We start from the raw sequence: 57,413 nt of genomic DNA, 5'->3' as shown, positions 1-57,413 counted from the left end.
TGACCAATACCAGCCCATGGCCATGAGAGTATCATCATGACATCGCGATTGTTCATCGACCGGCCCGTTCTGGCAGCCGTTATTTCCATCGTGCTCGTGCTTGCGGGCCTTGCTTCCCTGCGTCTTCTTCCGATTGCACAGTATCCGGAACTGACGCCGCCACAAGTTGTGGTGACGGCAAGTTATCCGGGCGCAACTGCCGAAACTCTGGCGCAAACAGTTGCAGCCCCGATCGAGGAGCAGATCAACGGCGTCGATAACATGATCTACATGCAGTCGTTTAATTCCGATGACGGGACGATGCAGCTCACGGTCACCTTTGCCCTTGGGACAGATCCAGACCAGGCAACGATCAACGTCAATAATCGCGTCCAGCGTGCGACTGCCTCCCTTCCGGAGGACGTGAAGCGGCTGGGAGTGACAGTCGAGAAGCAGTCAACATCGATCCTTGGCTTCATCGCGATGTATTCGTCAAACCCGCGTTATGATCGTGCGTTTGTCGGCAACTACGCGCTTCTGAACATCGTCGACGATCTCAAGCGCATTCCCGGGATCGGTGACGCAAAGATCCTCGGCGACATTGATTACTCCATGCGCATCTGGTTGCGACCCGACAAACTTGCCCAATACGACCTTACTCCGACGGATGTCGCCACGGCCATCAGGGAGCAGAACTCACAGTTTGCTGCGGGGAAAATCGGCGATCAGCCCAGTCAGAACGATCAGTCCTTCACCTACACCGTCACGACCCAGGGACGGCTTCCCGACACGGTGGCATTTGAGAACATCATCCTGCGCTCCGGTGACGACGGCGCTGCCCTGCGACTGAAGGACGTCGCGCGTGTGGAGCTGGGCACCAAGAGCTACACGCTTGACAGCCAGCTGAATGGCACGCCCGCTGTTCCCGTCGCGCTCTACCTGCAGCCGGGCGCCAATGCGCTGAACACTATGACAGCGATCAAGGCCCGGATGGATGAACTGAAAATCGCCTTCCCGGACGGGATACAGTATGCCGTCCCCTATGATACGACACGCTTCATCCAGGTGTCGATTGATGAGGTGATCCACACCTTTATCGAGGCGATCGTGCTCGTGGTATTCGTTGTTTTTCTGTTCCTGCAAAACTGGCGAGCGACGCTCATTCCGGTCATTGCAGTGCCGATCTCGATCGTTGGCACATTTACGGGCATCTATCTCCTCGGCTTTTCAATCAACCTGTTGACCCTTTTTGGCCTCGTACTCGCCATCGGCATTGTCGTCGATGACGCGATCGTCGTGCTGGGGAATGTCGAGCGTCTGATGAGCGTCGAAAAACTGTCGCCACGAGAAGCTGCCATCAAGGCCATGAGCGAGGTGACAGGTCCCGTCATCGCTATCGTGCTGGTGCTATGCGCCGTTTTTATCCCCGTCTCGTTCATGGGTGGGCTCGCGGGAGAGATGTACAAGCAGTTTGCCGTCACGATCGCCATATCCGTGATCCTGTCGGGCATCGTAGCGCTCAGTCTTACACCCGCATTGTGTGCCCTTTTGCTGAAGCCGGGCCACACCGAACCGCTCTTGCCTTTCCGGATCTTCAACCGCGGTTTTGATGCTCTGACGCGCGGTTATACGGCCGGAGTTCGGTTCTTCATCAAACGCTTTGCGACCGGACTGCTCATCGTCAGTGGTATGCTTGGAGCGACCGGCTATCTTTTCTACACCCTGCCGGGCTCACTCGTTCCGGATGAAGATCAGGGCGTGCTCTTCACTGTCACAATGCTGCCACCTGCCGCCTCCCTGACGCGGACCAGAGCAGCAATGGACCAATCGACGACAATCCTGTCGGAACACCCCGCGATCAGTCAGGTGTTCGCCTTCGCTGGCTTCGACATTCTTTCGAGCAGCCTCAAATCAAATGTCGGCACTTCCTTCATCAACCTGAAGGATTGGGACGAGCGAAAGACCGCCGACTTGGATGCAAGAAATTTGCCGGGACCGATGATGGGGATGAACGCCGGCATCAAGGATGCAGTTGTTCTGGCATTCAACCCTCCAGCCATCATGGGCATGTCAACGACAGGTGGTTTTGAAGCCTATATTCAGGACCGGGCGGGGCTGGGAACCGAAGCTTTGGGCCAACAAGTGGCCAAGATTGTCGAAATGGCTGCCAAACGGCCGGAACTGACATCGGTCCGTACAAGCTTCGACACGAATATTCCTCGCTTTACGGCAACGTTGGACCGCGAAAAGGCAAAGGCGATCGGGGTACCGATCAACTCGGTCTTCGACGCGATGCAGGCTACCTTCGGCAGCCTTTACGTCAACGATTTTACTCTGTTGGGCCGAAACTACCAGGTCAACCTTCAGTCGGAGGCTCCCTTCCGTGAGTCTCCCGATGATGTTCGACAGGTCTTCGTCCGGTCGGATTCCGGAAACATGGTTCCCCTCAGCGCACTCGTAACGCTCACGCGGACAATCGGCCCCGATCAGGTGGAGCGCTTCAACGCCTTCGCGTCTGGCAAGGTGACGGGCGATCCGGCCCCCGGCTATACGTCCGGTGACGCGATCCGCGCCATGCAGGAGGTGTCCAGGGAGGCGCTCGGTGAAGGGTTTCAGATCGCATGGACCGGCTCGGCTTATCAGGAACTGGAGGCCAGCGGATCAGGCTCACTCGCCATGATTTTCGGTGTCGTGATGGTGTTTCTCATTCTCGCCGCGCAATACGAGCGGTGGAGCCTGCCACTGGCTGTGATCACCGCAATTCCTTTTGCTTTGTTCGGCGCACTTCTCGCGACGATGCTGCGGGGCCTTACAAATGACATCTATTTCCAGATTGGCATGGTGACTTTAATCGGACTGGCGGCGAAGAACGCGATCCTGATTGTTGAATTCGCCGTGCTCAAGCATCGGGAGGGTGTCACTGCCGCGGAAGCCGCCCTTGAAGGTGCCCGTCTCCGTTTCCGCCCCATCGTCATGACGTCGCTCGCCTTCATTCTCGGTGTGTTGCCGCTTGCGATCAGCAGCGGGGCTGGGTCGGCCAGCCGCCACGCGATTGGAACCGGCGTCATTGGCGGGATGCTTGCAGCCACCTTTATCGCGACGTTCTTCATTCCGATGTTCTATCGCCTGATCACCTGGAGGGAGCGTCAGCCGGCAGTCGAAAAATTGCATCAAGATCACGACAGCTCGGTCGATACCGAATTAAGACCCGGCCATCTGTGAGTGCTGGCCTGTCACCAAGCCGCGTCCCCGAAATTCAAAGAGCTAAAAAGCAATCTGGCAAGGTCGAAGGAGAAAATCATGAAAATGGACGCCTCTCAGTTCCCCTACGTCTGGGTCGATTTTACACATAGTCACGCAGAGCCAGAACATGATCACAAAGAAGATTTCGAAAGATTCGAAGCTCTTCTGGCACGGAAGGAGAAGTTCGTTTTTCTCAGTCTGACTGCTGAGGAAGACGACCACGAGCACACCCAGGAGGAAAAAAAGCAGGTCTCTCTATGGATGAAAAGACACAAACACGATCTGCGTACATATGTGAAAGGCATGGTCCATATTGAGCCCGGCGCAGCAAAGCGCCTGGCAATGAAGGCGTTCGCGGCGGCATTCGCCAAATTCTGGGGATATCCGTTGCTCATTGCTGGTTCCGAAGAAGAGGCTTTGGGGTTTGCCCAGCGTCTCTTGTCGGAGGCGCCGGATAAGTAAGAACCCGCCACATCTGCTCGAATCGCAAACCTGAGCCGGCCGGGTCACGCAATCCGCTTGATCAAAGCCATTTGGCCGGATCGCGATATATTTTGTCCGGATGCCGATATGCAGAAATCAGGCAAACATGACATAGGATGTCATCTTTTTGTCGGTCGTCGACGATCGACATCACTCGTCGCCAGTTCTGCTGATATTTTAGGAACAGTCATGTCACGAACTCCCTACCTCCCTGTGATCGTCATGTTGTTTTCATTGTTTATATCGTTCGGTAGCGCACATGCGGACGGAGTTACGGTTCAACATGCGATGGGTGAAGCCGAGGTCAGGAAAGATCCCAACGTCGTTGCGACACTAGATGTTTCAGCACTCGACACCTTGTATGCTATCGGCGTTGATGTGCAGGGGGATGGAAATGAGTGTCCGGGTCTGGGAAAAGCAGTCGATCATCAATTATTTCAGGCCGTCGCGGCGGATTTGAGGCGCGGCATCGTGGATGCGACCAGATAACGCCGTAGCTGACCGGCAATATTGCATTGGTTTCGGGATTCGGGAGGGTCGTCGGATTTCGGGTGCACGAAGATGAAGCGGTAATTTCAAGACGGGTGCACCTCGGTCAGGCTGTAGTTTTGGTCCATCAGATACCGGGCTGGCGGCTTTCCCAACGTCTTTCGAAACATTGTCACGAAACTGCTTGCACTTTCATATCCAAGATCTATTGCGACATTTTGAACGATTTCGCCGTCGCCCAGTCGCTGAAGGGCGAGGACGACATGCAGCTGACGTCGCCACCGGCCAAAGCTCATGCCGGTCTCAAGCTGAAGCGATCGGCTCAAGGTGCGTTCGCTCAATCCGATCCTCGCTGCCCATTGGGCTAAAGTCGCCTTGTCTCCCGGATATTTGAGAAGCAAATCTGCAAGCTGCTGAAGGGGAGCCGATTTCGGCATCGGGAACGAGAGCTTCACTTCTTGTGCAGCATCGAGTTCATCCAACAGGACAGCCAGGATGCGAAAATCCGCGTCGAAGAATGGCGCATCGACAGGCGACTGCGCGCATCTGAGAACCAGCTCCCTCAAGAGAGGCGAAACGGAAAGAGTTGCGCAGGACTTTGGCTGCCTGGTGATCAATTCAGGGTCGATGAAGACCGCGTAGCATTCGATGTTACCAGACAAGCGCCCCGAATGAGCTTTCCCTGCGGGCATCCACAGCGCGGAATGGGGAGGGACGATCCAGACACCATCGTCTGCTTCGCAAGTCACCATTCCTCTGAGGTTCAGCAAAAGCGAGGCCTTGTTGTGTGCGTGTTGTCCCTTCTCCCAATAGGAAACCGCTTTTTTTGCACCAACGACGATGAGAGGTTTATCCACCGTATCAGGATCAAATTCGGTCTCGAATTCTTCCAGGATAGGCATTGGAAAACCTCTTCATCATCTTCAATCAGTATTGGCGCAGACGCACATGCCATCATAGCGCTGCTATAGCGTAGCCGGTCAGAAGGATTTTGAAATCCCGACCCCCAGGACGCGGCCCTGGCTCACGGAAACAAGCTGGCTGCCGAGGAAACCGGCGGAACCGAACGTTTCATAGCGTTCGTCGAACAGGTTGCGTCCGAAACCGTAGATTTCAAAATCACCGCCTGTGTTTTTCCAGCCGACCCGGGCATTGACGATGCTATAGGCGTCAAGGTCGAATGTGGACTGCACATCAGCAGGGCGAGAGCTTCTGTACTGATAATCTATGGCGGCATTGAACGAGCCGGGCAAGCCTACCATTTCAGCATCCGTTTCATAAGCCAGGCCCGCCGAGACACTCCATTCCGGGATATTGGGAACCCGGTTGCCTTCGAAAATCGAGCTCGCTCCGTCCGAACCGAGGCGGGTGTGTGTGTAGCCTACGCCCGCGTTGAAGCTCAATTCGTCCGTAATTGCAGCACGCGCCTGCAGTTCGAACCCGGACGTCTCATAACTCTGGAAAGTCGTGGCGAAGCCTCCAAGGCCCGGATCATAATAGCTCAGGACGCCGTTCTTCACGTCATTATAAAAGACACTCCCGTCCAGTTCGAGACGGTCATCGAAAAGTGCGACTTTGGTTCCAAGTTCGTAAGTCCAGTTCTCTGCCGCCGGATAAGCGTCGGCCACGATACCGTTGTTCGGATAGGAAAACAGCGGGTAAATTCTGGTTCCATGACCCCGGGCGATGGAGACGTAGCTCTGTGCGGTTTCGTTCCATTTGTAGGCGAGCGCGGCGCGTCCTGTAAGATAGGTTCCGTCGGCATCGCTATCGCCCGTCAGGCTGGCAACCCGAAGATCGTTGGTCTGTTTGAATTTGATGTCATCATGGCTCAGGCGCCCCCCGAATGACACTTCCCATTTGTCGCCGAGCGGGACGGAGGCGTCACCGAACAGGCCGAGATTCAAAGCTCGAAGGTTCGTGTCCATGGTGACGAGACCGGAATATGGGAATGGCGCGCATTGAGGAGCGGTGCAGCTGTGGTCGAGATCCGAATAATTGAGACTTCCTCCCACGACCCACCTGATATCGTCCCCTTCAAGGGAGTTAAGCCGGATTTCCTGACTGAAGATTTTTTCCTTGTCGACGCCGTGCCAAACATTGCTCCCTACCAACGGGAACAACGATGGAATGAGCACATCATTTGCTTCGGTCCGGGCCGTCATCTTGTTACTCTGAAAGCCTGTAATGGACGTGAGGGAAAAGTTTTCGAACTCGTGCTTGATAGTGAGTCCGACATCGGCATGCGTCGTAACATAGTCAGGTTCTGTCACGACTCCACTGACAGGAAACCCTGGCGCTCCACGCAAAAGAGAAAAGGGGGCGTTTGAATCGTCACGAAGATAATTCCCGGTTAGTGCGATGGTCGTGTCATCGAGGCCATTGAATTGCAGCCCTCCGCGAAAGGCACCAATTTTTCTTGCGCCGAGATCGTCGGTGAACAGGCTGTCGATGTCCCCGTCATAGTGATTGAAGCGAATTGCCATTCGCCCGTTCAAGGCGTCGGGAATCAGCACGCCGCCGAGTGTGGCTTCGCCCATGGCATAGCCATGTCCTCCGTATTCGGTTGTGATCTTTGCCTCGTGTTCGCCGTCTGGCTGTTTGGTGGTCACGTTGATTGCGCCGCCGAGCGCATTCGTGCCCCAAAGCGTTCCCTGCGGCCCGCGAAGGACTTCCACATGATCGATGTCAAAGAGCATATTCTGAGAACTCAACATACTCTGGGGTATGCCATCAACCGTAAAGCCGATTGTGCCATCGGAGAAGTTGTTCGGCACGCCCAGCGAACTGATGCCGCGTATCGAAAAGAACTGTCTGCCCACGGACGCATTCTGCCATACGACATTTGGAGACGCTGCTGCGATCGCTCCGCCTGAGTCGAGTGCATTGCTTTCAATGTCTTCCGGCTTTACGACGGTGATGCTTTGAGGCACGTCCCTTATGTATTCTTCCGTTTTTCGTGCAGTTATGACGATTGGCTTGAGGATGGTCGATTCCTGTTCGGTCGCTTCCTGGGCAATCGCGGGGATAGCCGACGTGGCCACGATCGCGAGCATCGACACGCAAACAAGGAGTTTCATGCTATATTGGTTTTGGAGTTTGTTTTGACCATCTGGCTTGCTATCCGCGTCGCTGTTCATGCTCTATCGTCCCGATTAACTTGACTATTTTAGTCTTCTAATCAGTTTCGTGACCACGAGCATTTCGATATCTGGACAAAATGTTTTGCATTTCGGCCAAACCGTTCCGGAGGACAGACGTTGTGTCTTTTAGACGACATATGAGCTGCCGTATTCAGTCTTCAGGCGAGTTGTCGCAAGGGCCTGGCCCGTGGTTCACCCCGAGGGGATTGCGTTTCACGCGATATCAGCTTTTCGAAGTGCGAAGGGTCGCATGAACAGGCCATTCTGATCGTTGACGGTCCAATCTCCGGTAAAAAGCGGTCGCTTCCCCGCATGCGAAGCCGGGAACCGGGTGTCGTCGTCTGGGCAGAGGTGTGACACGAGTTATTACATCTTTGGCAAAGCCAGGAGACACCACACTGTCACCATAGCGTCGGTTCAGCAATTCGGAGACCGAACATGACACTTGGACTTTTAGAGATTCGTGAGGTCAAACAAGCGCTTATCATTTTCTGTAAAGAGAATGAACTGGAGCTGGGCGACCAGAACGCGCTCACTGCCGCGCAACGGCTGCTGCGGTTTGCCCAACAGCGATCGGCCACATCCGAACAGTTGCTCGGTCAATTGCGCGCTGAGAACGCTGAATTGTTTCAAGAGGCTTCATAAGCGAGCTACCGGGGGCGGGCTCGGTAGCTGTCTCCCCGCGTGAATAGCAGGCGACAGATTGATACAATTTCTGAAGTCTCCGGCATATCGCCGTGACAAGACCTCGTTACGTTGAAAACCGTTACGCTGCGAAAGCCAACGACAGCACTATCAAGCACGGGGTTTTAAAATGGTCCGACGTTCCAAGATGGTCCTCCTTCATATGGTTTTCCTCGGGTTTTGCAGTTTTGCGTTGCACGGTTGCAATTCAGAGGTCGAGGCACAACAGTCGGCCACGGCCCAGGATCCCGAAGTAAGTGTTCAAGAACTAAAACAAAAAAGCGTATCTCTCACGCGTGAACTGCCGGGGCGGACGAGTGCCCATCTGGTTTCTGAGGTTCGCCCCCGCGTGACCGGTGCGATCCAACGGCGCGTGTTTGTAGAGGGTAGCAACGTTGCAGCTGGCGATGTCCTGTACGAACTGGACCCGACGCCGTTTGAAGTTGCCTACCGAAATGCCCAAGCTGCCTTGCAGCGAGCCGAGAGCGCGGTTCCAAGCGCCCGGGCCAGGTTCGAACGCTACGAGCGGCTGACCGCCAACAATGCTGTTAGTGAGCAGGAACTGGATATTGCCCGGACGCAGTTGCTACAGGCGGAAGCAGACGTTGCAGCGGCGACGGCTGCACTTGAGGCGGCCCGCATCGAACTTGGCTACACAAAAATAGTCGCCCCGATCAGCGGACGGGTGGATGGCTCAGCCGTCACACAGGGGGCTCTGGTTACGCGGGACCAGGCGCAGCCGCTGACCGTCATCCGTCAGCACGACATCATCAATGTGGATCTTGTAAGGTCTAGTGCCAGCCTCCTGGCACTCAACAGGGCGCTGGCCTCCAACAGCATCCGGTCAAATGGAGAATATGTCGCAGTCGAGCTGAAGCTTGAGGACGGTTCACGCTTCCCGCATCCCGGCAAGCTTCAGTTCCTTGGGTCAGCGGTTTCACAGTCAACCGGGATGGTGTCGTTGCGTGCGGTCTTCCCCAACCCTGACGGGATGCTAATGCCGGGCATGTATGTCCGTGCCCTTATTGAAGAAGGCTTTGTCGAAAGCAGTTTCCTCGTCCCTCAACGGGCCGTATCCCGCAATTCCCGCGGACAAGCCGTTGCCCGGTTTGTCACCGGGGATTCAAAAATTGAAGAACGTGTTCTGACCGTTGACCGGTCCGTAGGGAACAACTGGCTCGTCACCGATGGCGTCGCCGAGGGCGACCGCCTGGTAGTGGAGGGATCGCAGCGAACTCGGGTCGGACAGAACGTCCGTGTCAAGATGGTCGTCGTTGAAGATGACACGGGGGTGGTGCGGGGCGTGGAGCAGGCCTTGGCGGCGTCACGTGAGCCGAGCCGCGATGCGAAGGCTGTTGAGCGCGCGCGCACCTTCTCGCTTCAATAGGATTTATGTCATGTCGCGTTTTTTTATCGAACGACCCATCTTCGCCGTAGTTCTGGCAGTTGCGATCATGATGGCAGGGGCGCTCTCGATCCCCTCGTTGTCGATTTCCCAATATCCTCAAATTGCACCGCCGGCGGTTCGGATCACCGCGAATTATCCCGGGGCCGATGCACAGACCGTCGAAGACTCGGTCACGAAGGTAATCGAGCAAGGGATGACCGGGATCGACAATGTCGATTATATCTCCTCGAATTCCACTGCGACCGGCGAGTCTTCGATCACGCTCACTTTTACAAGCGAAGCTGATCCCGATGTGGCGCAGATGCAGGTTCAAAACAACCTCCAGCTTGTTGAAGCACGCTTGCCGCAGGCTGTGCTCGATAGTGGGTTGACCGTTTCAAAATCGACCGCAAGCTTTTTCTTGATTGCCGCTCTCGCATCATCCGACGGAAGTCTCAACGGGAACGATATCGCCGACTTTATCGACACTACGCTCATGGATACGTTACGACGGATTCCCGGCGTCGGGGAAGCACGCCTTCTTGGATCTGATCGCTATGCGATGCGTATCTGGATCGATCCGGATAAGCTGGCTCAGCACGGGTTGATGGTCAGCGACGTCACGCAGGCTGTGCGCGCGCAAAATACGCAAGTCTCCGCCGGCCAACTCGGTGCCGTACCGCAGCGACGTGGCCAGCAACTTAACGCCACGGTTACAGCGGGCAGTCGTCTGCAAACCGCAGAGCAATTCGAGGCGATCATTCTCGACAGTGATGCAGATGGATCCGTTATCCGCCTGAGCGACGTTGCGACGGTGGAGCTGGGTGCGGAGAGTTACACCCTCTCAAGCACCTACAGTGGTACGCCAGCGGCCGGCGTCGGTTTCCGATTGGCGGCAGATGCAAACGCACTGGATACCGCTGAAGCCATTCGGGCCGAGATTGAGCGGCAGCGACCGAATTTTCCGCCCGGCGTGGATGTACATTACCCGTTCGACACCTCGCCTTTCGTTCGATTGTCGATTGAGGGAGTAGTGGTTACGCTCATCGAGGCCGTCGTCCTTGTCTTCATCGTCATGTATGTGTTCCTGCAAAATATCCGAGCTACAATTATCCCGACGATGGCCATTCCAGTGGTGCTTCTCGGCACGTTCGCCGTTCTGGAACTGCTCGGCTACTCCATCAATACCCTCACGATGTTCGGGATGGTGCTGGCGATCGGTCTCCTGGTGGATGATGCCATCGTGGTCGTGGAGAATGTCGAGCGGGTCATGGGGGAAGAAGGCCTCGGCCCGCGCGAGGCGACGATCAAGTCAATGGGCGAGATCAGCAGCGCGCTCATAGGCATCACAACCGTCCTGGCCGCTGTGTTCATTCCTATGGCTTTCTTTTCTGGCTCCGTCGGTATCATCTATCGACAGTTTTCTGTTACCATTATCACATCCATGATCCTGTCTGTCCTTGTCGCGCTGGTGCTGACGCCCGCCCTTTGCGCGTCTCTCCTCAAGAGACCAGTCCACGGAGCGGCGAAGGCTGCGCCCTTTCGATGGTTCAATGCAGGGTTCGCTCGCTTCACAAACGGGTATCAAAACGCCACTCAAGTTCTGCTTCGCCGCATCGCGGTTGGCGTCGTCATGTGCATAGCAATCGCTGTTGGAGTGGGGTCGCTGTTCACAAAGCTGCCTTCTGCTTTTCTTCCCGAAGAGGACCAGGGACGCCTTGTGACCGCCGTCCAGTTGCCGCCAGGCGCGACGGCTGACCGTACACGGCGAGTTCTGGATCAGGTCATCGAGCACTACCTGACAAATGAGCGTGATTACGTCGAAGGCATATTCGGATCTGTCGGCTTCAGTTTCGGCGGACAGGGGCAGAATGTCGCTACCGTATTTGTCGCGCTGAAGGACTTCGAGGAAAGGCGTACTCCCGAGGCATCGGCCGCGGCGATTGTCCAGCGGGCAATGGCGGCTTTCACGAAGATATCCGACGGCCGTGTCGTCGCGCTAAATCCTCCTGCGATCCCGGGCTTTGGTAATAATAGTGGTTTCGATTTCTTTCTTCGCGACACCGGCAACGCCGGACACGAGGCTTTAATGACTGCCCGCAACCAGCTGCTGGGCGCGGCAGCGCAAAACGACCGGCTGACAGGTACACGCCCCAACGGACAGGACGACACGCCACAATACTCGATCGCTATAGATCGCGACCGCGCGAGCGCACTGGGTATCAACCTGTCGGATATTGACGCCACTTTGTCTACAGCCTGGGGAGGCACATACGTAAACGACTTCCTCGACCGCGGCCGAGTAAAGCGCGTCTACGTCCAGTCCGACGCCGAATTTCGCATGCAGCCGGAGGACTTCGAGCGCTGGCATGTCCGCAACAATCTCGGTGAGATGGTTCCTCTGTCATCCTTTTCGACCGGGAACTGGAGTTTTGGGTCACCAAGACTCGAGCGATATAATGGCGTGTCCGCAGTTCAGCTCCAGGGTTCGCCCGCAGTTGGGATAAGTTCCGGGCAAGCAATGGAGGAGATTGATCGCATGGTCGCTGATCTTCCAGCGGGGTTCTCCCACCAATGGACCGGCCTATCGGCGGAGGAGCGTCTCGCAGGCAATCAGGCCCTCCAACTGTACATCATCTCCGTCATCGTCGTCTTTCTGGCGCTTGCCGCACTTTACGAAAGCTGGACGGTTCCCTTTTCTGTCATGCTCTCGGTTCCGGTGGGCATTTTGGGAGCACTGATCGCGGCAAGCCAGTTCGGCCAGCTGAATGATGTTTACTTCAAGGTCGGGTTGCTTACGACGATCGGACTGACAGCGAAAAACGCAATCTTGATTGTCGAGTTTGCGACAGCGGAAGAAGTGAAAGGGAGAAGCCTTGTCGAGGCGACGATTGAGGCGTCACGTCAACGCCTTCGACCTATCCTCATGACCTCCTTTGCCTTTATCCTCGGGGTCTTGCCGCTCGCAACTGCTTCGGGCGCGGGGGCCGGGAGCCAGAATTCTATCGGTATCGGCGTGATGGGCGGGATGATCGCGGCGACGGTCTTCGGCATATTCCTCATTCCGGTTCTCTACGTTGTAACCCGCAGGCTGGCCGGTCTCGGGAGGTCGCGCTCGTCTCGTATCCCGCCGACTGCGAACGCACCGGCGGAATAGGGTTCAGGCCTGAAGCTGCTTCGCCAGGATTGGCGTTCCGAATTAAGTACGCCAAAAAGGCGGCAGGGAATTTATTTATGCGTAGTGTGAATCTTGACGACAGCGTCGTTGCGGGTCGGAAATAGTCAAAAGGATGAGGGCGAAAAGAGCTGCCAGGAATGACAAACGATCCTTCAGCTGCATTCTGATCCTGATGGCGAGGCGGCAGGAGAGGCTTGGAGAGCGTGAGGGGTGATATATGGGTGAGATGAGATGATGATTAACCTGGATCCATTGGTGATCGCCGAGACCTGGCGGAAGAGCGGGCGCGAGGTGGCGATAGCCACCGTCATCGAGACGTGGGGCTCGGCGCCGCGGCCGACAGGGAGCCATTTGGTGATCGATAGCGACGCCAATTTCGAAGGCTCTGTTTCCGGAGGTTGTGTGGAGGGCGCCGTTATTACCGAAGCACTGGAGGTCATAGGCACCGGTGAGGCAAAGATGCTGGAATTCGGTGTCTCCGATGAGACGGCCTGGCGTGCCGGGCTTTCCTGCGGCGGGCGCATTCGCGTCTATGTAGAAAAGCTTGGCTGATGGACCTTTCGACACTGGAACGGCTGAATGCCTGCCGACGCACACGGGCTGCGGCCGCATTGGTCACCGATCTCGACAGTGGTAAGTCGAGCGTCATTGCAGAAGGTGACAAGCTCAACGGCGCCCTCGGCGAGGCGGTGGCTTCTGCGTTCCGGTCCAGGCGTTCAAGCGTTGTTGAGATTGACGGTGGTCGCTGTTTTCTGAACATTTATCTGCCGCCACCCGATGTCGTCATTATCGGAGCCGTCCATATAAGTCAGGTCTTGGCAAAGATGGCAGCACTCGCTGGCTTTAGTGTACGTATTATCGATCCGCGGACGGCATTTGCGACGCCTGAGCGTTTTGCCGGGATCGATCTGATTGCTGACTGGCCCTCAGACGCACTGAAGGAGAAGCCCCTCGACGCTTATACTGCGCTCGTTGCAGTGACGCATGATCCGAAAATAGACGATTTCCCGATTGCGGAGGGCCTGCGTCGCGGTTGCTTTTATGTTGGGGCACTCGGAAGCAGAAGAACCCATGCATCGCGTCTGGGTCGCCTGAGGGCCGAGGGCTTTGCCGACGAAGCGCTCACCCGCATCAACGGGCCGGTCGGGCTGCCTATCGGTGCCTCCAGTCCGGCAGAGATCGCGGTCGCTATCCTCGCACAGATCATAGAGGCGTTGCGAACGCGTGATATGGGATCGCGGAAGGGTGAGATTCAATGAAGTTCGGCGAATTTCCAGTCGCCAGGGCGGAAGGACTAATGCTGGCGCACGCGGTCCGATTGCCGGAGCGGACCTTGCGCAAAGGGCACCGTGTTTCTCGAGCGGACGTTGAGGCACTCAAACAGGCCGGTATCGTCAGCGTCACCGCAGCGCGGATCGAGGACGGCGACCTCAACGAAGACGAGGCAGCCCGGCGGCTTGCCGAAGCTGTCGCGCGGGACCACCTGCGTTTCTCCGAGGCCACGACGGGACGCGTAAATGTCTATGCCGCCAGTGACGGGCTCTTCGTTGCAGATCGTTACGTCGTTGATTGCGTCAATCGGATCGATCCGGCGATCACGCTGGCCTGTCTCGCCGATCATGTGCGTGTCCGGGCAGGCGATATGGTGGCGACTTTCAAGATCATTCCCCTTGCCGTGCCGGGCAGCAAGGTCGAGGCCGCTTGTGACACCTTGAGAACGGCTGTGGCCTTGGAGGTCAAACCGTTCAGTGAACACGCGGTATCCCTTATCGCCACCGAACTGCCGTCGCTCAAGCCCGCGGTCATGGACAAGACTGCGCGTATTCTGGAGCGCCGGCTTGCCTCATACGGCAACCGGCTGGAACGCGAGCAGCGGGTGGCTCACAGACATGATGCTGTCGCCGCCGCCATCAGTCAGGTGATAGCCACCTCTGAACCCTTCCCGAAGCTTGTCATCATCTTTGGTGCCTCGGCGGTAATCGATAAGGACGATGTTATCCCCGCAGCTATTCGTCAGGCGAAAGGCGAGATCTTGAGCGTCGGTATGCCCGTCGATCCCGGCAATCTCATTGTTCTCGGACGGATTGGCGAGACCTTTGTTGTGGGGGCGCCTGGTTGTGCGCGGAGCCCAAAGGAGAATGGCTTCGATTGGGTTTTGGATCGCATTCTGGCCGGTGAGAAGCCGGATGCCCGGGATTTGACGGGCATGGGTGTCGGCGGGCTGCTGATGGAAATCGAGACCAGGCCACGGCCGCGAGAAAGCGCCACAGAACCCAGTCGACCGGTGACGGTTGCAGCGGTCATTCTGGCTGCCGGGATGGCGAGTCGAATGGGCGAGGGCGGTGCTCACAAGCTGCTGGCCGAATTCGATGGCGAGCCACTGGTGCGCCATACGGCGAAGACTGCCCTTACTGCCGACGCAGCATCCGTCGTCGTCGTGACAGGCCACCGGCGGAGCGAGATTATGGCGGTGCTGTCCGGACTGGATTTGACAGCTGTCGAGAACCCTGACTATGCGTCCGGTATGGCAAGCTCGCTGATTTCAGGGTTTTCAACTCCGGCAGCGCGCGATGCGGATGGTGTTCTCGTCATGCTCGCCGATATGCCCGGCGTGAAGGCAGGCGATCTCAATCTCCTGATTGCAGCCTTCCGCTCTGCTTCCGGGCGTGCAATCGTCCGCGCAGTCTCGCGGGGAAAGCGTGGCAACCCGGTCATTCTTCCCAAATCGCTTGGCGACGCTGTAATGCGGCTTGAGGGCGATATCGGAGCACGACATATCATCGAAACATCGGGGCTACCGATTATCGACGTGGATATCGGCGATGCGGCGCATCTGGACGTGGATACTCCCGAGGCCGTTCAGGCGGCCGGCGGGGTTTTGACAAGATGAAGTCATCGCGCCTGCAATTCCGGGCCTGGCCATTGAAGCCTTGACTCAGACGTGCGGTGAATTGCGCTTTTCCGGGCCGGCTGCTGCGTGGCACCCCGTCATCCGAACCGTCGGCTGCTGTGAAACTTTGATACACTTTTTCGGCTGCGAAGATGTGGTGACTTGATGTATTCTCCACGGTAAACAAGGACATCACCATGGACGCGGCCGCGCATATAGTTGTTGTTGATGATCACGGTGATATCCGGGATTTGGTCCAACAATATCTTGAACAACAGGGCTACAGGGTCACAGCCGTAGAGAGCGGCGCGGCGCTACGCCGCCTGTTGGAAAAACAGACAGCTGACCTGATCGTTCTTGATGTGATGATGCCAGGCGAGGACGGGCTTTCGGTATGCCGTCAGTTGCGCACATCTACCGCCACTCCGGTAATTTTCCTCACCGCTATGGCGGACGATACTGACAGGATCATCGGCCTGGAACTTGGCGCTGACGATTATCTCGTCAAGCCTTTCAATCCGAGAGAACTCCTGGCCCGCATTCGGGCAGTGCTGCGCAGATCGGGCAACCCTACTATGCCGCTCGCTGCGGCCAACCTGAAGAATGTGCGGGTCGGGCCCTGGCGCGTGAACCTTGGCCGTCAAGAGATCTCCGGCGAGGACGGAGTTGGAATTCCCTTAAGCTCAGCGGAGTTCCGCTTGTTGAAAGTCTTCATCGAGCGACCGGGGTTTGTTCTGAGTCGAGAGCAGCTGCTCGATCTGACCGTTGGTCGCACTGCTGACGTCTTCGATCGCACTATCGACAACCAGGTCAGTCGGTTGAGGAAGAAAATCGAAGATAACCCGAAAAATCCGTCCATCATCAAGACACACTGGGGCGGTGGCTACAGCCTCTCGGTGGAAGTGGCTCCAGAATGATAAAGAAATGGACGAAAACTCTCGCGGCGCAATTCATCGGCTTTACCCTTGCGGCCTTGCTCATCGCTCAAGCCATTACATTCGTCATATCATGGAATGAGCATTGGAAGGCAGTGGATGCCGCCGCCAAGAGCGAGTTCCTCAGCCGCACCCGCACTATAACGCGTCTTATCAACAACGCCGTTCCAAGCTCCAGGCAGCAGGTGCTCACCGCGAGTGAAACGGGGGACTCGCGTTTTTGGATAAGCGATGGAGATCCTGCGAGCGCGGCGACGTGGAGATTGCAGGCGGTTGACCACTTCAGCCGACCGCTCGAAAATTACGTCGACCTCGTGCGGTTTTTTGAAGGTGGAACAGCCGTACCGCAGGTACCGACGGCAAAAAGCGTGGCGTCCTCGAACCGTGGCCAGGAATGGAAGGCCCCCCACCAGGAGCTATGGACGCTTCCTCAACCGGTGAAGTATCTCTACTTCGATGGAGCTCGCGGATATGGCATGGCTGTGAGGCTGGATGACGGCAACTATCTGAACGCTGCCTTCTATACAAAACAAGGTAGCTGGTGGACCTCCACTTCCCTGAGTTCGCTTGTTTTGACGGCCGCCGTGCTTGCCATCATCGGTGTTCTGGTGGGCAACCGTATTGCCAGGCCTCTGAGAAGTCTGGCAATCGCTGCCGAGGCTCTTGGGCGTGGTGAGAACCTCCCGCCATTGGAGGAATCCGGGCCGGAAGAGGTGAGGCGAACAGCATCTGCATTCAACCAGATGCAAGCTCGCCTGCACAGGTTTATTGACGACAGAACGAAAATGCTTGCTGCGATCGGTCATGATCTGCGCACACCGCTCACCTCTCTTCGGTTGCGGACGGAGTTTGTCAAGGATGAGGACATCCAACGGAAAATGCTCGCTACAATTGAGGAGTTACAGAGCATGACCGAAGCGGCGATCGCTTTCGCGCGTGGCGAGTCAACGGAAGAAGAGACCCGGCCGATCCAGCTCGAGGCGTTGATCGGCAGCATATGTGACGATCAGGAGGATCTGGGGCGGCCGGTCACGTTGGTAAGTGCGGACAAGATAACATATCGCTGTCGGCCGGATGGGTTGAGAAGGGCTATACGCAACATCGTTGAGAATGCTGTCCGATACGGCAGCGAGGCCAAAGTGTTGATCTTGCAAACTGTGACCACAGTAGACATCGTTGTGGAGGATCGCGGACCCGGCATCCCGGACGACATGAAGGAAAAGGTCTTCGCTCCATTTTTCAGGCTTGAAGCGTCTCGTAATAAACAAACCGGCGGGATCGGGCTCGGTCTGGCAATTGCGCGTGCAGTTGCTCGTCAACATGGGGGTGATATCGCGTTCGTCACCATGGAGAATGGGATGCGCACCATTATTTCGCTTCCACGTCACGATGATGGTGAAGTGAGCAGAGCCGCGATTTCAAAACGATGGAACGTCAGCGCAGCAATCATTCCCGCGCGCCGCCGCCGACAAGCTACCTCGATCTCATCGTGATCAATAGTTCAGTTACTCTGCGGGAACCTGGTTAGCACCAGTCTCCCACAAAACCAGATCCCGTTTCGGCTCCGGAACTCGAGAAGCTCCATCTCCTCGTTAGAGGCGGCAAGCTCACATCATAGCTGAGGGTTGATGCGCGGCGCTGTCTGGTCGTGGCCCGCCAACGCGTATCTGTCACCGCATCGCTGCCAGAGGTGTAAACCCTTCAAATTGCAGTCAACGAGACCTGTCACTGCTGATGCTCGGGAATCTCAGAAACGATACTAGCTAGGTTTACGGGAAAATGTCGGACACGTACGCCACAGGCATTGTAGATCGCGTTCACGAATGCCGCAGATGCTCCGCACGCTCCGAGTTCGCCTACACCCTTTACCCCGACCGGATTGGCATCGAGATCAGGTTTATCTATCAGAATGATGTCGACATCGGGTACGTCGGCATGGACCGGCAGCAAATACTCCGCCAGATCACCGTTCACCACGTTGCCATACCGCGGATCGATCTCTGCGGCCTCACGCAGAGCGGCAGAAAGGCCCCAGATCATGCCTCCAAGCAACTGCGAACGGGCGGTCTTGGGGTTGAGAATCCGCCCTGCCGAGAATGCGCCAAGCATTCGGCGGACCCTGATTTCTCCGGTCAATCCATGCACGCCGACTTCCACGAAATGCGCGCCATAGGTGTGGCGGGATTTCTGGTCCCAGTCGAGGATCTGAGATGACGCTGGAAGTTTCCCCGCTACAGACAAGCCTTGCGGATATTTCGCCAGAATTTGACTGATAAAATCCTTGCCTGCGGAAACGCCGGCCTGTTGCATAAGGCTAAGGCAAGCGTCGTGAAGCGCGGCTGTCGTATTCGATGCTCCCCAGGAGCCTCCAGAACCGCCTCCAGTCGGCAGGCTCGAGTGTGCGAGAAATACATCTACATCTGAAACCGTGATGCCCAGCATCTCTGCTGCGAACTGAGCGAGGATAGTGTAGCTTCCCGTTCCTATGTCTGTCAGATCCGATCGCACCGCCACTCGGCGTTCTGCGGTGACGCCCACTTCCACTTCTGTCGCGCCCTGGAAGTGAACGCGTATCGCCGAGGCCATGCCCATGCCTATCAGCCACTGCCCGTCGCGGCGGCTGCGGGGCCGGGCAGGGCGTTGAGACCAACCGAACCGCTCCGCCCCGGTTCTCAAGCATTCGGTAAGGCTGCGCCCGGTAAGCGGCACTCCGCTTTCCGGATCCCTTGTCGTATCATTTACAACTCGTAGCTCGACCGGGTCCATGTTCAGCGCTTCGGCCAGCTCATCCATTGCGGATTCGACTGCCAGCAGTCCCGGCAGTTCTCCGGGGCCACGGACCGGTTCACCGTTGGGCAGGTCCAGATGCGTCCCCCTATGACGTGTCATGCGATTTGGGCCGGAATAAAGGGAGCGTGTCACTGTGCCTGTCTGCTCGAGAAACGGGTCTCTGTCATTTGAATAGATCAGAGCTTCATGGCCGATGGCAATTAACTTACCTTCAGCATTGGCGCCAAGTCGCACGCGCTGCCGCTGCCAGGGCCGCATTCCCAGCAGGCTGAACATCTGCTGTCGGGTCATGCAGACCTTGACAGGTTCACTGACCATCCTGGCAGCGATTGCTGCTCCCATAATGTCGGCATGGACCGCGAGTTTCGATCCAAACCCGCCGCCAACGAAAGGCGCCGAGACAACGAGGTTTTCAGGTTCGATATTGAGGGCGGCCTTAAGAGAAGCACCGATGTAGCGGAGTGTCTGGTGGCTGGTCGTGAGGTGGAGTGTTTCGCCTTCCCAACGGGCAAGCGTGCTATGCGGCTCCAGCGGCTGCGAGAAATGCGGTGGTGTCTCGTACGTCTGATCGACTTTAAAAGCAGCGTCGGCATAACCCGCATCAAAGTCCCCGTGGTGGGTGAAGGCGGGAAATCCGGCATTGGCAAGTTCAGGTTCGGTGACGGGATTCCCTTCGGCATAAGCGAAGTTCCCCGTCATCGATCTGTAGCTGACAACAACGGCGTGAGCAGCGTCGCGCGCATTCTCAAACGTATCCGCGACCACGAGTGCAATAGGTTGTCCGAAATGATCGATACTTGTTCCAGCAAGAATCGGACGCGCACGAACCGCAAAGCCTGGGGTCTGAGGATCGAGCTTGCCCTGCTGCGGTGCGTTTTTGTAGGTGATCACAAGACGGACGCCCGGCATTGCCTCGGCAATCGATGTGTTCAGAGTGCTAATTTCACCTTTGCCAATCGTCGCTGTTGCGAAAACGCCAACGAGCGTCTGATGGATCGCTGCCCTCTCGTACGCGTAGATCGCGGAGCCCGTGACCTTCTGCGGTCCATCAAGCCTGTTAATTGATCGACCAACAATTCTCGTCTCGGCGTTCGGCGTGTCCATACGGGTCATCGGCTTTGCTCCTGTGCGTCGATCAGCGCTGCATGCAAGGTGCGTTGCGCTAGCGCAATCTTGTAACGGTTGCGATCGGTTGGCCGAGCACCCTCCAGAATGATCGCTGCGGCATCGCGAGCGACCTCCTCCGGCGTGCCGGATCCGCGACGCTCGGCAGCCTCGACGCGCCATGGTTTGGCGGCGAGTCCTCCAAAAGCCAGGCGTTCGATTGTCACGCTTGCGCCATCCACACGAGCCACTAACGCGGCGGAAACCGTGGCGAATGCATAGCTCGCCCGCTCACGCACCTTGCGGTAGACATGCACCCCGCCGAGCGGAGCAGGAACCTCGACAGCAGTGATAATCTCGCCTGGACGAAGAGCCGTCTCGATGTGAGGTGTATCGCCAGGCAAGCGATGGAAATCAGCGATCGGAATGCCGTGCTCACCTTCGGTACCCAGGACATGGACCACGGCGTCGAGTGCTCGCAGGGCAACTGCCATATCGGAGGGATGTGTTGCAATGCATGCGTCACTCGTTCCGAGTATGGCAAGATTTGCCGAGGTCCCATTCAGCGCATCGCAGCCGGAACCCGGCTCGCGCTTATTGCAACCCATCGCCGTGCCGTAAAAATACGGACAGCGTGTACGCTGCATCAGGTTTCCTGCGGTCGTTGCTCGATTACGTATCTGTCCGGATGCACCTGCAACAATTGCCCGCGTGAGGACGCCATATTGCTGCCGGACGATTTGGTGTGCTGCGAGATCAGTGTTGCGGACCATTGCCCCCAAACGCAACCCGCCGTTTTCAACGCCTGCGATCGTATCGAGTCCCAAACCGTTGATGTCAACGAGGTGCTGCGGCACCTCTATCTGAAGCTTCATAAGGTCGAGCAAATTGGTGCCGCCTGCTATGATGCGAGCATTGGCTCGTGCTGCCAACGTGATGACGGCGTCGTGGAGGGTGGTCGCGCGATAGTAGGTAAACGGCTTCATCCGTGCTGCTCCTGAACATCGAGGATGGCAGCAATGATATTGGGATAGGCCGCGCAACGACAAAGGTTTCCGCTCATCCGTTCCCGTATCTCCTCGGGAGAGACCGATGACGGTACCGTAACATCAGCCGTAGCCGAGCTTGGGATACCGGCAGTGATTTCATCAAGCGTCGCAACCGCGGAGAGGATCTGGCCCGGGGTGCAGTAGCCGCATTGGAACCCGTCCCTCTCGACGAACGCGGCTTGCATGGGGTGCAAGTCCTCTGGACGTCCAAGGCCTTCGATAGTCAGGATTTCGCTGCCTGTAAGCATGACGGCAAGGCTAAGGCAGGAATTCATCCGTCTGCCGTCGACAATGACGGTGCACGCGCCGCACTGGCCATGGTCGCAACCCTTTTTAGTCCCCGTCAGTCCGATATGCTCTCGCAAGGCGTCGAGCAGGGACGTCCGCGTGTCGATTGTAAGCTCGCGAGCTTCGCCGTTGACGTTGAGTTCGATATTGACGATATTTTCCGAGGGTGTCTGGGCCAGAGCCGGCATTCGCACAAACGTCATCCAGCTCATGCTCGCGCCGGCCGCGATACCAGACCCTGCTCCCTTGTTGAAATCCCGGCGAGTGACCGCTAGGGGGCGATAATCGTTCGTCATCTGCTTTTCCTCCGTGACGAGCCAGATTGTCCCAAGGCAAAGGCGTCGAGGGCTTCGCTCTAGATAGGACCAATGCTGCCGAACGTGCGAACGCGCTGACATTGGCAGCCAGTCGTCGTCCGGATAGTCCTGAATAGTAAGAGTGATTTTGCGGGCCTTACAACACCGGCAGCGCTAACGTCTCTGGTTAGAATAACTAACCAATGCGCGCTATCGAATGGCGCTACCACGGCAGGACACCATATCCTTCCTGATGCAAAAGGCGGAACGACGAGATGTCTGCATTTTTTACTATAAGCCCGCCTGCCGTAACTCGGCGTTACCGGTGAGGTCGACGGGACAATAACTTGTCAAGTTATCGTGATTGCGTGGGTTCTTCCAGCGAAGCGCTGGATTCGGCGTGCGGAGGTTGGCCGGGGCGAAAAGCGGTGCAAAGGCGAGCTGAGATAATATGCCCTCGCGCAGCCCATCCACGAAGCGGCGATAGAGCCTGCACTTTAATGATTAAAGGCGCTTCGCTCTAAAGCGAAGGCCATAAGCAAAAGTCGGCACAAGTTAAGCGGCAACCGCTTGTTGCCAACACGCCAGGCGCTGTTGGGGTCTATTGGTTTTAAAGGAGACTGTCATGCCGAGCCTGGTAAACGGTTCTTATGCTGGGGCGAAAACCCAGGCTACGGGCAAGAGACGTGTCGACATGCAGGTACCAGGGATTTTCGAGAGGCTCGGAACTTGAATCCAGTTGGCTTCCCGCGATGGCCGCGAGTTCATAGATGGAGGAGGGCGCCTCGTCGGCTAAGTTTACCACGCGTCGATCGAAGACACCTTCCAATGCCAGCGTGACTGCCTGTGCGATGTCACGATGGTGGATCGTGCTCATGCGTTGTGCCGGATGCCAGGCCCTGACGTGATTGGGAAGAGAGTGAAGATGTCCGTCACCATCGCCGTACACGAAGGGGAAGCGAAGGATCGACCAGTTCAATCCGCTTTCACGTAGTTCCTTCTCCGCGGCCACCTTGCTTGCGGGATAGGCGTGCTGAGGATCGACCGGGTCATCTTCCCTTCCCGGATGCGGATTATCCTTATTGTAGACATGGCTGGTGCTCGACATGATGAAACGCGCGTCGGGGGCATGCGCCTTAACGGCCGAAATCAGGTTGCGCGTGCCGCCGAGGTTGCTTCTCCAGATGACATTGGTGTCTTGCGTGCGAAACACGGCGGCGAGGTGCACGATAGCGGAGAGCCCTTGCACGGCGTTCGTCAGGGTCGAGGCGTCGAGAATATCTCCGGTCACGGCTTCTGTTCCTTCGGGGCAGCTCTTGCCCGCCCGAAGCAGGACACGGCAGGCAAAACCCGCCTCCACCAGCCGTGGCAGAAGTCGCTCGCCAACGAGCCCGGTGGCTCCGGTGATCAATACGGTCATTTGCTCAATCCTTTCGCAACAGGGTCTGCAGTCGTTCGGTCGCTGATTTGAGGACACGGACGGTCACGGCCAGATCGGCCTCGTCGATCCCGCCGAAGGCGGCGTCGTGAATGAAAGAAAGGTCGGGAATTCTGCGCCACAGCGCCTCACCTGCGGCTGTCAGCGTCAGCAGACGTTGACGCTGATCGCCTCCATTCGCGGTCTGCGCGACCAGATCCTTGCGGACGAGGGTTGCGATGATTCCGCTCAGGGTCGCGCGTTCAAGTTCAAGTGCGCGACCGAGGTCTCGCTGGACGGACGGGCCGTTGTTGACGAGATACCAAAGGACATACCATTGCGTGGAGCCGAGATCGAAGGGCCGCAAGCGCTCCTCCATGAGTGCCCGACCCGCGAAATAACACCGCTTCGTCCATGCCCCAACGGAAAGATTTTTGGTGTCCGCCTGAATGTCCATGGAGACATGCCTGTCATTTCGTTCGCTACCATACGATAATTGCAAGGTAGCGAACGAATGTCAATGCTCGATGCGGGCGGATTCGAACGAGGGGATATCAGGACGCTGGGCCAGACAGCTGGACAGCGGTCTTGGACGCAAGCGACGCGGCAACGGCTCCAAGGTGGCCGGAGCCCTCGGGTTTTGCATCGTAGTGGCCAGATCCGGTAATGATCGCGGTGACCATGATGTTCCCCTTCTTTATCGTGACTTGTCCACCTCGCGCAGGAGGTCGATGAAGGCTCGTAGTGGCGACGGAACGTGCCGGCTGCGCGGGTAATAGAGCGCCAGCCCGGGTGTGGGTGGGCACCAATCATCAAGTACGGTCACCAATTGACCGGACGCCAGAAACGGCCGCGCGAAATAGTCGGGCACGTAGGCGATGCCGCGCCCGTCTGCCGCCGCCTGCACGAGAAGATCATTGTCATCGAGGGTGAGATTGCCTGGTACGTCTATCGCCACTTCGGCGCCGCGTTTTGAGAACTCCCAGCGATAGCGCTTCCCGCTCGGCAGACGCTGGCGGATGCAACGGTGCGCTAAAAGGTCGTCGGGCGTATGCGGTCTTGCTCTGCCCTCGAGGTAGGATGGCGCTGCCACGGCGATGAAACGCACGTCGCCGCCGAACTTCACCGCGACCATGTCTTTCGGAACAGCTTCCAGCAGGCGGATGCCGGCATCGAAGCCCTGCTCCACGATATCGATGAGCCGACCGTCCGAAACCAGATCAAGCTCGACGTCGGGATAGAGATCAAGAAATCGCGGAACGACATCGGTGAGCAGGATTCGCGCGCCGCTCTTGTTCGCATTGATCCGCAGCGAGCCGCTTGGGGTACCGCGTTCCTCTGATATGGTATCGAGTGCCTGATCGAGATCCTGCAGAACCGGGTCCAGTCGTGCGAGCAGGCGAGCGCCAGCCTGGGTCAGCGATACGCTACGCGTGGTCCTGTTGAAGAGCCGTATTCCCACCTTTCCCTCGAGTCCGATGATCGCGTGGCTAAGGGCGGAGCGCGAGACGCCCATGATGTCGGCAGCTTTGCGGAAGCTCTGGTGATTGGCCACCGCGGCAAAGGCGGCAAGATCGTTCAGGCTGGGGCGCAACATTCGTGATTTATCCTCACCACATTATCTCAAATTGAAGATCTTATATCACCAATGCTGTTGATTTACATTCAGAGATGAACAGATCAGGAGTTTCTATGTTAAAAACATGGTTCATTACCGGTGCCTCTTCGGGGCTCGGTCTCGAGATGACACAACAGCTGCTCGACAAGGGACACAGGGTGGTCGCCACTGCCCGCCGTGTGGGCGCGCTGACGAAACTTGCGCAGGAATACGGCGGCCGTCTCGATATCGTTGAGCTCGATCTGGTCGAACCGCGAAGCATTGACTCCGCCGTTAAAGGATCATTCCAACGGCAAGACCGGATAGACGTGATCGTTAGCAACGCCGGCTACGGCCTGTTCGGTGCTGCGGAAGAGCTCACGAATGGGGAGATAGACCGGCAGATCGCCACAAACCTTGTCGGCTCCATCCATTTGATCCGCGCAGCATTGCCTCATCTTCGAAGGCAAGGCGGCGGGCGGATCGTCCAGGTTTCGTCCGAGGGTGGGCAGATCGCCTATCCGGGCTTCAGCCTCTATCACGCGACCAAGTGGGGCATCGAGGGCTTTGTCGAAGCCGTGGCACAGGAGGTGGCGCCTTTCGGCGTCGACTTCATCATCGCCGAGCCCGGGCCGACGGGCACGAATTTCGGAGCCAATCTTGTCCATGCGGAAACCATGGATGTTTACGATGACACCCCGGCCGGCGCCGTTCGCCGGGCGATCACTGACGGCAGCTTCGAGATCAAGGGCGATGCGGCACGAACGGTCGCCGCAATCATATCAGCCGCCGAGAGCGAGAAGCCGCCGCTGCGACTGGCGCTGGGCAGCACGGCCTATTCGTCTATCTCCGAGGCGCTTTCCACGCGTTTGTCCGCTCTTGAGGCGCAGCGTCAAGTGGCAGATTCCGCCGACAGGCAGGATCTGTGAACCGCAGGGGTCTGGAAACACAGACCTCGAGAACAGGAAAGAAGATACATGTCCATTCGACCAGCTATATTGGCTCTCGCCATCAGTGTCTCGTCTTCTGCTTTTGCGCAGACAGCCGCTGAAAACCAGGTCGAAGGCACCTGGCGGATGATGTCGGCAACCATCGATCCTGACGGCAAAAACATCGCTGCCTATGGAGAAAAGCCCAACGGTCTTCTCGTCTTCACCTCCGACATGCACTTCGTGGAAGTTCTGACCGACGCCGACGTCCCGCGGTTTGCTTCCAATGCTCGCGGTGAGGGAACGGATGATGAAAACCGCATGGCTATGTCACGCAGTATCGGGTTTTTCGGAACATACACCGTTGATGAGAAGGGTGAGTTCAGCGGAAACTGTGTCGAAGGGGCGACTTTTCCGAACTGGGTCGGCAGCGTCCGAACACGTGATGATCTGAGGATGGTCGTGGAGGGCGACCGCATGACCGAACAATTTCGCAGACCGGAAGGCACCGAAATCAGGATCGAATGGCAGCGTGTCAAATGAGGTACCGAAGGGCGGTCTTCCGCATAAGGTGTCAACCTTATGCGCGCCCGCCCTTCGACTATGATCAAAAGCGACGTTGAGTTGCCCGGAGGAGAGAGCCATGCTTTTCAATCGCCGTTACATGTTCAGGGCAGGAGCCGCAACCGCCCTGGCGTTTCAGCGCCTCAAATCATGACACGCGCCGCCTTCGGGTCCGTCCCGCCGAAATCGAATATAACCAACACGGGATTTTAACGCTTCGCGCTTGGAGGGTTCGGGGTGACGTCATCCTTGACGGCATGCCGACCACATCAAAGGGCCGACGGAAGGCGATCGTCCGGCGTTCAGCCAGGCGCAATATGTCCTCGGCCAAGCCGAATGGGACTTCTGGGTATAGCGCGGCAATCAGGATGAGACGTCTCACTTAGATTGCCGCTACGCATTCTGGGCTTCAACTGACTTTGCGGGAACGCCGGCCACCATGCATGCGACAGCTATTCGGAGAACGATCCTTCCACTCAGAGCAAAGATGGCCTTCATTGGTGCGGATACATCGATAGGACCAAGTATCACAAGCATGACCGCCGCCTGACCCACATCGCGCATATGGCATCTCTATTTGAATCGGCAGTCGTAGCCTGTGAGCGATTCAGCGACTGGATCCGCGGCAATGGCAAGACATCGAAGCCTCGCGCAAAGAGTTTGATGCGGCCGAACAATGCCGAATTTGGAGGAAGCTTCGATCTGCTTCTACCAAAACTCTTGGCCAAGTCACCGCGGTTCGAGGACGTTCTTTGCGCTCCAGTCGTAGCTTCTCATGTAATCAAGGAACGCACGCATGGCCGCGCTCGGAAGGCGGCGGCTGGGGTAGTACAGGAACCAGTGTGGCAGGGTGGGGCTCCAGTCGTAGAGTAGCTCTACCAGTCGGCCATCTTGAAGGTATGGTCTGGCGTAGTCATCGAAGACATGTGCAATACCTCTGCCCGCTAGGGCAGCCTGTAGTTCATTGTGCGCTGAACTGACCGTCAGGCGGCCCGTTGGGGTGACTTCGATCTCCTCGTCGCCTTCGGCAAATCGCCAGGTGACAAGCGTGCCTCCGGGGAAGCGGCGCTTGACACAGTCATGATGGACAAGTTCATGCGGCGTCTCTGGTTCTCCGCACCTGTTGATATATTCAGGCGAAGCGACGATTGCATAGCGGAGCGCGGGGCCAAGCGGGAGAGCGATCATGTCCTGCGCCAGTTGTTTGCCGAACCTGACGCCCGCATCGAAACCCTGTTCCACGATGTCGATGACGGCTGCATCGCTGATGATTTCGATCTTCACCTCGCGGTATACCTCCATAAAATCGAATACCAGTGGGCAGAGGAAGTGATCGACTGCCGGCGCCGGCGCGTTGATCCTGAGGGTCCCTGACGGGCTATCGCGCAATTCATCGACCTCTGCGATAGCGAGCCTGATGTCGCTCAAAGCAGGCGCGAGACGCTCCAGAAGACGCTGTCCTGCCTCCGTCGGAGACACGCTCCTCGTCGTTCGATTTAGAAGCCGGATGCCCAGAGCCTCCTCCAGAGCATTCATTGTTTGGCTTAAGGCCGATGAAGAGATGCCTCGCTCGAGTGCTGCCGCGCGAAAGCCGCCGCAGCGCACGATGGCAACAAACACGTCGAAACTGTCTAGCCGAATGGGCTCCATTGCGAAGTTTTTCTAATCAAGTTGATAAACTTATTGCAGGTTATCAGATCAATGGCGCCGTGTCATGATCCCGCTAACTGAAGGGCTCCGGCAACTCCCTCCTCGCTTCGGTCTGATCAAGGAGCAAGAGAGGCGAAACGCCCAATGAAGAAGGAAAGACAGATGAATGCCTTCACTCTCAACAGACGCGCCATCATGCTGTCCGCTGTTGCAGGCGCGTCAAGCATGATCCTCCCGAGCCTGGGCGGTTCGGACAGTGCCCACGCCCAGACATCTACACCAGCAGCTGGCAACGCCGGTTATTATCGCTTCCGCGTCGGAGAGATAAGCGCAACGGTCTTGAGCGATGGCGTGATTGGTGGTCCGCCACGCGTTTACGCCAGCGATGCCCCGGAAGCCGAGCTTCAGGACGTGCTGCGACAGGCATTTCTGCCGACCGACCATATGATGCTTAACCTCAACACGCTGCTGATCGAAACTGGCGGTCGGCGGATTCTGATCGAAGCCGGCGCCGGCAAGACCATGGGCCCAAACGGCGGTCGCATCTTCGATAATCTCGCGGCAATCGGCCTGGACGCTTCTGACATTGATGCGATCGTCATCTCCCATACCCACCCTGACCATGTCGGCAATTTGAGGACCGCAGACGGCGGCAAGGCCTTCCCCCGGGCCACTGTGTTTGTCCCGAAGGCGGACTGGGACTTCTTCGTTCGCACCGATCCGGATCTCTCCTATATGCCTGTGCCGGAGGATTTCCGGACGCGATTTGCGGCAAACATCAAGAACAGCCTTGAGCCCTTCAGGAATGATGTCGAACTATATGAGGCCGGCGCCGAAATTGTGCCGGGATTGGCGACGATCGTCGCGTCCGGCCACACTCCAGGCATGGCTACCTTCCTCGTTCATTCCGGAAATGACCAGCTGCTGCTGACCGCAGACCTTGCCTATCACCCTGTCGTCAACGTCGACAGACCCTGGGTGCCAGGCCCCGACCGCGACAAGGAAACAGCCCTTTCCTCACGTCGCCGCATTTTTGACAAGGCGGCCACCGAGCGTATGCCGGTTCTTGGCTTTCATTATCCTTTCCCGGGTCTCGGCCGAATGCTGAAGACTGATGGCGGCTATGCCTGGGTCCCCGCCAACTGGCAATTTTGAAGTCAACAACAAACGAGCAGGAAATCTCCTATGGATCAGTCAAAGATCAATCGTCGCGGCTTTCTCGGCACGATGGGTGCGGCAGCAACCGGGCTTGCACTCGCCGGCAGCGCGACCGCGCAGGCCCAGGAAACGAATGCGTCGCTGGCCGCACCTGCTTCCAACACGGAGGTGCTGACCCGCGCCTTGCCTCGCACCGGCGAACGGGTCACTGCTCTCGGTCTCGGCACCTTTCTGACATTTGACTTGAAGCCGGGTGATCGCCGCGATGCCCTGCGACAGGTATTTGAGCGATACGTTGCCGCAGGGGGGCGCGTGGTAGACACTTCGCCGCTCTACGGTTCGGCAGAAGTCAGCGTCGGCCAGTTCATGGGCGAATTTGAACGATCTGACGAAATGTTCCTCGCCAACAAGGTCTGGTCGACAGGCGAGTATCTTGGAGACGAAAGCCATGCCGTTGAGAGCTTTCGTCAATCACGCATGCGGACATGGAGAGACACGATCAATCTCATGCAGTGCCATAGCATCACCAATGCCCCCGTCATCATCCCGCTGATGAAGGCATGGAAGAAGGAAGGTCTTGTCCGCCATGTCGGCGTGACCCATCACGAGTCGGCGGCGCAGGACCAGTTGCTGGCGATTGTCCAGCGCGATGATGTGGATTTCATCCAGACCAATTACTCGATCTTTAACCGCGATGCCGAGCACCGTCTTCTGCCTGCCGCCGCCGACAAGGGGGTTGGCGTCCTGATCAATCTGCCGCTTGAAAAGGCGCGGCTGATGAAGGTGGTCGAGGGGCAACCGCTTCCCGGGTTCGCTTCCGAGTTCGGAGCGACCAGCTGGGCCCAGTTCTTTCTGAAATGGGTCATGGCACACCCTGCCGTCACGAGCGTGCTCTGCGGTACGTCAAACCCTGACCATATGAGTGACAATGTCCAGGCGATGACAGGCCCGCTTCCGGACGAGCGCATGCGTGCTCGGATGGTCGCGCATATGGAAACAATTCCCGGGTTCGGCTCCATCGGCACGATGCCGTGGTACCCGGGCAAGGAGAATATGTATTCTGGCCTCATCCGCCAGGCACAGGCCAACGCGGCGCAGCGCCTGCGGTAACATACGCGGCCAGCTTGGCTTTGAACTCACGGCACCGGGAGATATAGTCTTGCCCTCCACCAGACGTTCACTTCTAACCGCATTTCTAACGCTGCCTGTCATTGATGCCGCGCACTCGACGGTGTTTGCGCAGACTACTTCCGAGCTGCCGCTGACCCCGCACTGTCCTGCCGGGGAGGAGCCGACGCTTGAACGGGAGGCCGGTCCCTTCTTCAAGCCGAACTCACCGCTCGAGCGCGATCTTTATTCCAGCGCACCCGGTGGTGAGCGGATCACCGTTGCCGGGTTCGTCTTCGACAATCGCTGCCGGCCGCTCGCCGGCAGCCTTGTCGAGATTTGGCATGCGGATGAGAAAGGTAACTATGATAGCGTTGGTTTTCGTCTGCGCGGGCATCAGTTCACCGACGCCCAAGGGCGCTGGTGGTTCAACACTATCATACCTGCGCTTTATCCCGGCCGAACACGTCACTTCCATGTCAAAGTCCAGCGCCCGGGCGGGCGCCTTCTGACGACACAACTGTTTTTCCCTGGTGAAAGCAGAAATGCCGGAGACCGGCTGTTTCACCACGCGCTCCTCCTCGACCTTAAGAAAACGGACGACGGACAGTTTGCGCAGTTCGACTTCGTGATTTGAGCCACGAAACGCAGCGCAAGCGCCGGTATTTAGTCGGGCATGACTTCCATTCGCGATCAAGACAACCGTCGCAATGGCTGGCTGGCGTACCAGGTTCCCGTGCTTGCGGTAAACTATACTCTGCTTGATCACTCAAACAGACAACAGATGGGACTGAATCTCGCGAGCAGCGACGTCGCCGGCCTTGCGAGTGCGATCATCGGTTGTCGGAAGATATGTCTCGATCACGCGGCCGGCAGGTTTCTGACGGGAAGCTTGATGTCCAGGCGATGCGGGGATGATTTAATAATCCCGATGATCACGGTATCCACTGAACGCCGTCTTTTATGACCCTGGCCGGGTTGCCCGCGACCACAGTGCCAGCAGGGACGTCTCTCGTAACGATGGCACCGGCCGCGACAACGGCGCCATCGCCGATAGTAACGCCCTTGAGAATGACAGCTCGCATTCCGATCCAGACGTGATTTCCGATCCTGATGGGCGCCTTCTCCGACCGGCCAACGATCGAATGTCCGTCCCAGTCGCGGATGATTACCTGGTCAGCGATGAAAACCTCTTCGCCGATGGTGATTTCGTAGCCACATGAGATCCAGGAATGACGGTTGGCGAACCCGCTTCCTAGGGTCAGCCTGGCACCACTTTGCACACCAATTGTCCCACCGGAATGAAGGGTAAACTGACCATTTACAATGAGCTCACCATTTTTCTTGATCACGAGTTGCGTCGTCTCGGCAACGAGACCTTTCCACCCTTCGCCAACAGTGATGGTCCCCGTTCCACCGACGCTGCCTTTTACCTCGGCGCGCCCTTTTTCCCTCAGTTTGACACACTTGGGCGACCGGATACTTGATAAACGGCGCAGAACCCTGCTGATCATTGATTGCTCCAATAGCCCTTGGCCAAGCCACATCACCGGGGATGATGAATTCTCAGCCCCTGATGCAAGCGTACGCATGCTACGAAGGTAGCGCCCGAAAACCATACCTAAACTGTCAAAAAAATTGCCCAATTCTCTTATAACACCGGCCGGAGCGCACGCGCACAGACCGAGTTTGAGATCGTCTCGCGACAGAATGACATGAAAGGACGTCGCGCCTGGCTTTGTGGTGTCGATTGAACGGTAACGGCACTGGTACAGGGTTCACTGGTGGCGCAATTGTCCAAGACGAGACCAGGAAAGGCGCCGCGGTACCCATTTGACCGAGTGACCGGAAGCGGCTTTTTCCTCCGGCCAAATGTCGTTGCCGTGAACAGATCAGGCGTTGAAGCCGGCGTCTACACTGAGTATCGCGCCGGTGATCAGATTTGCGGCGGGACCAGCCAGAAACGCCACTGCGTTGGCAACTTCACGGGGTTCGCCAAATCGGCCAAGCGATGTGAGGCTGCGTTGATAATCAGCATTCTCGCCATTAGCGGGGTTCATGTCTGTGTCGGTTGAACCGGGAAGGACGAGATTGACGGTAATGCCTTGGGGCCCAAGTTCGCGCGAAAGACCCCGGGTGAACGACAGAAGCGCTGACTTCGACATTGCGTAAGCCGTAACGCCGGGGAAGGGGACGCGCTCAGCCAAGGAGGAGCCGATCGAGATGATCCGCCCACCCGATGGGAGATGCGGGATCGCGGTCTGCGCGAAAAGGAGGGGAGCGCGAACGTTCACATCAAGCATGGCCTGCAGGTCGGCCAGGGCCAAATCCGCGGTCATGCCGGCGGTTCCGATGCCTGCGCTGTTTACCAGAATATCAAGTCCCCCCAGTGTATCGACCGTCTGGCTGACGGCGCGACGGATGGCGTCCGGGTCGGCGCTGTCGGCCTGAATGGCAAGCGCGCGCCGGCCTTTTTCCTCGATAGTTTGAACTACCGATGCAGCCCGATCTGCGGAGCGTTGATAGGTGAGCGCAACATCCGCGCCATTCTCGGCAAGGGCGATCGCGATCGCGGCGCCTATTCCCCTCGATCCACCATTCACCAAAGCACGCTTTCCAAGCAAATTCATCATCTTTTCCTTTATGCAGTGGTCAATGCAGAATTATGTTTCACTCTCTCCAGAACATTCGGAGCCGACCCACCGCTCCCGCGGCCGGCCACGGGAGTTCGATCGTCAGGCTGCGCTTGCTGCCGCGACACGGCTGTTCTGGATCAGGGGATACGAGGCAACGTCTATCTCCGATCTGACGGATGCAATGGGGATCGGGACGAAGAGCCTTTATGCAGCCTTTGTCTCAAAAGACGCGCTCTATGCGGAAGCGCTCCAATATTATTACACGACCTACGAGGGGTTGGTCTGGACGCGATTCAGGGCTGCTTCGACTGCGAGAGACGCAGCACTGGCATTTCTTCAGGATTCCGCGATTGCGATGACCGGTGGAGACTGCGATCTGCCACATGGCTGCATGGCGACGCTCGCCACCGTGGGCAGCGAAGGACACCCGGAACTGGGCGAACTGATGCGAAAGACCCGTGCGGGCGGGTTTGATCTCTTGAAGGCGCGCTTCGACAGAGCGAAGCACGACGGTGATCTAAAGGCTACCGCAGACACGACCAAACTGGCGAGGTTCGTGCAGACAGTTCAAAGCGGCATGGCGATCCGCGCCCGTGATGGAGCAGATCGCGCCGAATTGCACGCTGTAGCGGAAATCGCGCTTTCGGGTTGGGATGCTATCACCGGCAACATCGATCGCAGGATATATAGCGAGGCCTGATCCTTTGACAACGAGGCCGATCAGAACGGTGGCGGCTTCAAGGCTCGTCCATTTGTGGAGCGGGATGAGCGTTCTGTGAAGCGGCTCGGCGGGCAGCCGACCGCGCGTGTGAAGGCAGTGCTGAACGCGCTCGCCGACTTGTAGCCAATCGAAAAGGCGATCTCCTCCACCCTTGCCGTTTCAGACTTAAGCGCCTCCCTGGCAAGCGCCATGCGCCATCGTAACAGGTACGAGATTGGACCGATCCCGACAACGGCACAAAAGTGTGTGGCGAAGGCGGATCGCGAGACACCGCAAAGCCTTGCCAGAGAGTTGACCGTCCATTCTTGCCCGACATTCTCGTGCATGGCGCGAATTGCTTTGGCCGCGACGGGGTCTTGAAGGCCGGCGAGCAAGCCGCGGTTGGTCGGGCTGACAGTTTCCGGAAAGTCCAACGCGGGCGTCCTGAGAATTTCAACGAGTGCCAGTTCGACGAGACGGACGATAATGAACTCGCTAGCTGGTCCGGGATCACGCCCTTCAGATTCCATTAGCGAGAGCAGGTTGTGAAGCCGGTGAAGTTTGGGTGAACGGGAGGGTATATGAACAATAGGTGGGAGAAGCCCCGTCAGGAGATCCTCGTTGGCCGAAGAGAACAGAAATTTCCCCATATGAAGCGAAATCGGTATTTCCTGACCTGAGCCCAGTTTCAGGCGTCCCTCGTGTTTAACGGCCACCGCCGCGACGCTGTCCAATGGCTCTACTTCCTTATTTGAGGTCAGCGTAAAGGGAAGCGTTGTCCGCAGTAGCACAAAGTCGCCCTTTTCCAGCCACATCGGATCGCAACCAGGCCGTACCAACTGGCACGTGCCGTCCTCGATCCAGAAAAACAACAGGTCGCCCAGCGCTGGAAAACTCAGGCCCCAGTCACCAGCGGCGTCCATGCCCCGGCCCAGCAGGGCAGCGCGCGGTCGAAGCAATCGGACAATATCAAGCAAGGGGTCCATTCTTGGGCTCTGGATAAAGTAGTTCGGGGTTTGCGTTATGGAGCGTGCAGAAGCGATAGCATATTTTGACGGAAGACTGAACGAGGCCGAGGCCTCCATCGCCGGAGAACTATAATGATCAAAGTCACCGCCACTGATATTGACCGCTTTCTTGCCGAAGATGACGGCCAACCCATCGTTATGCTCAATCTCCTTCGGTTCAAGGCCGATGGCGGGAGGCAGCGCTATCTGGACTATCTCGCGATGGCCGGTCCAATTGTCGCCCGCCACGGCGCGGAAATCCTTTTTGCCGGCGATGGCTTGCCCGCACTCTGCGCCGAGCCCGGGCAATCCTGGGATGCGGTGGCTCTGGTACGCTATCCGAAGCGGACAGCCTTCGTCGACATGATCGCCGACCCGTCCTACGCCGTTGCCGATCCAGTGCGGATGTCGGCCCTGGAAGAGGCGGTGCTGCAGCCAATCAGCATTATGAGGCTCTGACGCAAAAGGTACTCTGGTATTTCAAAGGGCTGCAGGATAGCGCCCCTCTTCCGGTCGCGTGACTGTGCACAGGAAAGGGCATGGTTAGCCCTTTCTCCATCTTGCATGCCTTGCTGTTAAGGCATGGCTGTCAGAGCAGATCTTCGATGCGTATTGGCAGGTGCCGGATCCGTCTGCCGGTCGCATTGTAGACAGCATTGACCACGGCTGCGGCCGCTCCAACCATCGCGACTTCGCCGAGACCTTTGACGCCTGACATGTTGAGCTTGAAGTCCGGTTGATCGATGAAATCGACATCGATCGCGCCGATGTCGGCGTTGACCGGCACGACGTATTCGGCAAGATCGTTATTGAGCACGCCGCCAAAGCGACGATCTGTTTCGCCCGCCTCCCGAAGTGCCGCACCAATTCCCCAGACGACGCCGCCCCTGACTTGGCTTTCCGCCGTTCGCCGGTTCATGACGCGGCCGCAGTCGGCAACGCTGACGACGCGTTTAACGCGCACACGCCCGGTTGACGTCTCCACGTGAACTTCTGCGAAATGGGCGATCCAGCTGAAAGCCACAAAGTCGGGATATTCCGGGCCGGTCGTCGATGGGATGCCTCTGCGCAATTGCTCGATCACTTGCCCGTCCTTGCCGAGAGGGATCGTGTTGACAGTGACTTCCAGGGAGGGGCGACGGGTTCGGGCAAGCTGAACATGAACCGGTTCTTCCGACAATGGGGCACCCGTAAGAATGCTGAGCTCTTCCCGCAGTTTCATGGCGGCGCTTAGAGCTGCCGGCGCAACGCTTCCCGTACCCCAAGAGCCCGCGGTTATATGTTGCGGCGCATGTCCGGTATCTCCGATCCGAATATCGAGCTTGACTGGGTCCACACCGAGAATTTCGATAAGTTCAGCAGCGATGACGCTGCGGATGCCTTGTCCCATCTCGTGACCGGAGGTTGCGATTTCGCATCGCCCGCTTGCGAAAAGACGAAGCGTTGTTACGGCGGCCGTCATCGATCCCTTGTAACTGCCACAGGCAACACCGAGGCCGATTCGGTCGCCATTATCTGCTACCAGCGCTCCCGGTTCGCGCATACGCCGGCTCCAGTCGAACAGTTCTGCTCCACGCCTCAGGCAGCCCACGAGATGGCGGGAAGAAAACGGCTTGCCGGTGATCAGATCGTTTTGAGCATCATTGTGAATGCGCAGCTCAACGGGATCTATTCCTGCGGCTTCCGCCAGCTCATCCAACGCGCATTCGGTGGCGTAGCTCGCGGGATGCTCGTGTGGAGCACGCTGGTGGCCTGGGGTTTGGGTGTCAATCCGGATGATCCGGTCGCTTCCGGCCCAGGAACCGTAGTCGTACATTCGCGGAGGATTGGCACCGTGCTCACAGCCAAAACCATCATATCGGCTGTTCTGCTGGACCGATTCATAAAGCCCGGCCAGCAGGCGGCCCTTTTCGTCAGCACCGAGCCGGACGCGATGGCGGCTTCTTGGGCGATAGGACGCCGTATGAAACAACTGGCCGCGCGGCATCACGAGTTTTACCGGGCGGCGTAGCAGGAAAGCGGCGCTGGCAACGAGCACGCTCTGCTCCTGAATACCGTTCTTCTGCCCAAACCCTCCGCCGGTGTAAGGGCTCACGCCGCGCAGCCGGGCGGGGTCCAGACCCATCATGCCGGCAAGGCCGCCGGCAAACGCCGCCGCCGCCTGCGTTCCTTCATAAATTCTGAGTTCGCCATCCTCGAACGCCGCGGTCGTCGAAATGAGCTCGATGGGATTGTGATGCTGTTGGGGATGGACATACTCTGCATCGATACGATGATTAGCTCGGGCGAAAGCAGCCTCCGCGTCGCCATAAAAGAACTCGCTGTCGGGCTCCGGCTCGCGGCTCGCACGGTCGTCCTCCATTGCCGCGCTGAATGGCTCTTCGGCATATTGAACCTTGACCGCTTCTGCGCCTTCGATAGCCGCCTCCAGCGTCTCGGCGACGACAAGGACGACCGGCTCTCCGCGATGACGGACGACGGGGCTCGTCATCGGCTGGTAGCCCTTGCCGGGACGGCCGTAGGCGCCACGGGCAGCAGGTGTCGTCTTGATCTGCGAGAAATCCTCATATGTGAAAACGCGCACGACCCCTGGTATTTTCTGTGCGGCGGCTGCGTTGATCGCTTCGATACGGCCCTTGGCGATTGTCGCCGGTACCGTCATCGCATGAAGCAGGCCCGTGATCGGCTGATCCGCCGCGTATAGTGCGCGACCAAGCACTTTTTCAAAGGCATCGACCCGAGGGCGGTCAGCAGTCCGTTCTTGCGTCATTGAATCTTCCTTCCAGCGATCATGATGGCATCTGCAAGGGTACGAGCGCCAAGTTCAATCTTGAATGCGTTGTGCCCTCCTGCCCTGGCGTTGGCGAATGCAGCTCTGCCAGCCGCCAATGCAATCTCTCTGTCAATCGTTTGAGCGTTCAAAAGCGCCTCCGCCTCTCTTGCGCGCCAGGGGCGGGTGGCAACGCCGCCAAGAGCAATATGCGCCTGGCGCACGTGCTTCCCATCCATCCGAAGCGCCACGGCTGCTGACGCCAGCGCAAAGGCATAGGACTCGCGGTCGCGCACTTTGAGGTAGGTTGAGTTTCTGCCCGCTATCGTTTTCGGCACGGATATCCCGGTTACGATCTCGCCGGCTTCGATCGCGAATTCGAGATGTGGTGTGGTACCAGGCAACCGGTAAAAGTCGGAAATGGTGACCGACCTTGTCCCGGCGGGACCGCTAATCTCTATCGTCGCGTCCATCGCCGTCAACGCTACGGGCCAGTCGCCGGGCGAAACGGCGTTACAAGCGTCACTGGCGCCGAGAACGGCCTGCCCGCGATCGACTCCACCGATAGCCGCGCATCCGGAGCCAGGTTCCCGCTTGTTGCACGGGTAAGCACCGATTGTACCGTTTCTGAAATAGGGGCACCGGGTTCGCTGCAGCAGGTTACCGCCGACGGTTGCCATGTTGCGGAGTTGCTGGGAGGCCGCTTTCGAAAGGCTCTCTGCGAGAACCGGATAGTCGCGGCGTATGACATCATCTTCGGCAACGTCCGCCATCAGTGCTCCGGCGCCAAAAAACAGAACGTCGCCACGTGTATCAACCCGGTCGGCCCCTTCGAGGGAGGCGATGTCGATCAGGTGAGCGGGGCGTTCGACGCCAAGCTTCATCAGATCGTACAGCGTCGTGCCGCCGGCAATGTAACGTGCCCCTTCGCCAGCCGCAGCAAATGCTTCGATTGCTTCCCGAACACTCCCGGCTCGGACATAGGATAATGACCTCATGGCTCAGCCTCGCTCAATCTGGGGAGCTGCCTGCTGGATCGCAGCGACAATGCCGACATAGGCTCCGCATCGACAGATATTGCCGCTCATATACTCCCTTATGTCTTCAGGCGTAGACGCATGGCCTTCCTTCACACAAGCAATTGCAGCCATGATCTGACCGGGCGTACAGTAGCCACACTGCAACGCATCGTGGTCGATGAACGCCTGCTGCATGGGATGTAGGGCGTCCGCGCTGCCGATTCCTTCGATGGTCGTGACGTTGCGGCCATCGACCTTCGCGGCGAGTGTCAGACATGAAGCGACCCGACGCCCGTCGATGTGGACAGTGCAGGCGCCGCATTGACCGTGGTCGCATCCCTTCTTGGCGCCGGCAAGCCCCAGTCGCTCACGCAGCATGTCAAGTAAGGATGCCCGGGCATCAATTTCTATGGCACGTGGCTGGCTGTTGATTTGAAAGCTGACCCTAACCGTCGCGCCGTATTCCGGCGTGGGTTGTGAGACCGAACCTTGTGCCTGGGCAGCTACTGGCAGCATTCCAGACATTGAAACAATCGTTCCAGCCTCTAGCACCTGTCGTCGGGTGACTTCGAAAATCTTGCCATCATGCGGGTCTGACATCTGGATTTCCTCTCCTGTTGGAGTGCAACAATAGTGGGCGTCATCCGTTTCGGTGTGAAAGTCCGAAATCGCATTCCTTTCCAAAATAAATCAGGCAAGTCGGAAAGATTAGTTGGGAAATTCGGCGCGGACTGATTAGCCACGCTTTGCAATCGAAAAGCCGGCATTCATGTCTCTGTTCAAAAATGGCAGCCGGTGAGTTGGCGTTCCCGACAAGGCGAGAATGGCATTCGCAACAGCAGGCGCAATCGGCGCGACCCCTGGCTCGCCCATTCCAGTCGGGCTTTTGTCGGAAGCAATGATATGGGTATCGACAGCAGGCATCTCGTTCATCCGAATGACCGGGTACTGGTCAAAATTCGTCTCCTGGATGATTCCGTCCTTGAGTGTGATTGCACCGTACAAGGCGGCGGATAGACCAAAGCCGATCCCCCCTTCCATTTGAGCGGCGATCTGGTCGGGCGCGATCGCGATGCCGCAATCAACGACGGCGACGACCCGACGCACGACCGGCCGGTCACCCAGGAGCTGGACTTCAGCGACCTGTCCGACGATCGTTCCGAATGCCTGGTGGATCGCCATGCCCCTTGCCCAACCCGCTTCGAGCGGGGTGTCCCAGCCTGCCTTCGCGCAAAGCTCGTCAAGGACCGCAATTCGGCGCGTATCGCCGGCCTTCTGATAGAGAAAGCGCCGATAGGATGCCGGATTCTTGCCGGCTCGTCGCGCCAGTTGATCCACGATGTGCTCCATCACCATGGCGGTGTGCGAATTGCCCACCGACCGCCAGAACCCGACGATGACCGGAAATGCCGGTGTGAAAATCTTGCCATCGACGGTCGTTGCGGTGGAGAGGTTAGGCGATTCCGCGATCCCCTCAGTCGCTGTGAAATTCGGTACGAGAGGAAGCAGGTTCTGGCAAACGCTATGGAAGCGCCAACGCTCAGGAAATCCGTCCGAACCAACCTGAACCCAAACGCGATGATGCGACATTGGTCGGAAGTAGCCCGACCGCATGTCGTCTTCCCGGCTCCAGATCAGCTTGACCGAACGACCCTCGACGCGCTTTGCAATCCGTACACACTCGACAAGATAGTCAGAACTCATCGCACCGCGGCGGCCGAACGAACCGCCGGCGGGGATAATCTCAATATCAACCCGGCCCGGAATGGTCCGTGCGGTAAGAGCCGCCTGAACCTGGTCGACCGTCGCCAGATGAGCCCCGGATGTGATCGCGACATCCCAACCTTCGACTTTCGCGACGCAATCGAGCGTTTCCATCGGGGCGTGTGCCAGATAGGGGAAATCGAATGCAAATTCCACGACGTCGCCCTCGAAGGGCGCATCCGGGGATTGACCCGTCGACTGAAAGCTGCCGGGCTCGACGTCGCTACGACCGGCAGCGATATCGTGGAAGTAGGTGACAAGATCGGGAGAGGAGCGCATCTCGGCTTCGCTATCGTCCCATTCAATACGTAGCGCGTCGCGTCCACGTTTGGCGGCAAAGGTCGTCTCGGCAAGTACGGCAACACCCGTCTCTATGGCGAAGACCTGACTCACTCCCTTTATTTTCAATGCGTCCGATGCATCAAATCGCATCAGTTTTCCGCCAAAGCGGGGACTGTGGGCGACCATTGCAACGAGCAGGTCCGGGCGTTGGATATCCTGTGTATAGATCTGGGCTCCTGTGCTCTTTGGAAGGCTGTCCTTTCGCCGCACGCGCTGCGTGCCTATCAGCCGATAGTCTTCACGCCGTTTAAGGATCGGCGTCTGAGGCGGGGTCTGACGGGACGCGTCGGTGAGGAGTTCAGTGAAGGTCGCCGTTTGATCAGAGCCAGAATGGGACAGGACACCGTCGCGGACGATGATATCAACGCTCCGCACCCCCCAGCGAGCCGCAGCCGCCTCAACAAACATGGCGCGCGCCGCAGCGCCCGCATGGCGCATAAGATCCCAGTTCGAGGCAACGGAATTCGAACCGGCTGTCATTTGAACACCATAGGCCCGGAAATTGGTGCGCGCATCGACCACACGCACCTTGTCCCAATCCGCGTCCAGCTCTTCGGCAACGATCGCGGCGAGACCGGCGTGGATGCCTTGGCCGAGTTCTTGCTGCTTGTTGACGATCGTCACCCAGCCGTCATTGGTGATGCGGATAAATGGTCCGAAGGCGCTTGGCACCGGATCGCTACCGCCACCCTGCAGGATGGCGCCGATCGCCTGCATCGGGTTGGCAGCTGCGTAGGCGAGCACCAGCGCACCACCCACCATTGATCCACCCAGGATCAACCGTCGGCGCGTCATCCTGAATCGCGGGTTTTCGTCTGGGGAGTCGTTCACGGACATTCTCCTATTGCCATCCTGCGTCCACTTGATCCTTTCATGGCGGGCACGCTGCACCGGTATCGAGCCAGGCCTTGATCAACGATCCGAAAGCTTCCTGGGTGCCAGGTGCGGGCTTGCGGTTTGCGCCCGGATGCCAGGCCCAGCCCACCAGTTCGTCCTGCGCCATGTGATGAAGCAGCTCCTCACGTGTCATGTGTGACCGGTCCGGATCCAGGAGTTGCCTGCAGATGTCACCGAGCGTCTTGCCCTGCCAGGCCATCTCGATCGGAGCGAGTCTCCATTTGGCGTTTCCAGGGACGCCGGAGGCTTCGAAATTTTCGGCCTGATGACACGTTGAGCAACGAAGTGTCGGCGCGCCGCCACCATCGGCGCCACGTGTAACCCAGGGCGTATGGGCGCGCATCGCTTCTGTCTGGGTCGGACGGTCAGTACGCGGATGGCAGTTCATGCAGCGTGGATGCTCGATGACACGTCCGGCTTCCCTGAACAGCGCGACAGACCGCAAGGTCGGATCGGCAATCTCGCCGAATTCCGCCACCTGACGCAGAAGACCAAGTTCCGCGGGTCGCAGCCTATGTTCAATCGCTTGCGTTTGCGGCATTGTTCGCGGGTAGAGGGCGTAGACGAGGCCGGCGGCCGCCGCGACACAAATCACCCCGAATGTCCACCCAAACGCAACTTTCGCCCGGCGACGCCATCTTCTCTCTTCGGACCGGCGTCGTGTCATGTCGCCGTCCCGAGCGTTGCCGCGGCGTGGTGAATGGCCGCACGAATCCGGTTGTAAGTGGCGCAACGGCAGAGATTGCCGCTCATCGCAACGTCGATCTCCTCGTCCGTGGGCTTTTTGATATTTTGCAGCAGCGCAATCGCGCTCATGATCTGGCCGGACTGGCAAAAGCCACATTGCGGTACGTCGAGCTTCACCCAGGCATCGCGTAGCGCGGCTGCTTCGGCGCCAGCCATTCCCTCGATCGTCCTGATCTGCGCAGACACGGCCGATTTCACAGGGATCGAACAGGACCGGGCCGGTTCTCCATCGAGATGCACGGTGCAGGCGCCGCACTGCGCTGCGCCGCAACCGTACTTGGTCCCCGTCAATGACAGATTATCGCGAAGCACCCACAGAAGCGGGGTTTCACCGTCCTCGTCAACATCATGGGATCGGCCATTGACCGAAAGCGTGTAAGACATGGAATAATCCCTCTGATAACGGCGAGCTTAGGATCGAGTGACCGTGATCGGATATACCCGATCCGACAAAAAACATGCCTGATCCTCTCGGCATTTATTGGTCGAGACCGCTGCGGGCCTTGGACCCAAATATCAGCCGCAAAAGTCAGGTAGCGAAGGCGACGAGAGCCGCTCGCTGTCAGGAGCAAGCCCGATGCCGAGAGGTCGGCGCTCGCCATATGATTTTGCCGACCTGCGCATATGAAAAATTCCGCGAAGATCAAATTCGGAACGCAGAAAAAGAAAACCATAAGGGCGTCGAGCCAGTCGCTCCAGTCCGCCATTTCATCGAAAGATCGTAACCACAGAAACCAGGTGCCATACATTATTCGGCGAAGCCAAGAGCCGATTGTCAGTGCGAAGAGGCGGATCGCCAAGGGCACGATGCAGCTGATAGCGGGCTGATCTTGCGTAGGTAGAAAAGCCTCGCAACCAGCAGCATGCGAGCGCTGCAAAAGCCGAACCCGATGCCCGTCAAAGCCCCGCCGACGTGCCTTGTCCAGCGATGAAGACCAGACCTCCTGGACCAGCGGCGGCGGCCGAAACGACGCAGATCCGCCCCGGCCACCGGTGAAGCCGAGGGGAGGCCCAGCCGCAGCCAATCGATGAACTGGACCGGACCCAGCAGAATGAGAATGGTGCCCGCCAAGAAATGGGCGCCGATACCGGATGTCGACAGCCACGAGGACGATTCGTACAGGCCGGGCAGTGCCTCGTTCCACCGATAAACATCCCACTGGCCGCGTTTCTGCCGAAAAAGCCAACAATTTTGGCGGCGCATACAAAGCCGCTCAGCCAGCTGGCTGCCACGAGCAACCCTGCGCCCTGGCGCGCGGACAGAATGTAAAAGCCGCGACCGATCTTGATGACGGCCGTTATTGTGCCCGATACAAGACCATAGTGCGTCCGAGGAGTGGCGTGCCCGTATAACCGTCGAGATGAATACTGCCCGTACGCGTAGGGATGATATCCTTCGTGACCTCAAGGGAAAGGGAGCGTTCAGCGATCTGGCTGCCATGCAGAAGGTAGCTGCCAAGAAGTCCGCAGGTGCTGGCCGTAATGGAGGCAAAGAAGGCCCTATACGCCGACAGAGGGGCGTCGTTCGAGGTTCAGGCTACTGTGAATGAACCTCATTTCAGGGTGAATATCGATGGCTCCCGGAGCGGCGGCATCGCAAACATGGAAATCTTCTGTTTCGATTACGCGCTCGATAAACTCACAACGGCACGCCTCGGCGGTCCAGGTTTCCTTATCCACGATAGCCACCTCTTCGATCCTGTGGATAGCAGACAGATTGCCACCGCCATTCAACTTGGGTCTGGCCTCGTTGACGAGGTCGGAGGTCAGTACATTGTAATGCTGAACACCGATGTTTGACCGCCTGCCGTTCGACGACGAATTCGATGTGAAATCAAAGATTATGGACGTGAGGCTGGACGAAACGGATCGCGGCGGCTTGTTCGGATTCCGGTTCAAATGAGGCTATATGAGTGGTGTCCGGGAGAGGCACGTTATCAAGGATAACGTTCGGCCGAAGGCGTGAGTTTCCGGCCGAAGTTCCTCATCCAAATTTCACAAGGTTGAGTGCGGGGAGTGGACCACCCGGGAACTGCACGAGTTTTCCGCCTACCGAGACCGGACCGAGATCGATTCCCGCGAAACCCAGCTTGGCGATCATCGCACCAACTTCGGCCTTCGACCTCGCGTCGTCTCCCGAGTAAAAGAGGACGCGGCTTCCACCCTCAGCGCGCGGATCGCCAGAGAGCAGATGCGGAGGGAGATGGTTGAACGCCTTTACGACACGAGCGCCCGGGACCAAATCAGCGAACACTTCCGTCGACAGCCGGCCATTGAGTTCGGCCGGCTGAAAGAGCGGACGCTCGATCGGGTTGTTGGCGTCGATCACGATGCGGCCGGCCCAATCCGGAACACCCGCCAATGCTCTTGGCAACTTCGACCAAGGCACGGCGACCAGCACGAGATCGGCCTTGGCCGCTTCCTCGATAGTGCCTGCCGTGATGTGTGGCGTCAGTTCGGCTGCGAAGTCCCGAAGCGTCTCGGGACCCCGACTATTGGAGATCGTTGCGGCGATACCGTTCCGGGCAAGCGCGCGGGCGAATGCGGAGCCGATCTCGCCGGCTCCGATGATACCGATAGACATGGGGAGTCTCCAGGTTGGATTTATGATCAGGCGGTGAAGCCGCCGTCGGCGACGATGTCGGCACCGGTCACGAAGGCAGCCTCCGGGCTGGCGAGATAAGCCACGACGCTTGCAACCTCGTAATCCTTGCCGTAGCGGCCGATCGCCATACCGGGGCCGACGATCTTCGAAACGGGACCTCCATCGGGGTTCATGTCGGTGTCGGTCGGGCCAGGGTGGACGGTGTTCACGGTGATCCCCTTGGGGCCGAGGTCGCGAACAAGGCTGCGGTTGAAGCCGGCGACAGCTCCCTTCGTCAGCGTGTAGAGAGAGGCAGTCGGGAAGGCCGCATAGCGGACCATCGACGAGCCGATATGGATGATCCGTCCGCCCGACTTCATGCGGCGGGCAGCTTCCTGCGTGCCGACGAACACACCTGTCACGTTGACCGCGATCATGCGCTCGTAGTCTTCGAACTTGATGTCCTCGATCGGACCGCCGAGTGCGATGCCGGCATTGTTCACGAGGATATCCAGGGAGCCGAAGGTTTCCTCGGTCTTGGCCACGGCGGCCCGAACCGATTCAGGGTTTCCGGAGTCGGCATGGATGGCGATCGCACGTCCGCCTGCGGTTTCGATTTCCTTTACGACTGCCGCTGCCTTTTCCGGCGATGCGCTGTAGGTGATGGCGACTGCGGCTCCATCTGCCGCAAGACGCTTTGCGATGGCTGCGCCGATCGAACGGGAACCGCCCGTGACGAGAGCGGTCTTGCCGGACAGTTTCAAAGAGGTGTTGGTCATTGGAAGCACTCCATTTGCTTTGGTTTCGATGGAGTGAATATCGCCCTTTTATTCCTCTATGATTAGACGGAATTGACTGTTATTAATTTCAAGCAATCATTGAAAGATGCATTATGGAAACACTGGCAAATCTGGAGTCCTTCGTGCGCAGCGCCGAGCTTGGAAGCTTTTCTTCGGCGGCCCGCAGACTGGGTTTAACGCCAGCTGCGGTCAGCAGGAACGTCGCCACCCTCGAATCCAACCTGAAGCTTCGGCTCTTTCAGCGCAGCACGCGAAGTCTGACGCTTACAGAGGCGGGTGAGCGCTTCCTTCATTCGGTCCGTGATCACCTGGAGAGCCTTCAGGATGCGATTGCCGGGGCATCCAGTGAACAAGCGGAGCCGGCAGGCGTGCTCAGGCTCAGCATGAGTCCTACATTTGGAGTTGAGTATGTGCTCCCAAAGCTTCCCGAGTTCATGCAGCGATACCCGCTGATCAGGCCAGAGTGGATGTTCGAGAACCGTCAGGTTGACTTGATCGCCGAGGGCTACGATGCGGCGATCGGTGGCGGGTTCGATCTGACCCGGGGCATAATCGCAAAAACACTTGCCTCAGCCCACATCGTCGCGGTTGCTTCGCCGTCATACATGCAAGACAAGGTCCCGCCTCACGACCCATCGGGCCTGATTGAGTTGGACGGAATCGTGATGCGTTCGATGCGCACGGGGCGAATTCGACAATGGCAGATGAGGAACATCGCGGGCGAGGAGCAGCCAGCGGTGTTGAAAGAAAGGATCGTCGTCAACGATCCGGCCGCAATGCGATCGGCTGCTGTTCTGGGGCTTGGCGTCGCCATGATCGCGAAACCCGACGCATTGCCGTACCTCGAGAACGGCGAGCTTATCCGTCTTGTCCCAGCTTGGTACGCCGATGCCGGTCCGATTTCGATCTACTATGCGAACCGAACCTTGCTACCCACCAAAACCCGAGTGTTTATTGATTTCATCGGCGAGGTGTTTCAACGTGAGAGGTGGCCCGAGCGATTTGCAGGCACGCTGGGATAGCGTCAATTGCTGGCGGTACTTGCGCACTTTCATCATGAGCGGCATTAGCCTTGACATCGAGGTGTTACGGTGCAGATTCTTGCTTATGGGGTAGCGATCTCCCCACGAGGCCACGGCTGAAGAATCGCGTCCTTTAAACCCGAGAAACCGGAGGACGCGCTATGCCGTCATTTCTTGAAATTACATCCGAGAAGCTAAACCGCATCATCGGTATGCCGAACGCGCCGATGATCATCGACGTCCGCAACGACGAAGACTTCGCTACCGATCCCCGCCTCATACCGGGGTCAGTGCGCCGCGATTACCGCGTGGTCACGGAATGGGTCCACGAGCTGAATGGACCGTCCGTCGTTCTTTGCCAGAAAGGCCAGAAGCTTGGCCACGGCGTTGCCGCTCATCTCCGAGCAGCTGGCAAAGTTGCAGAGGTCCTCGAAGGGGATTTGAGGCATGGCGTGAATCAAAGGCAGCTCTTATCCCCGTTGAAAGTCTGCCGCCCCGTGACAGCCGCGGGAGGACTGTGTGGGTTACTCGCTCGCGACCGAAGATCGATCGGATTGCCTGCCCGTGGCTGATCAGGCGTTTCGTCGACCCGGCAGCGGTATTCCTGTTCGTTCCTGCTGCAGAAGTCTCGGCAGTTGCCGACCGGTTCAATGCCACACCCTTCGACATTGAAGAAGTATTCTGGAGTCATCGCGGCGAGCTTTGTACTTTCGACGTCATGGTCGAAGAATTCGGCCTCGGGACCGAACCCATGCTCCGTTTCGCGACGATCGTTCGGGGAGCAGATACGTCGAGGCCTGACCTGGCCCCCGAAGTTGCAGGCCTGCTGGCAGCATCGCTCGGCCTCTCTCGCATGTTCAACGACGACCTCGAGCAACTCGAAGCGGGCATGACACTCTATGACGCGTTCTACAGATGGTGCCGTGACGCCACCGACGAAACGCACGACTGGCCAAACCCGAGGAAGGGATGACGACCATGACCGACCTCACGAAGGCCAGCGCGCACGATGACGCAGCAGGGAACGACATCGTTCCGCTCTCCGAAGCGATAAAGGTATGGACGCGTGTGGCGGCGCTGAGCTTCGGCGGTCCCGCTGGCCAGATCGCGGTCATGCACCGCATCGTGGTCGACGAGAAACGTTGGGTGGGTGAACACCGATTCCTCCACGCGCTCAACTACTGCATGCTCCTGCCAGGGCCGGAAGCCCATCAACTCGCCATCTACATCGGCTGGCTACTGAACAAGACAAAGGGCGGCATGATTGCTGGCCTTCTGTTCGTGCTGCCTGGTTTCCTCTCGATCCTGGCGCTCAGCTACATCTATGTGATCTTCGGCGACGTAACCGCAATCGAAGGCATGTTCTTCGGACTGAAATGCGCCGTCCTTGCTGTCGTCGTACAGGCGGTAGTCCGCATCGGCAGCAGAGCGCTCAAGAACAAGATGATGGTCGCCATAGCTGCGGCGGCCTTCGTCGCGATCTTCTTTCTCCACGTGCCGTTTCCGATCATCATTATCGCTGCCGGCATAGCTGGATATTTGGGAGGTAGGGCGGGCTTCGGCGCTTTCAAAGCTGGCGGGGGCCACAGGTCCGGATCGGGCAAGATACTCGAAGATAGGGATTCTGTCCTCGGCGAGGAAATCCCGGATCACGCCAAGCCTAACCTTTTATGGTCGCTGAAGACTTCAGGTGCTCTGGCGGCGCTCTGGCTCATTCCAGTCGCGACACTCGTCCTCGTACTCGGTTGGGACAATGTTTTTACGAAGATCGGCCTGTTCTTCAGTCAGATGGCTGTTGTGACGTTCGGCGGGGCCTATGCAGTCCTGGCCTATGTCGCGCAGGCTGCCGTGGAAAACTATGGCTGGCTTCGTCCAGGCGAAATGCTTGATGGTCTCGGCATGGCGGAGACGACTCCCGGTCCTCTCATCATGGTCACGCAGTTCGTCGGGTTTTTGGCCGGTTACCGCGATCCTGGCACGTTGTCTCCTTTGACCGCAGCAACCGTTGGCGCACTACTGACGACATGGGTAACGTTCCTGCCGAGCTTCCTCTGGATTTTCGCCGGAGCGCCATTCATCGAGAAGATGCGTGGCAACTCGGCACTCGGCGGCGCAATGTCAGCAATCACAGCCGCTGTGGTTGGCGTTATTCTCAACCTTGCGGTCTGGTTCGGGCTTCACGTGCTATTTTCCGACGTCAGGTCCGCTGCGTTCGGCCCACTCACACTGGATGTACCCGTGCTCGGTTCGCTCGTACTGCCATCTCTGGTCCTGACGGTCTTGGCGGCCTTCGCCATCTTCCGGCTCAAGCTGTCGGTAATCACGACCTTGGCCATATCGGCCTTGCTTGGGATCGGCTGGACATTGGCGGTGGCGTGAAGCGTCCGCCTTGGTGTCGTCCTTTGCTGGAAGGCACCAAGGCATTCATTCTGCGCTTCTCAAGGAAGCCAACGACGACAAGGGTTCCGTCTGCTCGGTGTACGGTAACGAGTGCGAGCCTGCCAACTCGGACGCCGACTGGTGGTCATTGTCTATCACTGTTTCCGAGTTGTTCCTCGTGGCATCTCCATAGCAGGTTAACGCATCGCGAGATTGAAACCGTCTCCTATGACCCTACCCGGAAACCACCGATGGCTATGAAATCCAGCTACACCACTCGACGGGACGCGATCTGTACTTCTCATAAAATCAGATTCACCCGGCGCTCAGGGATGGGCTCGAGCCATTATCGGTTGTGCGATGCCGGTAAGCCAACCAGCATAAAAATAGTCATGGGTCGCGCTCATGCTGACAAAGACGGCTTTCCCTGCCCTTCGAACAACTGATCCTGATGCGCCCGATCGACAGCTCTTCGCGGCCTTCGTCGAGTGATGCGATAAACGGCTGCGGGTGGAACATTGGCGAGGGTACACCCGACATGCGTTGCTTTGAGGCCGAGTCGGTCCAGCAGGGGCCTGGCGATTGGGCATCGCGGACCGTAGGTGAATTGATAGAATGCTCCGCCGTGGCGAAGATGCGAGAATGCTCCTTCCAGGACAGCATGCACTTTCCGCACCGGCATCGATAAAAGAGGAAGCCCACTGACGACAGCACCCACAGGCGCTGAGGCGTGAAGCGGCAACTTGCGCAATAGAGCCGCGTCCATCTGGACAGTTGTTGCGGCTGGAAAACGGGCGCAGAGTTGGTTCGCAAACTCCGCACCGTACTCGACCAGCACGAGGTTTTCTTCGGCAACACCTTGCTGTAGCAGTGCTTCGGTAAAGACGCCGGTCCCGGGTCCCAACTCGATCACCGTGCCCGTCTGCCCGGATATCTCGGCGGTCATTAGGGAGGACAACGCGCGTCCTGATGGTGTGACGGAGGCGACGCGAAGGGGCGCGGAAAGCCACGCTCGAAAAAACATAAGCGCGTCTGCTATTCGGTTAGTCATCGCTTGCTTGCTCCCACATCCGAGCTCGTCCAATATCGCTGCTGGAGCCGCCACCCCAAGGCTATGAGCAGTTCTGCGGAAATGAGCAGGATCAGTATTTTCAGCGCGAGTGCGGACGAATTAACGCCGGGGATGGTCAGCACAGCGAGGTAACCGGCCGCAATAAACAGCCCGTTCCACAGGACGACGCCGACCGATACGCCAGCGACAAAACGTAGCGTACCTGTACCTAAAAGCCCCGCCGCCACCGGCGAGATTAGCCGGACGGTGGGAATGAGTTGGGACAGGATCGTAAGCGTCCGTTCCCGGGCACGCAGGGACGACAATGTCCAGTCGATGCGTGGCTGGGATAGACCCACCCATCCGCCAACGGAGTAGAGAAGGGATGTCGTCCGCTTTTTCCCGACTGCACGCACAAGAAGATAAAGACCGAGAGCTCCGATGGAGCTTCCAACCGCCGTGCCGATAACGGCAGTGTGGAGCGACCAGACCTCATCGTCGGCCGCAATGCCGATGGCAACGAGAACTCCATAGGAGGGCAGGGCAGGCAGGAAGCGTTCAGCAAGCCCGATCGCGAAGAGACCAAATATGCCGTACATCGCAATCCATTCGACAAGATTTCCGAGCGGGTCCATCTCTCACCCCTTCCGTGCGATCGTTGCTGTGCCCGGGCTAGAGAGTTCCAATGCTGAAGCCTGTGCGGCGAACGACACCCCGGTCAGCTTTTCCGAGATTTCCCACAGCTTGTGCGCCACATGCTTCTCCATCGCCTGCTTTGGAACTTGTGCCTCGGTGGGGTGTCCACGGGTTTCCCCGAGCCTGTCGGGGCCGTAATAGCCGCCACCTCGGGCTGTTGGAGACGTTGCTGCAAAAAGAGTGGGTAATGCGCCTTGCGCAACGGGCTGGAACAGGAACCACATCAACGACCTGAGAACGCCCTGAGCGCTTCGGTGGCCAGGCCCGTTGTGCAGCAGATCCGTGCGGGATATCCCCGGATGCGCCGCAATACTGGTGATACCCCAGCCCGCTTCTTGGCTCCGCCGTTGCAGCTCGAAAGCAAACATCAAACATGCCAGCTTCGACTGGCTGTAAACAGGCATGGGCTTGTAGCTCCGCTCCGCTTGCAGATCATCGAAGTTGATGGCGGCGCTTGCGCTGCGGACAGCAATGCTGGAAAGCGTAACGACGCGTGGGTCTTGTGCCCGGATGAGCAGCGGCAACAGGTCGCGCGTCAGGGCAAAATGGCCGAGGTAGTTGGTGCCGAACTGCAGTTCGAAACCGTCCTTAGTCGTCTCGCGGACCGGCGGCGTCATCACGCCGGCGTTGTTGATGAGAACATCGATATGGTCGCGCGTTTCTTTCAGTCTTTTGGCCAGCGCCTCAATCGACGCGAGGTCTCCAAGGTCGACAATCTCCAGTGCAACCGAGGCCTGAGGCAGGTGTTCCTTGATGCGCCGGACAGCGTCGGCGCCCTTTACCGGATTGCGCCCTGCGATGATCACGTCGCCACCGGCTCGAGCCAGCGCAAGGGCATCTTCAAAGCCCAGACCACCCGTTCCGGTGATCAGGATTGTCCGACCCTTTTGAGAGGGCATATCGTCAAGTGTCCACGATTTCGGCATCGTAATTCCTTTCTGTATTTCCGGGGCAAGAATTGTCCGCCGAAGACGCATTGTTCGAAGTAGGTCTCCGGCGGACAGAAGGTCGCCTTGGGGGAAGCGACCTCTCGAGGATCTGGAAGGGACGGTTCCGGATCCGAGCCTATGCATTGAGATCTATCGGTTCACTGCGTGCGGGGCGGTCTCACCGCAACCTCACGCGTTCGCTGCATCCATGCCGGATATTCGGGCGTGATCCTGCTGACTGTATCCAGCTCGGCGATTTCATCCGCGCTGAGCCTGATCTCTGACGACCCGACGCTGTCATCGAGCTGCGCGACCGTCTTCGCTCCAACGATGACACTTGCCACGTGCGGCTGATGCAGCAGCCATGCCAGCGCAATTCTTGCAACGCTGACGCCTTTGACAGCGCCGATGCGTTCCATGACGTCGATCACGTCGTAAGCCCGATCCATAGTGACCGGCGGAAAATCGAAAACAGTCCGGCGGCTACCCTTCTCTGCCTGCCTGTCACGGCCGAACTTGCCACTAAGCAACCCGCCTGCAAGCGGACTCCAAACCAGAAGACCGAGTTTTTCGGCATTGATCAGCGGAACGATTTCCCGCTCGATATCGCGACCTGCAAGTGTGTAATAGTTTTGAGAGGTGGCGATCTTTGCAATCTGGAGGCGTTCGCTGTGGCCGAGAGCCCTCGCCATCTGCCAGGCCGACCAGTTCGACACGCCCACATAGCGAACCAGACCCTGTTTGACGAGCGCATCCAATGCAGCAAGGCTTTCCTCGATCGGCGTTACGTTATCGACGTTATGGAGCTGGTAAAGATCGATGTGATCAACCTGCAGTCGTCTCAGGCTGGCTTTGACGCTGTCGAAGATGTGGCCACGGGAATTGCCGGCGTCGTTCGGACCCTCACCCATAGGCCCACAGACCTTGGTTGCGATAACCACATCCTCACGTCGGATCCCGAGGTTTTTCAATGACTGGCCGATCATCTCTTCTGACACGCCACCTGAGTAGATATCGGCGGTATCGATGAAGTTGATCCCGTGGTCGAGTGCACGGGCGATCAGTGCCTGAGCGCCGTCCTGCTGAACGTTGCCCATATTGGCCCAGACCCCTTTTCCGCCGAACGTCATCGTGCCAAGGCAAAGTTCCGAGACAAAAAGGCCTGTGTGTCCAAGTGTGTTGTATTTCATGACGACGTGTCCTTACAGTATCTGGTTGCGAACCCACGGCGGCGCCTATACCCCGCAGTGGCATCCATCAGGCGATACCGCCATTTGCGAAGATGTTTTGGCCATCGATCCACGCCCCGTCCCGCGAGCAGAGAAGGCTAATGACATTGGCGATGTCTTCCGGCTGGCCTAACCGGCGAAGCGGTGTCGCTTCCGGTATGCCGCGAAGCGCCTCTTCCCCATGCTGGCGAAGGAGTTGGGTATCGACGGCGCCGGGCGATATGGCATTGACCGAGATGTTGCGGCCACCCAGTTCCTTTGCAAGGACGTTTGAGTAGATTTCCTGCGCCGCCTTGGTCGCGGCATAGGCTGCTGTGGCGGGAGGGCTCATCTTGATAATACTTGAGCTGAGGCTGATGATCCTGCCGCCATCGCGAACGCGTCGAGACGCCTCGCGCAGGACGTTAAAGCTCCCTTTGACGTTGGTGGCCATCATCCGGTCGAAGGCTTCGTCGGTCATCTGGGCAAAAGGACCGACGTTCATGATCCCGGCGTTATTGACGACGATGTCGACGCCGCCGAAGGCGTCGTCATTGGCGTCGAAAAGAGCTTGGACCGCAGCAGGATCCGCAACGTCCCCCTGGCGAACGATGGCGCGACCGCCAGCCGCTTCGATGTCGCGAACGACCGCGTCGGCAAGATCCCGGTTCGTCAGGTAGTTCACCGTCACGCCATACCCGTCCCGCGCCAGACGCCGGGCGGTGGCTGCGCCGATGCCACGGGAAGATCCGGTGACAATCGCACCGCGCTTGTCGCCCTGTTCAGCGATAACTCCAGCATCTGATGATTGGGCTGATGCAAGGCCAGCCATGGCAATGGCGGATGGCACGGCCGCCGCGAGGGCGAGGAATGCGCGCCGGGAGTTCTCTGTATTGGACATTGGAATGTCTCCTGAGAAGTTTCGAATGTTTGAATCTGCAACGGGAGTCTGTGGTCAGAGTTGGCGCAGCAAGACGCTAACCTTTTGATTTGTAACGAGGAGCGTAATGCCCGCGAGAACGGTCGACAAAGGCACGATCAACAGGCCGAGGCCGAGGCCGTTTGGAATATCGGCTGCGCTTGCAGCATCGCTGACAATGCCGACGATCAGTGGCCCCAGCGCCGGTCCGGCGAGGCCGGATCCAATCATGACGAGACTGGTCGCCTGGGCCTGGCGTCCCTGACCGGCGATGAGATGGGCGGCTCCAAATCCCCAGGGTAGCATAAACGAGAAGGACAGCATTCCAGGCACGAAGAGCGCAACGGACGCCCAGCCAGCCGGAGCAAACAGGGCCGCAGTCGTCGTTGCGCTGGCAATCAGGAACAGAATTGCCGGCGGGCCGAGCACCTTGCCGGTGCCTGAGCGGACTGCATGGTCAAACCAGCGCCCGCCGCCCAGAGTACCGATGATCCCCATCAGCCCTTGCAACATGCCGAACGAAACGCCGACTTCTGTCGCGGTAAAACCATAGGTGCGGATCAGAAACGGTACCGAAAAAGCATAGAAAGGAGCGCCTGCGAAGCCCAGGAAAATGGTAGCCGTGAACAACCAGCGGAACGCCGGGGACGATAACAGGTCAAGGCTGGTGCGCAGAAAGGGTTCGTCGCGCGAGGCTGTTGCTGCAAGAGGGGGAGTGGGACCGGCGACAAGAATGGTCAAAAAGCCGATGAGGATACCGATGGCTCCGGCACCAATCAAAACGATGCGCCAGCCGAAAACATCCGCAATCGCGCCGCCTGCTGCAAAGCCCACCATGGTGCCCAGCGGGATGCCCATTGCGAAGAGACCAATTGCAAGACCCCGGCGCTCGGGAGCAATTTTGTGGACGATGAGAGCATGGCCCGACGGCACTGCGCCAGCCTCTCCGAACGCAACACCGAAGCGTGTGAGGGCGAGGAACATGAAACTGGCGGCAAAACCGCCAAGTGTCGTCATGACGCTCCAGATGAGAACGCAGGATACAAGTACAAGCCGGGGTGACCCCCGATCCGCTGCACGGGCAAGCGGCAATGAGAGAAGCGCGTAGCAGACTGCAAAAGCAAGTCCCGTCAGCACGCCCATCTCCGTGTCGGTCAGCGACAAGTCCGCTTTGATTTTTTCGGCCAGAATGAACGGCAGTATCCGATCGATCTGTGAGAACGCGTTGATCAGAAGAAGTACCGTGCATATCGCGGCCATTCGCAGGCCCTTCGCGTATCCCGCAACGGGCGCTGCGGGCGGCACTCGTGTTGCGGAAGGGTCTATTGACCGGTCGACAAATTCTGTCATCTTGAGGTCACTCCTCGCTCGGTTGCACTCTCAAGCTAGATGGAGTGTCCAATGACCAGAATGCCCGAATCTTCAAGAAACTTGCCTATTCCTGCAGAAGAAGCCAAAATGTCGGCAGCAAGCCGCGTGTTGCCGTGGCCCCTGAAACAGCCGGAGCCACGCTTGAATATGCCATTGCTTTCTGCCGTCACAGCCTACATCGAGGACCAGGGCGGCGGCCAAGGCCTGTTCCCGACGGCCATAGAGGGCTTCAACATCGTCCGCTCCTTCCAGTCGATGATGCCGATGCGAAACATCTATCGCCCGTCGCTTTGCGTCGTACTGGAAGGCGCAAAGGAGTTGCAGTTCGGCGGTGAACATCTGAATTACCGCAGCATGGAGTGCCTGGTCGTCAGTGTTGGTGTCCCTGCGACCGGAAGGATTGTAGAGGCCAGCGCCGCAACACCGTATGTTGGCGTTATGATCGACTTCGACGTGGCAACCGTGCGCGAAGTTCTCGAACAAATGGATGCTCCCCCGGCGCAGTCTGATGTGACCGGGCCTTGCGCTTTTGTTGCCGAGGTGGATCAGTCGCTGGCCGACTGCATTCTCCGTCTGGTTCGATTACTGGCAACGCCTAAGGCAATACCGATCCTGGCACCTTCGATCGTTCGTGAGATTTGCTATTGGTTGCTGAGCGGCCCGCATGGCGGGGAAATCTGCAAGCTTGCCTGCCCGGAATCGAACATCGAACGTGTCGTAAGGGCGATATCCGCGTTGCACACCAACTTCGCGAAAACGTTACGGGTGGATCAACTGGCTGATGTTGCCAGGATGAGCCCGTCGTCGTTTCACCGGCACTTCAAGGCACTGACCTCGATGACGCCGCTCCAGTTCCAGAAACAGTTACGACTGCTGGAGGCGCGCCGCCTGATGGTCACGCAGGCTGCCAATGTTGCTGAAGCGGCCTACAAAGTCGGGTATGAGAGTGCGTCACAGTTCAGCAGAGAATATTCCAGAACTTTCGGCGTAGCGCCCAAACAGGATGCTCTGAACCAGCAGCGCCTCCACCAGGAATATGCAAGCCGCACCTTGAGATCCGCCTAGCCGCTGAGCTGGAGACTTGCAAGAACATGTAAACTGGTCGGAGCCGATCGCGTACCGCCGGATTGGCCGCAGCTATTGAGAAACCGCGATCGACAGAAATTGCCCCGGCTCGGTTCAGTTCCAGTTTTCATCTGGCGATCGACACGCGAGGTGACCGCCGTCGCAGCAGCGGTGCACCGATATCAACGGCCGGCTTCGAGATATGTCACTTCTTGATCAGGAGCGCGTCGAAGTCCTGGTCAAGAGTGGCAAGTGAATTGGCTATGTGTGCTCGACGCCCGTCGATCCACTTGCTCTGCTCATCAAACCTTGCATTGGCTGCGGCCAGCATGCGCTGCATCTCTGCTGGCTGTGGTCCACCCACCGATGCCCGGTTTTTCACGATGGCAGCCGGATCAAGCGTGGAGCGGAACTCCTCCTCGCTCATCGGGAGTTCGGCGGGATGGTTCTCCTCCGCCACGGCTTTGGTATAGATCTTTTGCGCCTGGGCATAGGGGAAATCGAGCGGCTTGATATTATTGGCCTTGGCATAATCGACGACTTCTGAAGCGAAGTGGTGACCGACGCGGAAGGGAAGTTTGTATTTGCGCATCAGGACGTCAGCCAGCTCCTGCGAGGCAGTCCAGTCGCTGTTGAGTTCCTCCAAGGCGCGCTGAGGATCAACGACGAGCGACTGCAAGACCTTGTCCCACCCTTTGAGAGCCTTGCTCGCGCTAGCGACCATTTCACTATTGGCGTCGACGTCCTTAGCGTCGCTCATCGCCGGTGTGATGTTGTGCGCCTGGATCACAGCGCCCATAGCAAGAGTGATTGCCGTGGAGGCGTCCTGTCGCGTTGAGTTCAAGATACCAGGATTGCGCTTCTGCGGCATGGCACTTGAGACGTATGTATTGCCACCGCCCTCCTGAAGCTGAATCCACGGCCGTGGCTGGGCATATTGGGTCATGATATCTTCAACGAACTGGCCCGTGTGAAGTGCAACGCTGGTGACGATCGCACCGACTTCAACTGGCTCATCGGTAGAGGAAATCTGCGACGCATCGTAGGCTGTTGATTTGCACTGAGAAGTGACCCGGCATTGCCGGATATTGTCATCGAGAATTGACCCATGTTTTGAACCTTGCTCCGCGTGTTTTCAGCGGGAGCT

General features: G+C 58.1%; 49 protein-coding genes and 1 pseudogene. 23 read left to right on the top strand and 27 right to left on the bottom strand.

The genetic code is table 11. The features are described 5' to 3' along the window. The first annotated feature begins 36 nt into the window (after window positions 1-36). The 3 genes from ACQZ5K_RS21640 (at window position 37) to ACQZ5K_RS21630 (ending at window position 4,194) form a co-directional block, all read left to right on the top strand. Window positions 37-3,201, top strand: coding sequence for an efflux RND transporter permease subunit (locus tag ACQZ5K_RS21640; RefSeq protein WP_448741382.1), 3,165 nt, complete (start codon window positions 37-39; stop codon window positions 3,199-3,201). A 78-nt stretch (window positions 3,202-3,279) separates the two neighbouring features. Continuing rightward, window positions 3,280-3,684: a hypothetical protein gene (locus ACQZ5K_RS21635; protein ID WP_374997340.1), complete on the top strand. Its 405-nt coding sequence runs from the start codon at window positions 3,280-3,282 to the stop codon at window positions 3,682-3,684. A 57-nt stretch (window positions 3,685-3,741) separates the two neighbouring features. Next, window positions 3,742-4,194, top strand: a complete 453-nt coding sequence (locus ACQZ5K_RS21630) for a hypothetical protein (RefSeq protein WP_448741381.1) — start codon at window positions 3,742-3,744, stop codon at window positions 4,192-4,194. Between the two features lie 86 nt (window positions 4,195-4,280). Here the strand turns inward: ACQZ5K_RS21630 and ACQZ5K_RS21625 are convergent, their stop codons facing one another. Together ACQZ5K_RS21625 and ACQZ5K_RS21620 are read right to left on the bottom strand one after the other, a co-directional pair. After that, a complete protein-coding gene (locus ACQZ5K_RS21625; protein ID WP_448741380.1) occupies window positions 4,281-5,096 on the bottom strand; it encodes an AraC family transcriptional regulator in 816 nt (271 codons plus the stop codon). A gap of 78 nt (window positions 5,097-5,174) precedes the next feature. Further along, on the bottom strand, window positions 5,175-7,334 hold the full coding sequence (locus ACQZ5K_RS21620) for a TonB-dependent receptor (RefSeq protein WP_448741379.1): 2,160 nt from the start codon (window positions 7,332-7,334) through the stop codon (window positions 5,175-5,177). A gap of 441 nt (window positions 7,335-7,775) precedes the next feature. Between ACQZ5K_RS21620 and ACQZ5K_RS21615 the strand changes: the two genes are divergently transcribed. From ACQZ5K_RS21615 to ACQZ5K_RS21580, 8 genes are all read left to right on the top strand, one after another. Then, window positions 7,776-7,982: a hypothetical protein gene (locus ACQZ5K_RS21615; RefSeq protein WP_374997336.1), complete on the top strand. Its 207-nt coding sequence runs from the start codon at window positions 7,776-7,778 to the stop codon at window positions 7,980-7,982. A gap of 169 nt (window positions 7,983-8,151) precedes the next feature. After that, the gene (locus ACQZ5K_RS21610) at window positions 8,152-9,408 is read left to right on the top strand and encodes an efflux RND transporter periplasmic adaptor subunit (RefSeq protein ID WP_374997335.1); all 1,257 of its coding nucleotides are present in this window, start codon (window positions 8,152-8,154) and stop codon (window positions 9,406-9,408) included. 10 nt (window positions 9,409-9,418) lie between these two features. Further along, window positions 9,419-12,565 carry an efflux RND transporter permease subunit gene (locus tag ACQZ5K_RS21605; RefSeq protein WP_448741378.1) on the top strand — a complete coding sequence of 1,049 codons (3,147 nt, stop codon included), beginning with the start codon at window positions 9,419-9,421 and terminating at the stop codon, window positions 12,563-12,565. Between the two features lie 252 nt (window positions 12,566-12,817). Further along, window positions 12,818-13,138, top strand: coding sequence for an XdhC family protein (locus tag ACQZ5K_RS21600; RefSeq protein WP_374997333.1), 321 nt, complete (start codon window positions 12,818-12,820; stop codon window positions 13,136-13,138). After that, entirely contained in the window at window positions 13,138-13,845 is a 708-nt protein-coding gene (locus ACQZ5K_RS21595; protein ID WP_374997332.1) for an XdhC family protein, read from the top strand. The genes ACQZ5K_RS21600 and ACQZ5K_RS21595 overlap by 1 nt, the downstream gene beginning before the upstream one ends. Then, entirely contained in the window at window positions 13,842-15,476 is a 1,635-nt protein-coding gene (locus ACQZ5K_RS21590; RefSeq protein WP_448741377.1) for an NTP transferase domain-containing protein, read from the top strand. Before ACQZ5K_RS21595 ends, ACQZ5K_RS21590 begins: the two co-directional genes overlap by 4 nt. 197 nt (window positions 15,477-15,673) lie before the next feature. Continuing rightward, window positions 15,674-16,393: a response regulator gene (locus tag ACQZ5K_RS21585; RefSeq protein WP_080865165.1), complete on the top strand. Its 720-nt coding sequence runs from the start codon at window positions 15,674-15,676 to the stop codon at window positions 16,391-16,393. Beyond that, window positions 16,390-17,904 carry an ATP-binding protein gene (locus tag ACQZ5K_RS21580; protein ID WP_374997330.1) on the top strand — a complete coding sequence of 505 codons (1,515 nt, stop codon included), beginning with the start codon at window positions 16,390-16,392 and terminating at the stop codon, window positions 17,902-17,904. The genes ACQZ5K_RS21585 and ACQZ5K_RS21580 overlap by 4 nt, the downstream gene beginning before the upstream one ends. Before the next feature lie 232 nt (window positions 17,905-18,136). On the opposite strand, the gene ACQZ5K_RS21575 is transcribed toward ACQZ5K_RS21580, so the two are convergent. From ACQZ5K_RS21575 to ACQZ5K_RS21550, 6 genes are all read right to left on the bottom strand, one after another. After that, the gene (locus tag ACQZ5K_RS21575) at window positions 18,137-20,314 is read right to left on the bottom strand and encodes a molybdopterin cofactor-binding domain-containing protein (protein WP_448741376.1); all 2,178 of its coding nucleotides are present in this window, start codon (window positions 20,312-20,314) and stop codon (window positions 18,137-18,139) included. Continuing rightward, window positions 20,311-21,291, bottom strand: a complete 981-nt coding sequence (locus ACQZ5K_RS21570) for an FAD binding domain-containing protein (protein WP_448741375.1) — start codon at window positions 21,289-21,291, stop codon at window positions 20,311-20,313. The genes ACQZ5K_RS21575 and ACQZ5K_RS21570 overlap by 4 nt, the downstream gene beginning before the upstream one ends. After that, window positions 21,288-21,938, bottom strand: coding sequence for a 2Fe-2S iron-sulfur cluster-binding protein (locus ACQZ5K_RS21565; RefSeq protein WP_448741374.1), 651 nt, complete (start codon window positions 21,936-21,938; stop codon window positions 21,288-21,290). Before ACQZ5K_RS21565 ends, ACQZ5K_RS21570 begins: the two co-directional genes overlap by 4 nt. A 610-nt stretch (window positions 21,939-22,548) precedes the next feature. Beyond that, window positions 22,549-23,358: an NAD-dependent epimerase/dehydratase family protein gene (locus ACQZ5K_RS21560; protein ID WP_448741373.1), complete on the bottom strand. Its 810-nt coding sequence runs from the start codon at window positions 23,356-23,358 to the stop codon at window positions 22,549-22,551. A gap of 4 nt (window positions 23,359-23,362) precedes the next feature. After that, window positions 23,363-23,812, bottom strand: a complete 450-nt coding sequence (locus tag ACQZ5K_RS21555) for a MarR family winged helix-turn-helix transcriptional regulator (RefSeq protein ID WP_448741372.1) — start codon at window positions 23,810-23,812, stop codon at window positions 23,363-23,365. Between the two features lie 240 nt (window positions 23,813-24,052). Continuing rightward, window positions 24,053-24,952 carry a LysR family transcriptional regulator gene (locus tag ACQZ5K_RS21550; protein WP_448741371.1) on the bottom strand — a complete coding sequence of 300 codons (900 nt, stop codon included), beginning with the start codon at window positions 24,950-24,952 and terminating at the stop codon, window positions 24,053-24,055. A 95-nt stretch (window positions 24,953-25,047) separates the two neighbouring features. On the opposite strand from ACQZ5K_RS21550, the gene ACQZ5K_RS21545 reads away from it, so the two are divergent. Beyond that, window positions 25,048-25,881: an SDR family oxidoreductase gene (locus tag ACQZ5K_RS21545; protein WP_448741370.1), complete on the top strand. Its 834-nt coding sequence runs from the start codon at window positions 25,048-25,050 to the stop codon at window positions 25,879-25,881. A 48-nt stretch (window positions 25,882-25,929) separates the two neighbouring features. Next, window positions 25,930-26,424, top strand: coding sequence for a lipocalin-like domain-containing protein (locus ACQZ5K_RS21540; RefSeq protein WP_448741369.1), 495 nt, complete (start codon window positions 25,930-25,932; stop codon window positions 26,422-26,424). 750 nt (window positions 26,425-27,174) lie between these two features. Here the strand turns inward: ACQZ5K_RS21540 and ACQZ5K_RS21535 are convergent. After that, window positions 27,175-28,095: a LysR family transcriptional regulator gene (locus ACQZ5K_RS21535; protein ID WP_448741368.1), complete on the bottom strand. Its 921-nt coding sequence runs from the start codon at window positions 28,093-28,095 to the stop codon at window positions 27,175-27,177. A 162-nt stretch (window positions 28,096-28,257) separates the two neighbouring features. Between ACQZ5K_RS21535 and ACQZ5K_RS21530 the strand changes: the two genes are divergently transcribed. The 3 genes from ACQZ5K_RS21530 to ACQZ5K_RS21520 are packed head-to-tail and all read left to right on the top strand — an operon-like array spanning window position 28,258 to window position 30,997. Next, complete coding sequence (locus tag ACQZ5K_RS21530; RefSeq protein WP_448741367.1) at window positions 28,258-29,250, top strand: MBL fold metallo-hydrolase; 993 nt, start codon at window positions 28,258-28,260, stop codon at window positions 29,248-29,250. A 30-nt stretch (window positions 29,251-29,280) separates the two neighbouring features. Beyond that, window positions 29,281-30,363, top strand: coding sequence for an aldo/keto reductase (locus tag ACQZ5K_RS21525; RefSeq protein ID WP_448741366.1), 1,083 nt, complete (start codon window positions 29,281-29,283; stop codon window positions 30,361-30,363). Window positions 30,364-30,412: 49 nt separating this feature from the next. Next, window positions 30,413-30,997 (top strand): dioxygenase family protein, encoded by a 585-nt coding sequence (locus ACQZ5K_RS21520; RefSeq protein ID WP_448741365.1) that lies wholly within the window; start codon window positions 30,413-30,415, stop codon window positions 30,995-30,997. Window positions 30,998-31,295: 298 nt separating this feature from the next. Here ACQZ5K_RS21520 and ACQZ5K_RS21515 read toward each other — a convergent pair whose 3' ends face one another. Together ACQZ5K_RS21515 and ACQZ5K_RS21510 are read right to left on the bottom strand one after the other, a co-directional pair. Further along, window positions 31,296-31,874, bottom strand: a complete 579-nt coding sequence (locus ACQZ5K_RS21515) for an acyltransferase (RefSeq protein WP_448741364.1) — start codon at window positions 31,872-31,874, stop codon at window positions 31,296-31,298. Window positions 31,875-32,252: 378 nt separating this feature from the next. Next, window positions 32,253-32,993, bottom strand: coding sequence for an SDR family NAD(P)-dependent oxidoreductase (locus tag ACQZ5K_RS21510; RefSeq protein WP_448741363.1), 741 nt, complete (start codon window positions 32,991-32,993; stop codon window positions 32,253-32,255). A 22-nt stretch (window positions 32,994-33,015) separates the two neighbouring features. Here ACQZ5K_RS21510 and ACQZ5K_RS21505 point away from each other — a divergent pair, with 22 nt between their 5' ends. Next, window positions 33,016-33,696 (top strand): TetR/AcrR family transcriptional regulator, encoded by a 681-nt coding sequence (locus tag ACQZ5K_RS21505; protein WP_448741362.1) that lies wholly within the window; start codon window positions 33,016-33,018, stop codon window positions 33,694-33,696. A gap of 20 nt (window positions 33,697-33,716) precedes the next feature. Here the strand turns inward: ACQZ5K_RS21505 and ACQZ5K_RS21500 are convergent, their stop codons facing one another. Further along, entirely contained in the window at window positions 33,717-34,682 is a 966-nt protein-coding gene (locus ACQZ5K_RS21500) for an AraC family transcriptional regulator (RefSeq protein WP_448741361.1), read from the bottom strand. Between the two features lie 114 nt (window positions 34,683-34,796). Here ACQZ5K_RS21500 and ACQZ5K_RS21495 point away from each other — a divergent pair, with 114 nt between their 5' ends. Then, a complete protein-coding gene (locus ACQZ5K_RS21495) occupies window positions 34,797-35,162 on the top strand; it encodes a DUF1330 domain-containing protein (RefSeq protein ID WP_448741360.1) in 366 nt (121 codons plus the stop codon). Between the two features lie 130 nt (window positions 35,163-35,292). Here ACQZ5K_RS21495 and ACQZ5K_RS21490 read toward each other — a convergent pair whose 3' ends face one another. The 6 genes from ACQZ5K_RS21490 to ACQZ5K_RS21465 form a co-directional block, all read right to left on the bottom strand. Then, on the bottom strand, window positions 35,293-37,473 hold the full coding sequence (locus tag ACQZ5K_RS21490) for a xanthine dehydrogenase family protein molybdopterin-binding subunit (protein WP_448741359.1): 2,181 nt from the start codon (window positions 37,471-37,473) through the stop codon (window positions 35,293-35,295). After that, on the bottom strand, window positions 37,470-38,471 hold the full coding sequence (locus ACQZ5K_RS21485; protein WP_448741358.1) for an FAD binding domain-containing protein: 1,002 nt from the start codon (window positions 38,469-38,471) through the stop codon (window positions 37,470-37,472). Before ACQZ5K_RS21485 ends, ACQZ5K_RS21490 begins: the two co-directional genes overlap by 4 nt. A 3-nt stretch (window positions 38,472-38,474) precedes the next feature. Next, a complete protein-coding gene (locus ACQZ5K_RS21480; RefSeq protein WP_448741357.1) occupies window positions 38,475-39,092 on the bottom strand; it encodes a (2Fe-2S)-binding protein in 618 nt (205 codons plus the stop codon). 135 nt (window positions 39,093-39,227) lie between these two features. Continuing rightward, window positions 39,228-41,429, bottom strand: a complete 2,202-nt coding sequence (locus ACQZ5K_RS21475) for a molybdopterin cofactor-binding domain-containing protein (protein WP_448741356.1) — start codon at window positions 41,427-41,429, stop codon at window positions 39,228-39,230. Between the two features lie 40 nt (window positions 41,430-41,469). After that, window positions 41,470-42,162 (bottom strand): Isoquinoline 1-oxidoreductase subunit, encoded by a 693-nt coding sequence (locus tag ACQZ5K_RS21470; protein WP_448741355.1) that lies wholly within the window; start codon window positions 42,160-42,162, stop codon window positions 41,470-41,472. Continuing rightward, on the bottom strand, window positions 42,159-42,626 hold the full coding sequence (locus tag ACQZ5K_RS21465; protein WP_448741354.1) for a (2Fe-2S)-binding protein: 468 nt from the start codon (window positions 42,624-42,626) through the stop codon (window positions 42,159-42,161). The genes ACQZ5K_RS21470 and ACQZ5K_RS21465 overlap by 4 nt, the downstream gene beginning before the upstream one ends. Before the next feature lie 1,086 nt (window positions 42,627-43,712). Here ACQZ5K_RS21465 and ACQZ5K_RS21460 point away from each other — a divergent pair. After that, window positions 43,713-44,042 (top strand): DUF2326 domain-containing protein, encoded by a 330-nt coding sequence (locus ACQZ5K_RS21460; protein ID WP_448741353.1) that lies wholly within the window; start codon window positions 43,713-43,715, stop codon window positions 44,040-44,042. A gap of 184 nt (window positions 44,043-44,226) precedes the next feature. On the opposite strand, the gene ACQZ5K_RS21455 is transcribed toward ACQZ5K_RS21460, so the two are convergent. Together ACQZ5K_RS21455 and ACQZ5K_RS21450 are read right to left on the bottom strand one after the other, a co-directional pair. After that, a complete protein-coding gene (locus ACQZ5K_RS21455) occupies window positions 44,227-44,826 on the bottom strand; it encodes an NADPH-dependent F420 reductase (RefSeq protein ID WP_448741352.1) in 600 nt (199 codons plus the stop codon). Window positions 44,827-44,852: 26 nt separating this feature from the next. Further along, window positions 44,853-45,605, bottom strand: coding sequence for a 3-oxoacyl-ACP reductase family protein (locus tag ACQZ5K_RS21450; protein ID WP_448741351.1), 753 nt, complete (start codon window positions 45,603-45,605; stop codon window positions 44,853-44,855). A gap of 113 nt (window positions 45,606-45,718) precedes the next feature. Here ACQZ5K_RS21450 and ACQZ5K_RS21445 point away from each other — a divergent pair, with 113 nt between their 5' ends. The 3 genes and pseudogenes from ACQZ5K_RS21445 to chrA all read left to right on the top strand — a co-directional run bounded on the left by ACQZ5K_RS21445 (window position 45,719) and on the right by chrA (window position 49,027). After that, window positions 45,719-46,648 (top strand): LysR family transcriptional regulator, encoded by a 930-nt coding sequence (locus ACQZ5K_RS21445; RefSeq protein ID WP_448741350.1) that lies wholly within the window; start codon window positions 45,719-45,721, stop codon window positions 46,646-46,648. 161 nt (window positions 46,649-46,809) lie between these two features. Continuing rightward, window positions 46,810-47,621 (top strand): annotated as a pseudogene (locus tag ACQZ5K_RS21440) (chromate resistance protein ChrB domain-containing protein). Window positions 47,622-47,626: 5 nt separating this feature from the next. Further along, window positions 47,627-49,027, top strand: a complete 1,401-nt coding sequence (chrA, locus tag ACQZ5K_RS21435) for a chromate efflux transporter (protein ID WP_448741349.1) — start codon at window positions 47,627-47,629, stop codon at window positions 49,025-49,027. A gap of 403 nt (window positions 49,028-49,430) precedes the next feature. On the opposite strand, the gene ACQZ5K_RS21430 is transcribed toward chrA, so the two are convergent. The 6 genes from ACQZ5K_RS21430 to ACQZ5K_RS21405 form a co-directional block, all read right to left on the bottom strand. Then, window positions 49,431-50,078, bottom strand: a complete 648-nt coding sequence (locus ACQZ5K_RS21430) for a class I SAM-dependent methyltransferase (RefSeq protein ID WP_448741348.1) — start codon at window positions 50,076-50,078, stop codon at window positions 49,431-49,433. Next, on the bottom strand, window positions 50,075-50,713 hold the full coding sequence (locus ACQZ5K_RS21425) for a DedA family protein (protein ID WP_448741347.1): 639 nt from the start codon (window positions 50,711-50,713) through the stop codon (window positions 50,075-50,077). Before ACQZ5K_RS21425 ends, ACQZ5K_RS21430 begins: the two co-directional genes overlap by 4 nt. 3 nt (window positions 50,714-50,716) lie before the next feature. After that, on the bottom strand, window positions 50,717-51,700 hold the full coding sequence (locus tag ACQZ5K_RS21420) for an oxidoreductase (protein WP_448741346.1): 984 nt from the start codon (window positions 51,698-51,700) through the stop codon (window positions 50,717-50,719). 161 nt (window positions 51,701-51,861) lie between these two features. After that, a complete protein-coding gene (locus ACQZ5K_RS21415; protein ID WP_448741345.1) occupies window positions 51,862-52,893 on the bottom strand; it encodes an aldo/keto reductase in 1,032 nt (343 codons plus the stop codon). A 67-nt stretch (window positions 52,894-52,960) separates the two neighbouring features. Beyond that, a complete protein-coding gene (locus ACQZ5K_RS21410; protein WP_448741344.1) occupies window positions 52,961-53,812 on the bottom strand; it encodes an SDR family oxidoreductase in 852 nt (283 codons plus the stop codon). A gap of 54 nt (window positions 53,813-53,866) precedes the next feature. Further along, window positions 53,867-55,180, bottom strand: coding sequence for an MFS transporter (locus ACQZ5K_RS21405; protein ID WP_448741343.1), 1,314 nt, complete (start codon window positions 55,178-55,180; stop codon window positions 53,867-53,869). 168 nt (window positions 55,181-55,348) lie between these two features. Between ACQZ5K_RS21405 and ACQZ5K_RS21400 the strand changes: the two genes are divergently transcribed. Then, on the top strand, window positions 55,349-56,266 hold the full coding sequence (locus ACQZ5K_RS21400; RefSeq protein WP_137006350.1) for an AraC family transcriptional regulator: 918 nt from the start codon (window positions 55,349-55,351) through the stop codon (window positions 56,264-56,266). Window positions 56,267-56,471: 205 nt separating this feature from the next. Here the strand turns inward: ACQZ5K_RS21400 and ACQZ5K_RS21395 are convergent, their stop codons facing one another. Further along, window positions 56,472-57,212 carry a hypothetical protein gene (locus tag ACQZ5K_RS21395; protein ID WP_448741342.1) on the bottom strand — a complete coding sequence of 247 codons (741 nt, stop codon included), beginning with the start codon at window positions 57,210-57,212 and terminating at the stop codon, window positions 56,472-56,474. Window positions 57,213-57,413 lie beyond the last annotated feature (201 nt).

Source organism: Agrobacterium sp. 22-226-1 (assembly GCF_053522345.1).
This window is presented reverse-complemented; position numbering and strand designations above follow the sequence as displayed.

What these genes read in the sequence shown, in the direction of transcription:
- ACQZ5K_RS21640 (WP_448741382.1), top strand. Translation starts at nt 37, where the DNA reads ATGACATCGCGATTGTTCATCGACCGGCCCGTTCTGGCAGCCGTTATT.
- ACQZ5K_RS21635 (WP_374997340.1), top strand. Translation starts at nt 3,280, where the DNA reads ATGAAAATGGACGCCTCTCAGTTCCCCTACGTCTGGGTCGATTTTACA.
- ACQZ5K_RS21625 (WP_448741380.1), bottom strand. Translation starts at nt 5,096, where the DNA reads ATGCCTATCCTGGAAGAATTCGAGACCGAATTTGATCCTGATACGGTG.
- ACQZ5K_RS21620 (WP_448741379.1), bottom strand. Translation starts at nt 7,334, where the DNA reads ATGAACAGCGACGCGGATAGCAAGCCAGATGGTCAAAACAAACTCCAA.
- ACQZ5K_RS21615 (WP_374997336.1), top strand. Translation starts at nt 7,776, where the DNA reads ATGACACTTGGACTTTTAGAGATTCGTGAGGTCAAACAAGCGCTTATC.
- ACQZ5K_RS21610 (WP_374997335.1), top strand. Translation starts at nt 8,152, where the DNA reads ATGGTCCGACGTTCCAAGATGGTCCTCCTTCATATGGTTTTCCTCGGG.
- ACQZ5K_RS21605 (WP_448741378.1), top strand. Translation starts at nt 9,419, where the DNA reads ATGTCGCGTTTTTTTATCGAACGACCCATCTTCGCCGTAGTTCTGGCA.
- ACQZ5K_RS21600 (WP_374997333.1), top strand. Translation starts at nt 12,818, where the DNA reads ATGATGATTAACCTGGATCCATTGGTGATCGCCGAGACCTGGCGGAAG.
- ACQZ5K_RS21595 (WP_374997332.1), top strand. Translation starts at nt 13,138, where the DNA reads ATGGACCTTTCGACACTGGAACGGCTGAATGCCTGCCGACGCACACGG.
- ACQZ5K_RS21590 (WP_448741377.1), top strand. Translation starts at nt 13,842, where the DNA reads ATGAAGTTCGGCGAATTTCCAGTCGCCAGGGCGGAAGGACTAATGCTG.
- ACQZ5K_RS21585 (WP_080865165.1), top strand. Translation starts at nt 15,674, where the DNA reads ATGGACGCGGCCGCGCATATAGTTGTTGTTGATGATCACGGTGATATC.
- ACQZ5K_RS21580 (WP_374997330.1), top strand. Translation starts at nt 16,390, where the DNA reads ATGATAAAGAAATGGACGAAAACTCTCGCGGCGCAATTCATCGGCTTT.
- ACQZ5K_RS21575 (WP_448741376.1), bottom strand. Translation starts at nt 20,314, where the DNA reads ATGACCCGTATGGACACGCCGAACGCCGAGACGAGAATTGTTGGTCGA.
- ACQZ5K_RS21570 (WP_448741375.1), bottom strand. Translation starts at nt 21,291, where the DNA reads ATGAAGCCGTTTACCTACTATCGCGCGACCACCCTCCACGACGCCGTC.
- ACQZ5K_RS21565 (WP_448741374.1), bottom strand. Translation starts at nt 21,938, where the DNA reads ATGACGAACGATTATCGCCCCCTAGCGGTCACTCGCCGGGATTTCAAC.
- ACQZ5K_RS21560 (WP_448741373.1), bottom strand. Translation starts at nt 23,358, where the DNA reads ATGACCGTATTGATCACCGGAGCCACCGGGCTCGTTGGCGAGCGACTT.
- ACQZ5K_RS21555 (WP_448741372.1), bottom strand. Translation starts at nt 23,812, where the DNA reads ATGGACATTCAGGCGGACACCAAAAATCTTTCCGTTGGGGCATGGACG.
- ACQZ5K_RS21550 (WP_448741371.1), bottom strand. Translation starts at nt 24,952, where the DNA reads ATGTTGCGCCCCAGCCTGAACGATCTTGCCGCCTTTGCCGCGGTGGCC.
- ACQZ5K_RS21545 (WP_448741370.1), top strand. Translation starts at nt 25,048, where the DNA reads ATGTTAAAAACATGGTTCATTACCGGTGCCTCTTCGGGGCTCGGTCTC.
- ACQZ5K_RS21540 (WP_448741369.1), top strand. Translation starts at nt 25,930, where the DNA reads ATGTCCATTCGACCAGCTATATTGGCTCTCGCCATCAGTGTCTCGTCT.
- ACQZ5K_RS21535 (WP_448741368.1), bottom strand. Translation starts at nt 28,095, where the DNA reads ATGGAGCCCATTCGGCTAGACAGTTTCGACGTGTTTGTTGCCATCGTG.
- ACQZ5K_RS21530 (WP_448741367.1), top strand. Translation starts at nt 28,258, where the DNA reads ATGAATGCCTTCACTCTCAACAGACGCGCCATCATGCTGTCCGCTGTT.
- ACQZ5K_RS21525 (WP_448741366.1), top strand. Translation starts at nt 29,281, where the DNA reads ATGGATCAGTCAAAGATCAATCGTCGCGGCTTTCTCGGCACGATGGGT.
- ACQZ5K_RS21515 (WP_448741364.1), bottom strand. Translation starts at nt 31,874, where the DNA reads ATGATCAGCAGGGTTCTGCGCCGTTTATCAAGTATCCGGTCGCCCAAG.
- ACQZ5K_RS21510 (WP_448741363.1), bottom strand. Translation starts at nt 32,993, where the DNA reads ATGATGAATTTGCTTGGAAAGCGTGCTTTGGTGAATGGTGGATCGAGG.
- ACQZ5K_RS21505 (WP_448741362.1), top strand. Translation starts at nt 33,016, where the DNA reads ATGCAGAATTATGTTTCACTCTCTCCAGAACATTCGGAGCCGACCCAC.
- ACQZ5K_RS21500 (WP_448741361.1), bottom strand. Translation starts at nt 34,682, where the DNA reads ATGGACCCCTTGCTTGATATTGTCCGATTGCTTCGACCGCGCGCTGCC.
- ACQZ5K_RS21495 (WP_448741360.1), top strand. Translation starts at nt 34,797, where the DNA reads ATGATCAAAGTCACCGCCACTGATATTGACCGCTTTCTTGCCGAAGAT.
- ACQZ5K_RS21490 (WP_448741359.1), bottom strand. Translation starts at nt 37,473, where the DNA reads ATGACGCAAGAACGGACTGCTGACCGCCCTCGGGTCGATGCCTTTGAA.
- ACQZ5K_RS21485 (WP_448741358.1), bottom strand. Translation starts at nt 38,471, where the DNA reads ATGAGGTCATTATCCTATGTCCGAGCCGGGAGTGTTCGGGAAGCAATC.
- ACQZ5K_RS21480 (WP_448741357.1), bottom strand. Translation starts at nt 39,092, where the DNA reads ATGTCAGACCCGCATGATGGCAAGATTTTCGAAGTCACCCGACGACAG.
- ACQZ5K_RS21470 (WP_448741355.1), bottom strand. Translation starts at nt 42,162, where the DNA reads ATGACACGACGCCGGTCCGAAGAGAGAAGATGGCGTCGCCGGGCGAAA.
- ACQZ5K_RS21465 (WP_448741354.1), bottom strand. Translation starts at nt 42,626, where the DNA reads ATGTCTTACACGCTTTCGGTCAATGGCCGATCCCATGATGTTGACGAG.
- ACQZ5K_RS21455 (WP_448741352.1), bottom strand. Translation starts at nt 44,826, where the DNA reads ATGTCTATCGGTATCATCGGAGCCGGCGAGATCGGCTCCGCATTCGCC.
- ACQZ5K_RS21450 (WP_448741351.1), bottom strand. Translation starts at nt 45,605, where the DNA reads ATGACCAACACCTCTTTGAAACTGTCCGGCAAGACCGCTCTCGTCACG.
- ACQZ5K_RS21445 (WP_448741350.1), top strand. Translation starts at nt 45,719, where the DNA reads ATGGAAACACTGGCAAATCTGGAGTCCTTCGTGCGCAGCGCCGAGCTT.
- chrA (WP_448741349.1), top strand. Translation starts at nt 47,627, where the DNA reads ATGACCGACCTCACGAAGGCCAGCGCGCACGATGACGCAGCAGGGAAC.
- ACQZ5K_RS21430 (WP_448741348.1), bottom strand. Translation starts at nt 50,078, where the DNA reads ATGACTAACCGAATAGCAGACGCGCTTATGTTTTTTCGAGCGTGGCTT.
- ACQZ5K_RS21425 (WP_448741347.1), bottom strand. Translation starts at nt 50,713, where the DNA reads ATGGACCCGCTCGGAAATCTTGTCGAATGGATTGCGATGTACGGCATA.
- ACQZ5K_RS21420 (WP_448741346.1), bottom strand. Translation starts at nt 51,700, where the DNA reads ATGCCGAAATCGTGGACACTTGACGATATGCCCTCTCAAAAGGGTCGG.
- ACQZ5K_RS21415 (WP_448741345.1), bottom strand. Translation starts at nt 52,893, where the DNA reads ATGAAATACAACACACTTGGACACACAGGCCTTTTTGTCTCGGAACTT.
- ACQZ5K_RS21410 (WP_448741344.1), bottom strand. Translation starts at nt 53,812, where the DNA reads ATGTCCAATACAGAGAACTCCCGGCGCGCATTCCTCGCCCTCGCGGCG.
- ACQZ5K_RS21405 (WP_448741343.1), bottom strand. Translation starts at nt 55,180, where the DNA reads ATGACAGAATTTGTCGACCGGTCAATAGACCCTTCCGCAACACGAGTG.
- ACQZ5K_RS21400 (WP_137006350.1), top strand. Translation starts at nt 55,349, where the DNA reads ATGCCATTGCTTTCTGCCGTCACAGCCTACATCGAGGACCAGGGCGGC.
- ACQZ5K_RS21395 (WP_448741342.1), bottom strand. Translation starts at nt 57,212, where the DNA reads ATGACCCAATATGCCCAGCCACGGCCGTGGATTCAGCTTCAGGAGGGC.